Genomic DNA, 50,861 nt, shown 5'->3' on the forward strand with positions numbered 1-50,861 from the left:
TTCAATCCTCGACCGGCCAACTCTTCAACGCGTTCGACCTGACCGTCCCCTTCGCCCCGACCGATTGCCTCGGCGAGCGGGTGCGTCGACTGACGTTCGGCCATGACGGCTTGTTTCAAGAACGACGTCTCTCCGAACGTCGCCACGACTTCCGGCGTACCTTTCGTGAGCGTCCCCGTCTTATCGAAGACGACGATATCGACACCATTCAACGATTCGAGCTGACCGCCACCTTTGAACAAGACACCACGTTCGGCGGCACGGCCCGTCCCGACCATGATCGATGTCGGTGTCGCGAGACCGAGCGCACACGGACAAGCGATAACAAGAACGGCGATCGAGGCCCGGATCGCCATGTCCAAATCATTGAAGCCAAGCGTCCAGACGGCGAACGTCAAGGCGCTGATGGCGACGACGATTGGAACGAACACACCGGAAATCCGGTCCGCTTGCCGTTGAATCGGGGCTTTGTCCGTCTGCGCCTGTTCAACAACACGAACAATTTGAGCGAGCATCGTCTCGCTGCCAACACGTTCGGCGACCATCAAGACCCGGTGCGAGCGGTTAATCGTTCCGCCGACAACATCGGCGCCGACACTTTTCTCAGATGGGATTGACTCCCCGGTCAACATCGACTCATCGATGACCGTCTCACCTTCGACGATTTTTCCATCGACCGGCACTTTTTCGCCAGGGCGGACGACGATGACGTCACCGGCTTTGACCAAGTCGATCGCGACTGGCCGTTCCACACCGTCAACAAGTAAAATCGCTTCTTTCGCCTGTAACGATAAAAGTGACTTGAGCGCGTCCGTCGTTTTTTCTTTCGCTCGGGCCTCTAACCATTTCCCGAGCAATACGAGCGTAATCAAAACGGCACTCGTCTCAAAATAGAGCGACGGATGCATCGGATGCACGAGCATCTCGAAGACGGAATAAAAGTAAGCCGCTGATGTCCCTGTCGCCACGAGCACATCCATGTTGGCCGCGCCGCTCTTCAGGCTCTTATACGCCCCTTTATAAAACTGGGCCCCGATCCAGAACTGGACCGGTGTGGCGAGCGCGAATTGCCACCACGGATTCATGAGCCAATCGGCATGGAACGTCACACCCGGGATGTGCGTAATCATGACGAGCAGAAGCGGTGCTGACAATAGCGCCGAGATGAGCACTTTTCGTTCGAGCGGGCGGAGGTCGTGTTTCGGGGTCAATTCCGCTTTCCGTTCTGCGCCGTAGCCAATCTTCTCGATTCGGGCGATCAACTCTTCTTCAGTGATACCTTCCTCGACGCGAATCGTCGCCGTTTCAAGCGGCAAGTTAACGGTCGCTTCGACGCCGTCCATTTTATTCAACACTTTTTCGATTCGGGCCGAACATGCGGCGCATGTCATCCCTTGAATCGACAGTTCGACGGTTTTCATCGGTCCACCTCCTTACTTTTTGATGCGGCTGACGATTGTCATCAATTCGTCAATGTATGGGTCCATGTCTTCCGTTTCGCTTGCATGGACTAGACATTTGCGCATGTGACGTTCGAGCAGTTGCATCTCAACTTGTTTGAGCGCAGCTTGAATGGCTGACGTCTGAGTCAAAATATCGACACAATAACGGTCGCTCTCGACCATCTTTTGAATCCCTCGTACTTGTCCTTCAATCCGGCGCAGCCGTTTGCTGAGCGCTTCACGCTCCGCGTCTTCGCGCGGAACGATCGGTTCGTCATGCATGAATTCTTCCATGGTTATCACCTCACCTTCAATATACCCCTACCCCGTAATGGTGTCAAATCATTTAATCAAAAAAAGAGCGACTGATTTGTCGCTCTTCCCCCTAATCAATTGCGTTGGAACGCCTCGCTCTTCAAGACGGTCCGTAAAATTTTTCCGGTCGTGTTCCGAGGCAGTTCATCAATGATTTCAATCTGTGTCGGCTGTTTATACTTCGCCAGTTTCGTCGCCGCGAACGACCGAATCTCGTCGAGCGTCACATGCTCGTCACGAGTGACGATGAACGCTTTGACCGCTTCCCCTTGTTCTGCGTCTGGCACCCCGATGACGGCCGCCTCGACAATCCCCGGATGCTGATACAACACTTCTTCGACTTCGCGCGGATAGACGTTATAGCCACCGACGATGACCATATCCTTCTTCCGATCGACGATATAAAAGTAACCGTCCTTGTCACGTTTCGCCAAGTCGCCTGTATAGAGCCACCCGTCGCGAAGTGTCATCGATGTCTCTTCTGGGAGTTTGTAATACCCTTTCATCACGTTCGGCCCACGGACGATCAGTTCACCGACCTCGTCGATCCCGACCTCTTCCCCGAGCTCGTCGACGACTTTGTTCTCGACGTGGACGATCGACGGACCAATCGAACCTGCCTTCCGCTCCCCATGGAGCGGGTTGAAACAGGTGACCGGTGACGCTTCCGAGAGGCCATACCCTTCAAGGATCTTACACTCGAACTTTTGCTCGAACGATTCGAGCAACTGTACCGGCAGACTCGCTCCACCGGATACGAAGACGCGGACATGCTTGAGTGCCGAGGCGTAGGCCGGGACTTTCATCGCCGTCTGTAACAAGAAGTTGTACATCGTCGGCACCCCGGCGAAAATGCTGACGCGGTGTCTCGGGATGAGGTCGAACACGTCTTGCGGCGAGAATTTCGGCAAGATGACAATCGTCGCCCCGCGAAGGAGTGGGGCATTGACGATGACGGTCAGACAGAAGACGTGGAACATCGGCAGCGCCGCGAGCGCTTTATCTTCCGGCGTGATCTCCAAATATTCGCCGATCGAATGGGCGTTCGAGAACAAGTTGAGATGCGTCAACAACGCTCCCTTCGGTTTCCCGGTCGTCCCGCTCGTATAGAGGATGACGGCGACGTCTTCCTCATCGACCGTGACGAGTTCCCCTTTCGTCGTCGCGAACGCCTCCTCGAACGGCAAGAACTCGATGTCGCCGTCCCGTTTCAACGCCGGTACGTCCGCGTACGGGACCGAGATGACGAGGCGGAGTTGCGGTAACTTCGTGAGCGCGGCTTCTGCTTGCGCGACGAGCGGTGACAAGGCGACGATTGCCTTCACATCCCCATCGACTAAAATATAGGCCATCTCATCTGGCGTGTATGTAGGGTTGATCGGAATGACGACCCCACCTCGTGCGAGCACCGCAAAATAGGAAATCAAGAATGCCGGGCTATTGCCGAGGACGAGTGCGACGTGGTCGCCTTGTCCGATCCCTTTTTGCTCAAGTGTCGCCGCCATCGCCTCGACCTGGCCGAAAAACTGTCCGTAGCTGACCGTGTCTTCCCCAAACACGTAGGCCGCCTTATTCGGATGCGCGGCCACAACGCCCTGTAGTGCCGTGACTAAGTTTGCCATGGTAATCCCCTTTTGAAAATGAATGACTATTCACTTTTGAGCCGTAAAAAAGAGCACGGCATCCGCGCTCTTTTTCAGTTATCTTCATTGTACATGAAACGGCTCAATAAGAAAACGCTTTCAAGTCCATCGTCTTCAAATGATACAAACCGGTCCGGCTCTGTACGTGGACGAGCGCCTGCAATGTCTCGTCATCCATGAGCAAATCGTCCATCAATTTGTGGAGCGCCGACTTCTTCGCTTCGGTCGTTGCCGTGATGAAGAAAATCGCCTCGGCCCGAATGGTTTCAGCAGCAATCGTCTGCATCGCAAACGGGTGATTAAGATGTAACAACGTGATTCCATCTTGTTTCGAAACGTGGAGCGGTACATCGACGACAGCGACCGGTACGGCGACATCTGTCACGCCAGACGGGATCGTCCGCTCTTGTTCGATGACGACGCGCGCGAATGACTCATCGACAATCCCTCTTCCTTCTAACTCAAGACCGATCGCGCGGACAGCGAGGTCAAACGTCGATTGCTCCGTCACCCACATCCAATTCGCGTCCATCCACTCTGTGATAAATCGGTACATATTGTTTCCTCCTATTGGTTGAACCCAATTTACGAAAGCGCTTGCATTGATTATGATACGCCTCGTCGAAACGACGCGCAACGGTCCACACAAGATGTCACGAAAACGCCAAAAAGAAGGGACCCTGTTCAGAGCCCCTTCTTCCCTCAAACCCGCTTCAGCTAATGAGATCGACGAGTTCTTCGAGCTCGACGTTGCCAAAGTAATGTTTGACGTCAAGCTGTGACAATTGTTCCCGAATCGCGCCGCGTTCGAATCGCGTCCCGACGAGTACTTGTTCGACATCATGGATATCACCGACGCCGAAGAAGTCGCCGTAGATTTTTGCTTCCGTGATCGTCCCTTTGTTGACGTTCAAGCGGACATCAATCGTGCCGATCGGGAAACGACGTTTCGACTCGACATCAAACTTCGGCGATTTCCCAAAGTTCCAATCCCAGTTCGCGTAGCGTTCTTTCGAGATGTCCTGAACGATCTCCCAGTCCTCATCGCGAAGCACGTAACGCTCGGGTTCTTGTCCGTCATAGATTGAGTGAAGGAGTGCCTCGACGAAGTGCTCCATCGCCATCTCTTCTTCTAAAAACTCGGTGATGTTGGCGACACGGCTCCGGACCGACTTGATTCCTTTCGAGCGCATCTTCTCTTCTGAGACGTTGAGCGAGTTGACGACTTCCTCGATGTTCGAGTTGAACATGAGCGTCCCGTGGCTGAACATGCGGCCGCGCGTCGTGAACTGGGCGTTACCGCTGATTTTGCGTTCGCCGACTTGGATATCGTTACGTCCCGTCAACTCCGCCTCGACGCCGAGCTGTTTCAAGGCATCCACGATCGGTTGCGTGAACTTCTTATAGTTATTGAACGAGTTGCCGTCATCTTTTGTGATGAAGCTGAAGTTCAAGTTCCCTTCGTCGTGATAGACGGCCCCGCCGCCCGAGAGGCGACGGACGACGTCGATTCCGTTCTCTTCGATATACTTCAAGTTGACTTCTTCTGACGTGTTTTGGTTCTTACCGATGATGATCGACGGGCCGTTAATATAGAACAAGAAATAGTCCTCATGCTCGACGTTCAAATGTTTGAGGATGTACTCCTCGACCGCCAAGTTGAGTTTTGGGTCCCGGATGTCCGGGTTGAAAATAAATTTCACAGTAAGTTCCTCCTAAGGATGTTCGTTAGTTGTATTATACGAGACGTCGGCCCGGCGCTACAACTCGTTTACTTCCATTCCCCTGTCATGACGCGTTTCAATGCGTTCGCGACACCATATTCGTCGTGACGCTCGGTGACGTGATGGCTGATGGCGATCAAGTCTTCATGACTATTGCCCATCGCGATTGCTTTGCCGGCGACCTCAAACATCGGAATGTCGTTCAAGTTGTCGCCGATGACGACGACTTCTGACAAATCGACACCGAAATGCTCGGCCAGTTTTTTGATGCCGTGCCCTTTGTCGGCCCCGTTCGCCATGACCTCGATGTTATCGTTGCCTGAAGACGTAACGTAAACGCCTTCGACGCGCTCATCGATTTCCGTCCACAGCGATGACATTTTCTCAAAGTGGCTCGAGAAAGCGATGAATTTATAGACGCGTCCGGCCTCGTTCTTAATGAAGTCTTCGATATCCTCGACGAGACGGACATCTTCGTTGACATAATAACGTTTGCGGAAGAACTCATACATCTCGAGCGACCGCTCGTCCCCGTTCTGTTTCAAGTTTTCCATCGTCGCATCGATCAAGTCGAGTCGGCTCGCGACGAGTCCCGCCTCCGAATACATTTCATAGAAGACGTCCGAATATTTATGGTCTTGATGCAACACCGATACGACCTCGAGCGCTTCTTCCGTCGTCAAATCGATTTCATGTAGCACGTCGCCGGTTTCTGTCAACACTCGTCCGCCGTTTGATGAGACGATCGGGCACGTGAGGCCGACCTCATCGAGGATTTCTTTCGCGTTGAAGTAATTGCGTCCCGTCGCAATCGCAAAGCGAATCCCTTGTTCTTCTGCCGCGCGAACGATTTCTGCCGTCTCGGGCGCGATTTTCGTGTGGTTGTGCAGGATCGTGCCATCCATATCGGATACGAACAATTTGTACGTTGTCATCAACATCCACTCCTCTTTTTCTGTTTCGCTTATAACTATAACAAAAAGAGAGGCCATCGGAATAATCCGACACCTCCCTTCATAAATCTTTAACGTTCTTCCGCGAGCGCTTTGATCTGTTCATGGACGCTCTTGATGCAGTCCGGCATGCCGATCCCGTCGTAGGCGATGCCCGCGAGCAGGATGCCCGGATAGACGCGGCCCATCTCGGCGCGTAGCGCGCGGACCCGGTCGGAATGGAAGACGGCGTATGGCGGCAGCCCGTCCCGGAGCCGGCTGACGACCGTCTCGAGCGGGGCTGCTTTAATCGTCATCAAGCCGCCAAGGTCCCGAAGTGCGGTCGTCACAATCTCGTCATCAGACGCATCGACGATGTCATCGGCGCCCGGTCGTCCGAGAAAGACTCGTAGCACGTGATACCCTTCCGGCACGGCGTGCGGCCATTTTTGGTCGATGAACGTGCACGCGGTGATCGTCACGTCCGCCTCCTGGCTCGTGACGAAACCTGTCCCGACGAACGGCAGCTCGATATCGTCTTGTTTAAACACGAGCGAGCACGTCGCCGTCGCGTGCGGCTTCATGTCCGCGAGGAAATCGCTGTCGACTTTCGGCAAGAACTGACGGATGAGCCGGGGCGGGACCGTCAAGATGAGATGATCGGACTCGATATCGCCACGGTTCGTCAATAGTCGATAGCCGCCCTCAATCTCCTCAACTTGTTCGACCGAACAGTTCAACACGACCTCGGTCCGCTCTAGCCGTTCGGCTAGACGGTCGGTAAGCGACTTCAACCCTCGTTTGAGTGAAGCGAACTGTCCGACTTTCTTCGCCCCGACTTCAGCGACCCGCTGCTCGGGACGAAGGTGACGCATTCCCTCATACAAGTTGCCGTATTTCTTCTCGCCTTCGATAAATTGCGGGAACGTCGACAACGCACTCATCTGATCGATATCTCCCGCATAAATCCCGGAAAGAAGCGGCTCGATCAACCGGTCGACGATCGGGTCCCCGACGCGCTCGCGTAAATAAAGCCCGAGCGAGACGTCCGTCTTCGGCGCTTCGACGTCCGGGGGCGACAACAGCATCTTCCGAAGCGTGGCGTGTTCTTCCTCGGACAAGAGTGTCGTATCCTTGAACGCATCGACGTCGAGCGGAATGCCCATGACCGTCTGCTTCGGAATCGGATGTAATCCGTCATGATGGAGCACGTACGCTTGGCCGACGCCGTTCCGGACGATCTCATCGCCGAGCCCGACCTCATGAATCAAGTCGGTCATCGCCGTTTTCCGGAACACATACGAATCCGGCCCTCGTTCGACCGCAAATTCCCCGGTCTCGAACGTATCGATTTTTCCACCTAAACGGCCGCTCGCTTCGACGAGCTTGATGGTGACGTCTTCCGGCAAATAACGCTCGGCATAAAAAGCGGCGGTGAGACCTGTGATCCCACCACCGACAATCGTTACATTACGCATGATGTACAATCACGCTTTCCATTCGATCGGCGATGGCTTCAATGAAGCTACGCTCCGCGTTTGGCATGTTTGGACGTGCATAGTGGACGCCTAGGCGGTCACAAACGACTTTACATTCCACGTCGTTATCGAAGAGCACCTCGAGATGATCCGCGACGAATCCGACCGGCGTATAGACGAACGCCTCATAACCATGCTTTTCATAAAGTTCAGCCGTCAAATCTTGGACGTCCGGTCCGATCCACGGGTCAGGCGTGTTGCCCTCTGACTGCCAACCGACCTCATAGTTCGGTACGCCCGCCGCTTGGGCGATTTTATCCGCCGTCTCTTTCAATTGATCCGGATACGGGTCGCCGCCTGCCAAAATCTTCTCTGGGAGACTGTGTGCCGAGACGATCAAGCATGCCTTCTCGGCCGGCACCGGCAAGTTCGCAAACGTCGCCTTGATTGCTTCCGACCACCAGTTGATGAATTTCGGCTCATCGTACCACGATTCGACCGAACGAATCTCGATGCCGTATTTCGCGGCTTCTTCATGCGCCCGCCCGTTGTACGACTTGACGCTGTATGACGAGTAGTGCGGAGCCAATACGACCGACACCGCTTCTTTGATACCGTCGTTCGCCATTTGCGCGACCGCATCTTCTACGAACGGTTCGATGTGCTTGAGCCCGATGTAGAGCTTGAAGTCGATCTCACCGGCGTGGCGCTCGTTCAAGATGTCACGGAGCGTCTCCGCTTGGTCGATGGTAATCTTCGCGAGCGGTGACACGCCTCCGATGGCCTCATAGCGCTCCGTCAAGTCTTGGAGTGCTTCCGGTGATGGTTTACGGCCATAGCGGATGTGTGTGTAGTAACGCTCGATATCTTCAGGTTTGTATGGTGTCCCATAAGCCATTACGAGTAATCCGACGGTTTTCATAATGATTTGCCTCCCATTTTTTCACGTGAGTAGTCATGGATAAATGCTGTCAATTTGACGAGAACGGACGGATCGACTTCCGGGAACACCCCATGTCCCAAGTTGAAGACGTATCCAGGTTGTTTCATCCCCTCGTCGAGGATTTCTTTCACTTTCGCTTCGATGACCGGCCACGGGGCCAGCAAGAATGACGGGTCAAGGTTACCTTGGACCGCTTTCGTGATGCCTCGGTCGCGCGCTTCTTGAATCGATAGGCGCCAGTCGAGTCCGACGACGTCGAGCGGCTGGTCTTGCCACTCTTCGACGAGATGGCTCGCTCCGACACCGTGCATGATGAGCGGGATGTCGAGCTTGCGCAACTCGGTGAAGATTCGTTCTGTCGTCGGTTTGATATAACGGACATAATCCTTACGGCTGAGCGTCCCGACCCATGAGTCGAACAATTGGAACGCCTGGATCCCGGCTTCTGCTTGTGCCGTCGCATATGTGATGACCATGTCGCCCAGTTTCTCCATGAGCGCGTTCCACACGTCCGGCTCGGCGTACATGAGTGCTTTCGTTCGGTGGTAGCTCTTCGAAGGACCACCTTCAATCATGTAGCTCGCGAGCGTGAACGGTGCGCCCGAGAATCCGATGAGCGGGACTTCCAAACGTTCCCGAAGCAAACGGATCGTCTCGAACACGTACGAGATGTCTTCCGGATTGAGCGGTTTCAAACGCTCCACATCTTCCATCGTCCGGTATGGGTTATCAATGACCGGACCGATGCCGCTCTTGATTTCCACATCGACGCCCATCGACGGGAGTGGCGTCATGATGTCTTTATACAGAATGGCCGCGTCGACTCCAAGTTGTTTCACCGGGAGCTCTGTCACGTAGGCACACAGCTCGGCATCATGCGTGATCTCGAATAGTGTCCTCGTTTTTTTGATCTCACGATATTCTGGTTGGTAGCGTCCGGCTTGGCGCATGTACCAGACGGGCACATAGTCTGTCGCCTCTCCTCGAAACGCCTTCAAAATAGTATCGTTCATACGTCGCGTCATTCCCCTCTATAATTCTCCTACACTCTTCTTCTATAGGTATGTGAACTCAAAAACATTATACAGAAATTAATTAGAATAATGCTAATGTGAAGCATTTTCATTGTGTTTTCTTTGTGTCATTTCTTTGTCGGATACGTGCGGAAGGCTGAATTGAGCTGACCTCGAATCAAATCGTCACGCTGTTTCGACGACAGACGCTTCTCACGCTCTTTGATGTCTTGAATTCGCCAGCCATCCTCAAGTTTCGACGCTACATCGACCAATCGCTCGACGTCATGGAAGGAATATTTACGTGACCCACCTTTTGTCCGATCCGGAAAGACGAGCCCTTTCGCTTCATAATAACGGACTTGTCGCTCCGAAAGTCCTGTCAGCTCAGTGATGACGCCCATCCCGATTACTTTCTTCGACTTATAGTCCATCGCTCGTCCTCCTCCTTCATAAAAAAACTATGTCAGATAATCTGACAAATTGCAATCCAAGTCGAATTTTTCGTCTTACACTGAAAACAACTTTTGAATCATCAATCGCAAAAAGGAGGAATCGCAACATGGAAGACATCTTATATTATATGGACACGCTGTTCGTACTCATCGCTGCACTGCTCGTCTTAACGATGCAACTTGGTTTTGGCTTGCTCGAGACGGGGACGCTCCGGGCTAAAAACGCCGGGCACGTCGCAGTCAAACAAATCATCAGCCTCTCTGTGGCGGCACTCGCCTTTTGGGCTGTCGGCTTCGGCCTCTCCTTCGGGGATGGGACCCGCTGGTTCGGGACGGAAGGATTCTTCATGAACGGATCGTTCACGAGCCTTGATTGGGCCAACGTCTCGATCGACATCAAATTCTTGTTCCAGTTGTCGTTCGTCGCTGTCGCACTCGCCATCGCTTGGGGCGGTTTCGCGGAGCGGGCCAAACTTTCCGCGTACGTCTTGTTCGGTATCTTCTTCGTCGCCATCCTCTATCCGATCGTCGCCCGCTCCGTATGGGCCGGTGGACTCCTCGGCTCGATGGGGATGCAAGACTTCGCCGGTTCGGCCGTCGTCCACCTTCAAGGCGGAATGGCCGCCCTCATGGCCACCATCATCTTGAAACCACGTCGTAAAACCGAATCACTCGCCGGTCACAACCACGTCTTGACGGTCGTCGGTGGACTCGTGCTCTGGCTCTGCTGGTTCGGATTCAATGCCGGGTCGACGATGTCGGTCGCAGATGGATTCTTCGGTTACGTCGCTCTTACGACGATGCTCGCCACGGCTGCCGGTGCCCTCGGCGCCCTCGCCATCGTCATGATGCATAAGAAGACAGCGGACATCCCGACGATCGTCAACGGTGTGCTCGGGGCGCTCGTCGCGATCACTGCTGCCTGTGCCTTCGTCGAACCATGGGCCGCCGTCGTCATCGGTGCCGTCGCTTCGATCGCCACATACGGCACGAGCATCCTCATGGCAAAATATGTCGATGACCCGCTCTGTGCTTTCTCGGTACACGGGGTCGCCGGAATCATCGGGACGCTCGCACTCGGATTCTTCGCATCGCCTCGTTTGGTCGAGATCACGGGCATCGGTTCGGCCGGCCTCTTCTACGGCGGCGGCTTGGGTCAACTCGGTGTTCAAGCACTCGGCGTCTTGATTGCAATGGTCATCGCTGGTGGCGGTAGCTACGCCTTCTTGAAATTGCTCGACGTCACAATCGGTCTTCGCGTCACGGAAGAACAAGAAGATATCGGCCTCGATATCGCTGAACACGGTGTATCGGCATATGGCGAAGTCGAGCCAGAAGCAGAGACACCAGCACGCCTCCCGAAAATTCTCGGGTCAAGTGTATCGGTCATGTCACCGAAGAAATAACGACAACAGTCAGGGACACCCAAAGCGGGTGTCCCTGTTTCATGTCAGTCGGCTCAAATAGTACCGGACGACCATATATGCGAGCACGAGACCGACGAGTGTATCCCACGTCGCCCCGAACATGAGCGAAGCCGCGCCAAGGGCGAGCATTTGCGCGAACAACAGCCGTGTCGCCCACCATTTATAGGCGACGAGCCGCTCGGCACGTGTGATCGGCAACCACGACGCCATCGACACCGTGTCGAGTCGTTTAAACAACGGGACGAGTTGCAAGGCAGTCAACCCGACGAAAAGCGGGACGACCAACCCAACGTACCACCCGCCCGAGAGCCACATGACGACGAGCGCGACGGCGGAAAGACGCAACACGAGATCGAGCGAATCGTTCGAGCGCATGACCCGGAGGCCATAGACGTACCGTGCCGCATCGGCCCGTTTCAAGACCGAGTGCTCGAGCAGGTTCACGATGAGCGGTCGTTCCCGCACATCTTCCCGCATCGCCGGGACATCGACGAACCAACTGACGACCCGGTTGAACTGGGCTTTGCTCTTCTCTTCAAGCAAGAGCCAATCGAACAGCGGGATGCGTCGATTTCGTCGCACGTGGAGCAAGATGAATGGGATGAGCGCCGGCACCGGTGTCAACATCGGCACACCAAACAGGATGAGAAAGCCGCTCGCGAGCGCGCTCGGCAAGACGACATATTTGACCCCCTCCAACTTGGCGAGCCGCCCCGCCACCGAGATCAGGACACTCGTCGCGATGATGGCCCCGACTTCGACCGAGGTGAGCGCTTGCGTCCGGACGAGCAACGGCAACACGACGAGCATGATGAGGACGGCACGGACGGCAGCGAAGACGACGTTGAATAGTCGAACGCCGTTCATGAACGTTTGCATCTCACCGAGTCGCGGCAATAAGAAGACTTGGTCCGCTTCTTGAATCAATGTGCGGGGGCGATGCCCGAGCGGCAGAAGCAACCAGAGGAGCGCCACAATCCATTCACTCGGGAATGCCGGGTCCAAGTCCGTCAAGAACTGGTTGTAAACGAACGCTCCGTAAATGAGCGTGAAATAAAGTGTGAACAACAAACCGCCGTTCGCCACGTACCGGCTGTATTTCACGACGTCCTCCACCCAGACGCCAAATCGTTGTTTGAACACGTTCATTGCTTCCGCTCCTCGGCATCAATCGCCTCGACATAAATGTCATCGAGCGTGGCGTCCGGACGAAGACCATATGTCTCGCGCAACTGCGCCGCCGTACCGGTCGCGATGACCGACCCCTGGTGCAAGAAAACGAAGCGGTCGCAGTGACGTTCCGCCGTCTCCAAGATGTGGGTCGACATCAAGATGGCGCAATCTTCCTTATACTCATCAAACAATCGCAGCAGTTGGCGGATCGCGAGCGGGTCGAGCCCGACGAACGGTTCATCGACGATGAGGAGCGGCGTCTTTGTCACGAGTGCACAGAGGATCATCGCTTTTTGCCGCATCCCTTTTGAAAAAACGGACGGAAACCAGTCCAATTGCTTCTCCATCCGCATATCTCGGGCCAATCTTTCGGTCCGGATTTTCAGGTCGGCCGCATCGATGTCATACGCTTTCCCGATTAACGTCAAATGTTCACGCAACGTCAACGTGTCGTATAAAATAGGGGTCTCGGGTATATAACTTATTTTCTTACGATAGTTATTTTCCGAAGAAGCGAGTGTCTCACTATCGACTTCGACCGATCCCGAAATCGGATCAAGCAATCCTAAAATATGTTTGATCGTCGTCGATTTCCCGGCGCCGTTTAGCCCTATGAGCCCGACGAGCTCACCTTTTTTCACTTCAAACGAAACATCGTGTAACACTTGTTTACCTATATAACCGCCGTTCAACTGGTCGACGTGCAACATGAAAACTCCACCCCTCATTTTCAACTTTTTTTTGTGATATATGTTTTAAAAGCTGTCACATGGGAATAATCTGAACTGTAAGGCATTTTAAAACTTATTCATTACTTCCATTGTTCCATAAAATTGTTAGGAAGAACAATGGACAAAACAGAAAGGAGAATGTTTTTATGGGTTGGATTATCACTTTAATCGTCGGGGGTATTATCGGTTGGTTAGCAGGTCTTATTTTAGGTAAGGATGTACCAGGTGGCGTCATCGGGAACATCATTGCCGGTATCATCGGTGCTTGGCTCGGTGGCCTCATCTTCGGAGACTTCGGTCCTGCAGTTGGCGGCATCGCGATTATCCCAGCACTTCTCGGTGCGATTATCTTGATCTTGATCGTATCGTTCGTTATGAAGTCAATGAACAAAAAGCGCTAATCCAGTGCTAGAAAAACGGGACCCTCGCCGAGGGTCCCGTTTTTTGTCATGTGAGGATGAGATAGAGGGCCTCATCCCGCTCGATGAATCGTTTCTCGCTCTCCAAACGCAAAAACGTGAAAATCGACTCGAGCAGCGTCCGGTCGTAGCGCCATTCGACACCGAGGTCCGTTTCGACTCGCTCGTTCGGTTCACCTAAAAGCGCAATGAGGTCATCCGGCCGCTTCTGTAAATCGATGTCGATGCGTCCGACGCGCCCGTCAACAAACCGCAGCTCCATCCCCTCATAGCGCCAGGCGTCCCCTCGCTCCATCGGTTCACCAATCTCGTCGAGGACGGTTTGTTCACGTTTGTTCATCAGCCCTTCGATCGTCTCAATCGAGTGACCTGTCTGAGCTTCGACTTCGATTTCAATCAACTCGGCCCGATCAAGATCGAACTGCCCGGCGACGGTCTCAGCTTGTTCCGGCAACAAGGCAAACGCCAAGTCATCGTCTCCTGTCAGCGTCACGACCTCAGTCTCGGTCACCGTCGACCCATCGATGACAGCGACGGCTTTCACGTCATAACGACCCGGCATACGCTCGAGTGCCACCTCACCGCCCCCCTCATCAATTCGACCGACTTGTGCACCGTCCACCCACACGTTCGTCAACGGTACGTCCGATGTCACAACGAGCGTCTTCGGCAACAATTCAATCCGATAGTCCGAGAAACCAAACCGTCCTGCCCCCGTATCGACGAGCCGGAACAACCCATCCGTCTCCATACCTTGCTCCCGGTCGGCGCGGTCCTGCGCTACTTCCGAGATGGCCTCGCCCCGAATCGTCTTCTCTTCATTCAACCAGCCCATGAAGCGGAGCGCCTCGGCTCGTGTCAGCGGTTCTGATTCATACTCGACGTTCTCCTGGAAGAAGCTGACGTCCTCGTTCAACAGCGCCTCTTTGAACCGGACATGAATCTTGTCATTGGCTGCCGCCGGTTGATATCCCCAGCGATAGACGGCCCCGGCAATCAGCCCGAGCACGATTGTCGCAAGGAGGACATAATAGATTCGCCTCCGCCGTACCGTTTTTTTCGATCGTACATACGCCATCCGTTTACTTCCTCTCTTGATTGCTGTTGTTTCTAGTCTAAGACGATTCATCCTCCCGGACAATCATTCTTCCGCCTGAATTTCCATGTTATGATGAAGTGGAATAGTCATTTACGAATGGAGGAACCCACATGCACACTGAAGCCAACTGTATTTTTTGTAAAATCGTCCAGAACGAGATTCCTTCTTATAAGGTATACGAGGACGACGCCGTCGTCGCGTTCCTCGATATCTCGCAGGTCACGAAAGGCCATACGCTCGTCATCCCAAAACATCACGCCCGAAACATTTATGAACTGCCAGCCGATGTCGCCCGGGACGTCTTCCAAGCCGTGCCTTCTATCGCAAACGCCATCCAGCGCGAGACGGGCGCGATCGGCATGAACATCCTATCGAACGCCGAAGCAATCGCCGGACAAACGGTTTACCATTTCCATATGCATCTGTTGCCACGCTATGGCGAGACAGATGGATTTGACGCAAAATGGGAGACGCACCAAGACGATTACTCCACTGAAGACATGCAAGCCATCGCTGCCGGCATCAAAGCGAAGCTATGAAAAAATGGACCGCCGCTCCTGGAGCGACCGGTCCATTGTCTTATGTGCCCTTATGACGAATTGATCGAATCGAGATGACGTTTCCGCTCTTCCTCGATTTGGGCCCGTTCGACTTGTAATTTAATCGCTTGCTCGTACAACTGTTGCCGCGATTTGACAGATTCCGCTTGTTCGAATTCTTTTCTTAACAAATTTAGACGGGCGTCTATTTCAACGAGTCGCTTTTCAAGCAAAGTTTGTTTACGCGTCTGTTCATTCTGTTCCGACGCTTCATATCCCGCCTCGAGTGCTTCCATTATTGTCTGTGCCCAAGGGTCATCTCCCAGTCGCTTGGCCGCGTTATACAGGTCTAGCATGTCATCAACCCAACGCTTTTGCATGTTCACTGGAGGTCACCTTCCTTTACCCATAGTTTAAAATAAAATGATTTTTCGGTCAAAATTGAATGTTCTGAAAAATTTTATTTAAGATATAGGTTTTTAATCACTCTTTTTTGGTAAAATAATATGAAAAGAATGTATTGTAGCATCAGTGTGCTTGAGGAGGGGAATGTATTGTCGAGTCACAATCGTCGAGAGTGGGTTGCATTTGGCTTCGTCGTAGCGTTTTTAGGGGTTGCGACCGTGAAGAAAATCGCCCGTGGAACGGCAAATGACGCCGCGGCCAATCAACACCGGGCGTCCACAATCACTACGTTGAAAGAACAATTCCAAAAAGTTGCCAAGGACGCGTCGCAAGTGGCCGCGGCCGGTAAATTGCAAGGGAAAGAATTGACGGATCAAGTGAAAGCCGAAGTCGAACGTTATCAACAAGACATTCAGCCTTCAATCGAGCGGATCCAAGGAAACCTAGACGAGCTTTCGAACGTACAGTCAGACATGACCGAAGCGAAAGCGGAAAAGACCAACTGACCGGTCTGTTGTCATCGCCCGTCGTTTTAGTCACATTGTATCCGGAAAGGATGGATCGACATGGAACATGAAAAAGAATTCACTGGCCCTGAGGCCATGCTCTATAGTCATAAAATCATTCAACTTAGTAAGGCATTGTGGAAGACGGTCGAGAAAGACTGGCAGAATTGGATCAAGCCGTTCGATTTGAACATTAACGAACACCATATTTTATGGATCGCTCACGCCCTCGGCGGCGCCTCGATCTCAGAGATCGCCAAATATGGGGTCATGCACGTATCGACGGCGTTCAACTTCTCGAAGAAACTCGAAGACCGCGGTTTGCTCACGTTCTCGAAAAAGGAGACGGACAAACGAAATACGTACGTCCAATTGACGCCTGAAGGTGAAGCGCTCTTGCTCGAGACGATTCATGCGTTCGATCCGGAAGAGAACGGCGTCTTCCGCGCCTCCCTCCCGCTCCAAGAATTGTACGGGAAATTCCCGGACTTGACGGACATCACAGCGATCGTTCGCCGCTTGTATGGCGACAACTTCATGGACATCTTCGCTGAAACATCGAAGATGATCACAGAAGAAGCCGGACGTCGCCCTGAGGACGACGAGATCAGTAAAGAAGCTTGACCTGCCGATACAGCGGTTCCGTGACGTCTAGCGCCATTCCTTGGCGCACGCACGCCTCGAGAATCGTCTCGGCCTCTAAATGAGGATGAAGCATGCCGACGAAATGAACGAGCAAAGGCTCTACGGACGACAGACCGTAGCGCGCTTGCTCGTTTTGTCGTTCTCGGATATCATCAAGCAGCGCGAAAAACGCGACGACTTCTTGCCGTGTCAGATTCGCCTTGAGCACCTCATGTTCAAAGGGCCGCTCCGACCAATCGACCGCCCCGAGCAACAGTTCCATTTGAAACGATAATTGATTGATTTTCTCTTCTAACGACACGTTCTCCACCCCATCATTTCACATTCTATTTCATCATTATACGACACGTTTCTGTGCTATGATACTACACAGGCAAGAGAACAGCTGTTATCATTAACAAAATGTGGTATAGTCGGATTTAGAAACTTATAGATTTTTAGGGGTGGAATATATGTCAAACGGAATGACGAACGAACCGAACAAACAAAACAAGAAGTTTTCAACAGGCGCCCTCGTCGGCGCATCAGCGATTGCACTTCTCATCGGTGTCGGCGGCACATATGCGGCGACAAACGGCGGATCTTCGGACAACTCAGCAGTTGTTTCCTTTGAAGGCGGCGAAGTGACACGCGGCGAGATCGCGGACATGAGCTACGACCGTATGGTCCCACAACTAGCTTTCCAAGAAACGATGAACGAGTTGCTTGAAAAAGAATACGGCGACAAAGTCGAACAAGACAAAGTTGACGAAGAGTTCAGCAAGACTGAAGAGCAGTTCAACTCGAAAGAAGAGTTCGAGCAAGCGATTCAACAAGCTGGCATGACTGACACGGACGAGTTCAAAGAAGCGCTCCGCGGACAAATGCTCGTCGATGCAGCGAAGTCAGAACTCGTCGAAGTGACGGACGAAGACATCGAGGCACAATTCGCGAAAGAGAACGTCGAAGTCAAAGCGAGCCACATCCTCGTTGAGACAGAAGAAGAAGCCCAAGCGATCATCAAAGAATTGAACGATGGCGCTGACTTCGCAGACGTCGCGAAAGAGAAATCGACAGACACAGGTTCTGGTGAAAAAGGTGGCGACCTCGGTTACTTCTCAGCCGGCGCCATGGTCCCAGAGTTTGAAGAATACGCGTTCCAAGAAGACGTGGTCGGCAAAGTATCTGAGCCGGTCCAATCACAATTCGGTTTCCACGTCATCAAAGTCATGGATCGTAAAGAAAAAGATCTTAAACTCGAAGACGAGAAAGATCGCATCCGTGAAGAATTGGCAACTGAAAAAGCAGCCTCTGTCGACGCGAACAAGATCTACGCCGAGTTGATCGAGAAATATAACGTCGACGTGAAAGATGCGAAAGCTTCAACACAGTTCGACGCTGTGAAAGACGCCATCAAAGCGTCAGAAGAAGGTACAGAAGAAGCACCGGCCGAAGAATCGACCGAGCAATAAGCAAAAGACGTCCCGCGGGACGTCTTTTTTGTATGCCTTCATAGCTTCGGTTTATAAAACGCACGGTTATCGAGTGCCATGACCCGCTCAGTGAACGCTCCGGGTTCGATCCCCTCGAACGCCTTCTCGAACATGTTCATCCGGGCATCGATGTTGTCGATGAAGAACAACATCTCAGCTTCCGGGAGCTGTGGCGCGTTCGCCGATCCCCACTCCGGTTTCCCGTGATGACTGAGGACGAGATGTTGGAGCAACGTCACGACTTCGCGTTCGGTCCCGAGTTCTCGGGCCACGACCTCGATTTCAGACGCCATGAGCGACAAGTGGCCGAGCAGTTTGCCTTCAAGCGTATACTCCGGCGTGATCGCATCCGACAACTCGATTACTTTCGCCAAGTCGTGGAGCACGACACCTGAGACGAGCAAATCACGATTCAATTGCGGGTACAGGTCACACATCGTTTCAGCGAGTTTCAGCATCGACAAGACATGGAACGCAAGGCCCGAATAGACCGCATGGTGGTGTCGCACCGCAGCCGGATACGTGAAGTAAGCCTCTTCGTTCCGGTCGACGAGCGCAGTCACGAGCTCACGCATGCCCGCGTGTCCGATCGCATCGATATAGCCGCGGATCCCCGTCTCGAGTTCCGACTTCGGTACAGGTGCCGAACGGACGTATGGCGCGATGTCCGTCTCCCCTTCGATGATGGAGATTTGTTTGAGCTTCAGTTGGGTCCGCCCGCGGTAATCCATCACTTCTCCGGAAGCGTGGACGATTTTCTTCGTCGCATATTTATCCGTGTCGGCGCTATCCCATACTTTCGTCTCAATCTCTCCGCTCTCATCGCAAAGAATGAGCGTCAAATATGGTTTGCCATTTCCGGCGAGTCCTCGATAGGATTGTTTGATCATGACATATTGGTTTAACGTGTCGCCCACTTTGAGCTGACCGATTTTAGTAGTCGTCAAAAAAAGCACCTCTCTTCTTGTCAGTACCTTCATCTTAACGAAAGTTCACGTGAGATGCCAACTTTCTTAGGAAAGCGGGAATACTTGAGGGAGAAGGAAATTGGGGGAATGGAAGATGAGTTGGAAATGGTATACACGACCCGAAGAAATCGTACAGGTCGACAATCATTATGAAGAAGCGTACACGTATTGGCTCGAGCAGTTGACGACGGCGAAAGTCACAAAAATCATTGTCGAGCAAGACTATATGTATGGCTCGCTCACGCTCGACTATGAACAGCTCGAGCGTGAACCGCAAAAGATCGGGCACTACTTCGTGACCCGGGATTTCTTATGGACGATCGGGTTTGATGACGTCTATTGCCAGTCAGTGGCGGCCAAGCAATACGATACCCCGATCGAGGCGTTCTATGATTTGCTCGCTGAAAAGATGGACTATTACTTTCATGGCATCGATGAATATGAAGAACGGTTGATGGTCGCCCAGCGCGAGATGAGCGGGCAAGTGCCGCCCCAGTTCATGAATGAGATTTTCGGGCTCCGTAGCGAAATCGAACGATGGTCCGATACCGTCGTCCCGTACCGCGAACTGCTCATGGCCGGGCGCGAGGCGTTTCTCGACATGGACTTAAACGAATTGAAAGCGTATCGTCTCGCCAAATATCGCGTCAATCGGCTCCTGACGTTGATCGAACATTACCAAGAAGACGTCATCGCGATGACCGATTTGGCCGCGACGTTGTCAAACTTCCGTGGCAACGAGATCATGAAGGCGCTCACCGTTTTCACGGCCTTGACGACGCCCGTCGTCGCGTTCGGTGCGGTCTGGGGCATGAACTTCAAACAAATGCCCGAGCTCGAGTGGCCGCTCGGCTATTTGTTCGCCTGGCTTATGATCATCGGCTTCACGGTTTTGATTTATTTCTGGTTGAAGCAAAAAAATTGGATTGGGTCGCTCCTGCAATTCCCGAATCAAATCCGTAGCCAAGAGAAGTTAGATAAACAGCGCAGCAAACGAAATAAGCAAAACTAGCAAAAAACGAACAAAAGTTCGGTATACTGAAAGGAGCAGATGATACAGAAAGGTGATGTTCATGGAACGATTGATCATCCATGTCGATATGGACGCGTTTTACGCCTCGGTCGAACAACGCGACCGCCCTGACTTACGCGATAAACCGGTCATCGTCGGTGGCGCCCCTCACAGCCGTGGGGTGGTCGCCACTTGTTCGTATGAGGCGCGAAAATACGGCGTGCACAGCGCCATGTCGTCACGGCGGGCGTTCGCGCTCTGTCCTCAGGCGACGTTTGTCAAACCGCGCTTTCACGTCTATCGGCACGTCAGCCAACAGGTGATGGCCATTTTCAAATCGATTACGCCGCTCGTCGAACCGCTCTCGCTCGACGAGGCGTACTTGGACGTGACAGAAAACACGCTCATGAGCACGTCGGGCCCTTATATCGCGCGCTACATCCTCGGGGAAATCAAACGGCGGACCGGACTGACCGCTTCGGCCGGGGTCGCCCCGTCGAAGTTCGTCGCCAAGATCGCCTCAGGATTCAACAAACCGAACGGACTGACGGTCGTCGAGGCGGCTGACGTCGAGACGTTCCTCGCCCCGCTCCCGATCACGACGATGCACGGGGTCGGCAAAGTGACCGCCCAGACGTTGTTCAAGCACGACTACCATACGATCGCCGATTTGCAGGGCACCCGCCCCGAGCAGTTGAAGGCCATCTTCGGCCACGACCGGGGAAATCAGTTATATGAGCTTGCCCACGGCCGGGACAGCCGCCCCGTCGTGCCGACGCGGGAACGAAAATCGATCGGCTCCGAGACGACGTTCGCGTTTGACCTCGATGACCCGGAAGAAGTGTATGAACGTGTCGTCCCGGAAATCGAAGACGTACTCCATCAGCTCGACCGCCGCGAGCTCAGCTGTCAGACGGTGACGATCAAAATTAAGACGAGCGAGTTCCAAGCCCGGAGCCATCAAATCAAACTGAACCACCCGACGCACGACCATGATGAGATTAAACGGCTCGCCCGCCGTCTGTTTGACGAGATGGCGATCACCGAACCGGTCCGCTTGATCGGGATGACGGTCTCAGAGTTGATTCCGCGTACCGAAACGGCCCGTCAGCTCACGTTCGAGGAGCTGACGAAACCTTCGCTTGAAGAATGAATGACCATTCAGTACAATGGAAGCAAAGGGGGCGAACGGATGGAACAGTATACGATCACAGCGTTCGAGAACGACGGCACGGTCGTCTTGAACGATTCATTTACCGCGGCAAGCGATGACGAGGCGAAAACGAAAGGCCTCGCGATGCTCGAGGAAGCCGGGCATCTCCATAAAGGGGCCCGCATCGCACGTCGCGGCCAACTCATCTACTTCGAGCGCTGTAAACTGCCAGGAAAACTGAAAGGCACGGCCTCATAACAGAAGCGCCTCGGGAATCCCGAGGCGCTTGTTCATTCGCTATATTTGGCTTCCCACTCGCTGCGCCACTCCATGTAATCGGGATGCAGCTCTTCCGCCGTCTTCCCATCGAGTGAATAGCTCGCTCCGGTAAGCGGCTCGGCCGAATCCGGATACGACGTCCCGCCGATGACCTCGCCGTCCACCATCATGACCGAGACGTTCGTCTGGCCGAGTTCTGCGACTTCATCGAGCGGATGGTTGCGGACGATGAAGTTCTCATGTCGAATGTCACGTCCAATATAGTCATCCGGCGGCGTCATCTGGACTTGCCACGTACTTTGCGTTGGCAACTCAAGCAGATCTGCCTTTTCAAAGCTCGACATTCTATTCCCTTTATAAGAGACGACGTCATAGCCTTGCTCCTCTAAGTACGCCTTGGCCACTTTGGCGTCCGCCCCGAGCGTCGGTGCCGGCTGTTCGCTCTCATTCGAGCAGGCCGCAAGCAAGAACACAGCCAAAATCATCCCAACTCGTTTCCACATCATCTCTCACCTCACCGTTTAGCATTTTTTTACACATTCGGCAGAGCAAACAACATTTCCTTCAAAACGGGAAGATGAACAAAATCGTGAAGATGGCGATGACCGCCGTCACGACCTGAAGCGGCAAGCCGACTTTGACAAAATCGAAGAAGCGATAGCCGCCGATGCCGAACACCATCGCGTTCGTCGGTGACCCGAATGGTGTCATGAACGCGAGCGAGGCCGCGATGGCGACGGCGACGACGAGCGGGACGGGACTGACTTGGAGTGCCGAGGCGAGCGACAGTGCGAGCGGAGCGAATAAGACGGCCGTCGCCGTGTTCGAGATGATTTGACTCAGCACCATCGTCGCGACGAAGAGCGCAACGAGCACCCAGACCGGACCAGCCTGCCCGAACGACTCACTGATCCATGTGACGAGCCACGCCATGATCCCAGCATTGTCGAGCGCTTGGCCGACCGGGATCATCGCTGCGATCAAAAGAAGCGAGGACCATTGAATCGATTGATACGCGACGTCCATTTGGCGGACGGCTCCGGTGAGCACCATGGCAAGCGCCGCGAGCCATACCGCTACCGTCGGGTCGACCCACTCGAACACGAGGAGCGTGACCATTCCGAGCATGATCAATCCCGCTGCTAGTTGATGACGTTCGGATACGGCCCGATTAGCCACGTCGGTCACGTGCTCATTGGCAAGCAAGAGGTGCGTCTCGTTTCCGACCCGCTCTAAGTCGGCCCACTCCCCTTGGGCGACAAGCATGTCGCCTCGTTCGAGCGGCACATCTTTCAATCGGGTGATGGCGATTTCCTCGTTCGGGCGTACGACTTGAAGCACGTTCAATCGATACTCATTGCGCAACCGGCTTTCGGACAAACAGCGGCCGACGAGCGGGCTGTCGGTCGGAATCGTGAAAACGGCGACGCCCGACTCTTTGCCGTACACATCTTTGACGTTAACCGGCTCGACGACCAATCCTTCTTGTCGGGCGATGCGGTGGACATCCGTCTCATCGCCACTGACGAGGACACGCCCTTCCGTAAGCACTGTGTCGGCTCGGGCCGTGATAAACCGATGGACCACTCCTTTTCGGTGTTCGCCGACGACGACCAGGCCGTCTCGTGACCACTTGACGTCACTAAGCGTCTGACCGACGAGGCGGTGTCCTTTCGTGATGGACAGCGCGTAGACGGCTACTTGCGGTATCATCAACGGATGGGCCGCCGACGAACGAACATCCCCCGCCCCGAGCAGACGGTTCCCAATGACATAGAAATATAACAGTCCGACCACAGCCACGACGAGACCAATCGGCAAGAGCGCAAAAAATCCAAGCGCTCCCCCCGCGCCTCGGAGCGTCTCCGCGGCGACTAGGTTCGGTGGCGTTCCGATAAGTGTCATCGTCCCACCGATGCTTGAGAAAAAGGCGAGCGGCATGAGCAATTTCGCCGGGCTCGTCCCCATCTGCCTTGACATGGCGAGCACGACCGGAATCAACAAAGCGACCGTTCCCGTGTTCGACATTAGGCTCGACAAAAACGTCACGGTGACCATGAGGACGAGAAAGAGACGTACTTCACTCCCTTTCGCGTACGGGATGAGAGCGGCCCCTAACCGTTCGGCGAGGCCGGTGTGAAACAACCCGGCACCGACAATGAACAGTCCGGCGATCATGAGCACGACCGAATTCGAAAAACCGGCCATCGCTTCGACCGGTGTCAGTTGATTTGTCAAAACGAGCAAGAGGAGACCAATCAGCGCGACCAAGTCGGCCCGGAGCCAACCTCCGATAAAACCGATGATCATGACGGCTAAAATCACCAAGGTGACCATGACGTCCACCCTTTCTTGTGAAATGACCTACAAATAGAGTATACCACGCTTCATGTAAGCGCTATCATGAATTGGGTGACAATCTAGGCAACAAAAAAGCGGATGGCTCGATTGCCATCCGCTTCACTGTTATTGAACTTCGTTATCATTCACCATCGGAGCGTAGAGCTCTTCAAGTGGCTTCATGATAATTTTCGTCACTTCTGTGACCAGTTGATGCATGCGTTGCTCTTCTTGCATGAGCTCCATGATCAATTCGTTTTGTTGAACGCCCATCATTTTTGTCTGCGCATCCATCATCTCTTGTTCAGAGATTTCTTCGCCTTGCATTTGCTTCTGTTGAAGCGTCATTTGGATATCACGGAAGTCAGCGAATAACTGGTTCGCTTCTGCATCCGCATTGACACGGTCGTATAGTGAAGAGAGATTTGTGAACTCCTCAGAATCGCGAAGTGCTTTTTCCAATTGGTAAGCATGATCGTACAAGTTTGATTGTGACATGTGACGTCCTCCTAAAAACTATTAGGGCGTGCCGATCAAACGATGGCAATCAACCCTTGAATCAATCCAATCATACCACCTAATAAGGCGCCAAGCCATGTTATTGCCCGGAACTCTCGTTTTGAGATCGAAAGGACGATCTCTTCGAGGTACGAGGTATCGAGCGAGCTCACTTGCTCTTGAACGATTTGATCGATTTTCAGGCGATCCATGACCGTCTCCATTTGATCCGTGAAGCGCGTGATGACGAGCCTCACGCCGTTCGGCACGAGTTCTTCGACGACACGGTCTTCGACGTCCCGCGTATAGGAGTGGACGGTCCGATCGAGCAGTTCCCCAACCGGGAGACGCGAGACGACTTCCGTCGTCACACCGTCAATCAACCGTTCCTCTAATCGGTCGTCGAGCAGTGTATCGACCGAGCGTTCACTGAACCGCTCGAATTCGCGCGTGATCATCGTCGCCATGCCAGACCGAGTCGAGCCACCTCGCAAGATATTGATAATCTCCGGACGAATCATTTCGACGAAATTCAAGTTTTGAACGAACCCGGCGATGAAACCGAGCCGACGTTGGACGAACGAGTCGACCATGTGCCGAAGTTGCGCCTCGCCTTCAGCCGAATAAAAGTATTCTTCTGACTTGACGAGCAGGGCGTCCACGATTTCGGGGATGATGCCGCGGACACGGTCCATCCCGTCTTCACCGAGAAGCTCATATAGTTGACGCGACTTCACATCCGCAAGGACGAGTCGGAGCTCTTGCCGGAGCTTCGTATCCGCTTCTCCCAACACACGTGTCTCCGCATCGGGATAGAGCGGTTCGATGAGCGAACGAATCGTCTTGTCTGAACGAAGCATCGTCCGAACCTCACCTTGCACGAAGTGGGTAATATGACTACCGACTTGTTCATCGAGCAGGCGCTTACGCATCCCTTCAGGCGTCAACAAGTGCTTGACGACCGTCTTCCCGAGGCTCGTTGCCAATTCGTCGCGACGTTTCGGGATCAACCCCGGGGTGAACGGAACTCTCATCTTCCCGATGTATTTAGGATGATGGGGCCGAAACAACATTTTGATAGCGAGAAAGTTCGTGACTCCCCCGATTGTCGCCCCGATGGCGATCATGATGAATATTTTTAGTAGACTGTCCAAACTGCCTGCCTCCGTTCTGAAATATGATACATTGTTTGAAGAGGTGATTGTATTGACTACGTATGATCGTATTAAATCGATTTTCCCGACCGTTGTCCATCGGTCGGAAGATGCATCCGGAGACTACATCTGGTACCAAGCACACGATGGGACCGTGTTTGGACTACCCAAAATGGAATTGAGCGAGCGTGAACGACAGCTGCTTGAATGGTCGGCGACACCGTTTGTAACGACGCGTGATCCGCGTCAAGAGAAATGGCAAGACCGCTTGCTCACAGATTCGTATCGAATCGCCCAACCATTTCGGTTGTTGTCGCTGTCGCTCCATTATCAAGAGCCGGAATCGCTCGAGCAATTTTTAGAGATATTGCACGATTTCATGCCTGAAGCGGAAATCGTCGTCATGACGCGACATCACGTGGAAATCATCGAGATGAATCAACTCGTCGATTTGTCCGAGTTCGAGGACGTGTTACGAGCCGTGGCGAGCGATTGCTACGTTGAGGCCCATGTCATCTATAGCGAGCGACCGCTCGGTGTGTTAGGGACACTGTATCAACAACATCAAACGCTGCGCCCGTTCGCGAGACTCTCTACTAAAGCTTACCCTGCTAGTCAACTATTATACCATTACTTGCTAGAAGACCATGAGACTTTTGCCGAACGTCTCCAATTGATCGAGGCCGTATATACGACGCTCGACAAGACGAACATCGAGCTGTTAGAGGCATTATTCGCCCACTCTTTAAACGTATCCCATACGGCTAAAGCACTGTTCATGCATCGAAATACGCTCAATTATCGGCTCGATCGGCTGTACGAACTGACGGGATACGATGCCCGCCAATTCTATGATGCGAGTTTGCTTCAACTCATTGTCACGTTGCACAAATCTGAGTAATCGTTTTTGTGCAACGTGTACATATCCAATGCAAGCGGTTTCACCGTATAATCAATCTTGTAAGCGCTATTATACAAGAACAGATTCCCAGGAGGCTAACGACATGGCAGAAATTCAATTGAACCACATTGATAAAATATACGAAGGTGGCGACTCAAAGGCAGTCAGCGATTTTAACTTGCACATCAAGGACCGCGAGTTCATCGTCTTCGTCGGACCTTCAGGTTGCGGTAAATCGACGACACTCCGTATGATCGCCGGACTCGAAGAAATCTCGAGCGGGGACTTCATCATCGATGGCAAGCGCATGAACGACGTCGCACCGAAAGACCGCGACATCGCGATGGTCTTCCAAAACTATGCCCTTTACCCGCACATGAGTGTGTATGACAACATGGCGTTCGGTTTGAAACTTCGCAAGTTCCCGAAAGATGAAATCGATCGTCGCGTCCAAGATGCGGCCCGTATCCTCGGACTTGAAGAATACCTTCAACGTAAGCCGAAAGCACTCTCTGGTGGTCAGCGTCAACGTGTCGCCATCGGCCGTGCCATCGTCCGTGATGCCAAAGTGTTCTTGATGGATGAGCCGCTCTCAAACTTGGATGCCAAGCTTCGCGTTCAGATGCGTAAAGAAATCATCCAATTGCACAACCGTCTCGACACGACGACGATTTACGTTACCCATGACCAAACGGAAGCGATGACACTCGCGACTCGCATCGTTATCATGAAAGACGGAATCATCCAACAAGTCGGTTCGCCGAAAGAAGTATATGAAAACCCGGACAACATCTTCGTAGCCGGCTTCATCGGATCACCTTCAATGAACTTCTTCCGCGGTAAATTGGCTGATGGGAAGTTCCTCGTCGGTGGTGAAGAAATCAACGTCCCTGAAGGCAAAATGAAAGGTCTTCGTGACCGCGGTTACGTCGGTAAAGAGCTCGTCCTCGGAATCCGTCCAGAATCGATTCACGATGAGCCGATCTACATCGACTCACCAACGACGCACACGTTCCGCACACATATCGACGTCGCCGAGCTCATGGGCGCTGAGTCATACTTGTACGCCGAACTTGGTGGCCACCAGTTCACGGCTCGCATCGATGGACGTTCGAACATCCACATGGGTGATGACGTCACACTCGCACTCGATATGACGAAAGCTCACTTCTTCGACACGGAAACAGAACAAGTCATCCGTTAATACAAAAATCCCTTCGATTGGTTGCAATCGAAGGGATTTTTCAGGCTATTGACGAATCAAATCGTATATTGCGATTTGATTCGTCTTTTTTTTGTGCGCGAAGAGCTCAAAGACTCGAAAAAACACAAACGGCAACCAGATGGTGACCGTTTGTGTTGCTCGTCCGATGGCGCCCCGACTCCTGCAGGAAAGCAATCCAACGGAGACCCAGCAGCGACGCGCGTCGCGATGCGGCTCCGGGATTGCCTGCGGAAAGCGTGGGCGCCGGAAGGACGAGCGATTTAATTAATGCTGGTTAGGAAGCTGAAATCCCTTCGATTTTAGAATCAAAGGGATTTCTTTGTGTCAACGAATCGCATATCGACGTTCGAGACGATGCTGCCCTGCCTGGATGAGCGTCGACAAGATCCAATAGATCGATGCCGAGAACAAGAGGAGCGGCATGACGAGATACGTCGTCGCGGCAATTTGGTCCGACACGTACGTCAACTCTTGGACGGCGATGACCGAACCGAGCGACGTCGATTTGATAATATCGATGACCGAGTTGGACACCGGTGGGATCGCACGCGATAGCGCCTGGGGGAAGATGATATCCTTGAAGCGCTTCGCACGCGGGATGCCGAGGGCGACACTCGCCTCGACTTGTCCTTGGTCGACCGAATTGATCGCCGCCCGGAACGCTTCCGAGATATAGGCCGCGAAGTGAAGGCCTAGACCAAAGATGAGCGCCTGCATCCCGCTCAACTGCACGAATCCGGTCAAACCGACGTACAAGATGAGAAGTTGCAACAAGAGCGGTGTCCCGCGGAAGAACGAGATATACGTGCGCGTGAACAAACGGACGATTTTGATTGGACTGCTATGAAGTAATGCGATGATCAGACCGAGCACCAAGGCGAGGAGAATCGACAGGATACTGGCGATCAACGTCAATTGTACGGCTTCTACATAGGCCGAACGGTTCTCGATGACGGTCGTGATCAGTTCATTCATTGACTGATATCCTCACCGAAGTACTGCTCACCGATTTCAGCCATCGTACCGTCTTCTTGCATCTCAGCGAGCGCGTCGTTCAACTTATCGAGCACGTCCGAGTCTTGGCGTGTCATGTAGCCCGCTTCGCTCTTGTTGAAGACGTCACCGACCGCTTTCACGTCGTAACCCGTCTTCTCAAGCTCCGTCAAGATGAAGAGACGGTCGTTGAGCGCTGCGTCAAGACGTCCGACTTGAAGATCTTGTAACACTTGGTTCGCGCCTTTGTAGAACTTGACTTCAGCTCCAGCTTCTTCAGCGAGCTTGGCGTAGACCGATCCTTGTGTCGAGCCGACGACTTTGCCGTCGAGGTCGTCGATGCCTTGGATGTCCTCATTGTCTGATGCGACGATGACTTGTGCGCCTGAGACGGCGTATGGGTCTGAGAACGCGTATTTCTCTTCACGTTCTGGCGTGATGCTCATCTGGTTGGCGATCATGTCGATGCGTTCCGCGTCGAGTGCTGGAACGAGTCCTTTGAAGTCCATCGGCTCGTATTCGACCGTGTAACCGGCACGCTCGGCCGCTTCATTCAACACATCGATGTCATACCCTGTGATTTCACCTTTATCTTTATACGTGAATGGCGGGTATGTCGCTTCTGTTCCGACTGTGATGACGGCTTCTTCTGAACCGCTGTCTGTCTCTGTGCCGCATGCTGCGAGCACCCCGAACGATGCGCCGATAGCGAGTACTGCTGTTAACGATTTTTTCATATGAATTCCGCCTTCCTGATAATCCTTATATGATTACATGGTTTTGAACAATAACCTCATCATACTGACGGGGGCATTCAATGTCAAACAAAAACCACTGCCCTCGTCAGGGCAGTGGTCCTCGCTTAATCGATTGCTTTCGCTTGTTTCATAACATCTCGTTCAATCGCCTCTCGTTTGACCGTCGTCTTCTCAGCGCTATCGGCGTGGACGCTGAAGTAGAACTTGATTTTTGGCTCCGTTCCAGACGGACGCAGGCAGAACCATGAGCCATCCTCGAAGATGAACTTGAGTACGTTCGACGACGGCAACTCGATTGCTTCCGTCTCTCCTTGACGCAAGTTCGTCGCGACTTGTTGCTTATAGTCTTCAAAGCGGACGACTTCGTACCCTCCGACTTCCTGCGGCGGATTGGCGCGGAACGCCTCCATCATCCGGCCGATCTGTTCGAGACCGGCTTTCCCTTTCAATGTCATCGATTGGAGCGACTCTTCATAGAAGCCATACTTCTCATACACAGCTTGGAGCGCATCGTATAACGTGCGTCCTTGTTGTTTATGGAAGGCTGCCATCTCAGCGCCGAGCAAGCACGCCTGGACGGCATCCTTGTCACGGCAGAAGTCGCCAATCAAATACCCGTAGCTCTCTTCGTAGCCGAACAAGAACGTATATTCACCAGATTCTTCATATTGTTTGATCTTCTCACCGATGAACTTGAAGCCGGTGAGCGTATTCTCGAGGTGAACCCCATACGCCTTAGCGATGGCCGCCCCAAGTTCAGACGTGACAATCGTCTTCGCGACGAAACCGTTCGTCGGAAGCGTCCCCGTCTCGACTTTTTGAGACAGAATGTAATCCATGAGGAGCGCCCCGGTCTGGTTCCCCGTCAAGACGAACCATTCGCCGTTGCGGTCACGGACCGTGAAACCGACACGGTCGGCGTCCGGATCCGTCGCCATGAGCAAGTCGGCCCCGACACGATCGCCGTATTGCATCGCGAGCTCAAAGGCGGCCCGTTCTTCCGGGTTCGGATAACTGACCGTCGGGAACGCCCCGTCTGGCTCGGCCTGCTCCTCGACGATGGTGACATGTTCAAATCCATACGCCTTCAACCCTTCCATGACCGGGCGACGTCCCGTCCCGTGGAGTGGCGAGTAGACGATTTTAAGCGGGTCTCCTTGCACATCCGTATGAATGCGAATCGATTGAAGGGCCTCCATATAAGCCGCATCGACCGACGCATCGACGGTGACGAGCGTGCCGTCGGCGCGGAGTGGGGCTTCATCTTGGACTTCGATCTTTAATTCGTCTTCGATTGCGTTGACGTACGAGACGAGCTCATCGGCCTCAGCCGGTGGCAACTGTCCGCCATCGGCACCGTATACTTTAAAACCGTTATATTCTGGCGGGTTGTGGCTCGCCGTGATGACGATGCCTCCAAATGCGTTTAAATGTCTGACGGCGAACGACAACTCTGGTGTGGCCCGCAGGCTTGGGAACAAGTATGTCTTAATCCCGTTCGAGGCGAGCGTACGCGCCGCTTCGAGCGCGAACTCCGGCGAGAAGTGACGTGAGTCGTGGGCGATGACAACGCCGTGACGTTTCGCTTCTTCGCCCGAGGCAGCGATAAAGTCCGCGAATCCTTGCGATGCCTTACGAATCGTATACATGTTCATCCGGTTCGCACCTGGTCCGATTTCCCCGCGCATACCGCCCGTCCCGAATTCGAGCGTCTTATAAAAGGCGTCCTCGAGCGACGTCTCGTCTTGCTCCATTTCCTCAAGCTCGGCGCGCAAGTGCGGTTCGAGCGCCTCGTGTTGTTTCCATCGGTCATATGTCTGTTGCCATGTCATGGTCAGTTCCCCTTTCGACATTCAAAAATTCAATCGAAGTACTCGCCAATTTGTTCCATCTTGTATACGATGGGAGTAACGAAACTTCGAGGTGATACTATGTTTCCAACTATGCGTGCCCAAGAATTGAAACACATCGTCCATACGGACTCGATTCGCTTTATTGATTGTCGTTATTCATTAAACGACGCCTCATACGGAAAGTATGTGTATCGACAGGGGCATCTCCCGAACGCCGTCTTCCTCGATTTGATGGAAGATTTATCCGGTCCCGTGTCCATTCACGGCGGACGCCATCCACTGCCGTCAAAAGAAGCATGGACCGAGACGCTTCGCCGGATCGGGATTCAAAAAGATGACTTGATCATCATTTACGATGACGGATTCCCTTATGCCGCCCGTGCTTGGTGGTTATTCAAATGGGCCGGCCATGAGCGTGTCATCGTGCTCGAGGGCGGGATTCAGTCCGGAATCACTTACTGCGGCGAGACGACGACGGACGTTCCGTCCTACCCCGCCTCAGATTACGTCCCAGCGTTCCAAGACGAGATGATTGCGACGATTGAAGACGTCCGTGCCGCCACGGTCACGGGCGGGCTCTATGATTCACGGACGGCCGACCGGTACGACGGCAGTCATGAACCGATTGATCGCAAACCGGGCCATATCCCGAACGCCGTCCTTTGTCCGTATACCGAAGCCGTCACCGACCTCGGCACGCTTCAAGATTTTCATGATTTGAGAGAGCTGTACGCCAACGTCCTCGACGTCCCCAACCCCATCTTCTATTGCGGGAGCGGAGTCACCGCCTGCGTGAACATTTTGGCGTTACACGCCCTCGGTAAAGATGACGTCCGGCTGTACCCAGGGTCTTACTCTGATTGGATCAGTTATCCAGAAAACACGGTCCACCCGTAACGGGTGGATCGCTTTTTTTATTTCACGCTCGTCGGTTTGATGTTCCAGACGGCGTTCGCGTATTCCGTGATCGTCCGGTCACTCGAGAAGATTCCCGATTTGGCCGTGTTGACGATTGAACTCTCGGCCCAGCGTGCCTTGTCCGAGAACACCTCGTCGACGCGTCGTTGCGCCTGCATGTAAGACGCGAAATCTTTCAACACGAGGAAATCGTCATTATAGACGAGAAGCGAGTCGAAAATGGCTTGGAATTGGTATTCTCCGACTTTGTCGAACGTTCCGTTGACGAGGGCATCGACGACGTTACGCACTTCCGTGTTCGCATGATAGATGTCGGCCGCGTGATAGCCACCGAACTTCTTGTAGTTCATGACTTCTTGTGGTGTCAATCCGAAGATGAAGATATGATCGTCCCCGACCGCATCGCGAATCTCGATATTGGCCCCGTCGAGCGTCCCGATTGTGAGCGCACCGTTCATCATGAACTTCATGTTGCCGGTACCTGACGCCTCGTAGCTCGCCGTCGAAATCTGTTCACTCAAATCCGAACCTGGGAAGATTCGCTCCGCCATCGAGACGCGGTAGTTCTCGAGGAAGACGATCTTGATGAAGCGGCTCGCCCGCTTATCGTTGTTGATCATGGCCGCGAGCGCGTTGATATAGCGAATGACTTCTTTCGCGTAATAGTAGCCCGGCGCCGCCTTCGCACCGAAGATGAACGTCCGTGGCACCATCGTGAACGTCGGGTCCGCTTGAATCTTCTGATAGAGCGCGTGGATATGCATCGCGTCCATCAATTGACGTTTATAAGCGTGGAGCCGCTTGACTTGAACGTCAAAAATCGACTCCGGGTCGACGGCGATGCCCGTCTCTGCTTGAATGTAGCCGGCGAGGTCAAGTTTGTTCTGTTGCTTCACGTTCATGACCTGTTCTTGGAAGCTCGCATCTTTTGACACGCCCATCAACTTCTCAAGATCGTTCGGGTGTTCGATCCATGACGAACCGATCGCATCGGTGATCAAGTTCGAGAGTCGCGGATTTGACTTGAGGAGCCAGCGGCGATGCGTAATCCCGTTCGTCTTGTTGTTGAAGCGCAACGGGAACATCTCATACAAATGACGCATCTCACGTTGTTTCAAGATATCGGTATGGATGCGGGCGACTCCGTTCGTCGAGTGCGAGCCGACGACGGCAAGGTTCGCCATGTTGATGTGTTGGTTCGACACGATCGCGATCTCGCCCATGTGCGGCTCGAGATGTGGATAGTTGACGAGCACATCTTTACAGAAGCGGCGATTGATTTCGGTGATGATTTGATAAATGCGCGGCAATAACCGTTCATACATCTCGACCGGCCACTTTTCGAGCGCCTCGGCGAGAAGCGTATGGTTCGTGAACGACATGACGCTCTTCGTCACACGCCACGCCTCATCCCACCCGTAACCGTGGTCGTCCATTAAAATCCGCATGAGTTCGGGAATGGCCACGACCGGATGCGTGTCATTGATGTGGACGGCGTAATGGTCGCCCAAGTGCTTCAACGATTTATTATGACGTAAGTAAGACGCGATCATTGACTGAACGCCCGCCGAAACGAAGAAGTACTGTTGCTTCAAGCGCAACACTTTTCCTTCATATGTCGTGTCGTCCGGGTAGAGGAACTCAGAGATGGTCGCAATCGACTGCTTGTATTTGAGCAAGTCTTTGTACGAACCTTTCGTCCGTTCCATGTACTCCTCGTCATCAAACGGTGACTCGGCGTTCCAAAGACGGAGCGTGTTGACGACATCGTTTTTGTAGCCGATGATCGGCATGTCGTAAGGCACGGCTCGGACGACTTCATCCGGATGGTGGACGACGCGAAGCCGGTCCCCAATTTGTCGCATCTCGATCCAACCGCCGAAATTGACGTCGACAGCCCGGTCAGCCCGGCGTGTCTCCCACATGTTGCCATCACGGAGCCAGTTGTCCGGCAACTCGACTTGATAGCCGTCGACGATCTTTTGTTTGAACAAGCCGTAACGGTAACGAATCCCGTTCCCGTGCCCAGGCAGGCTGAGCGCGGCGAGGGAATCGAGGAAACATGCCGCCAAACGACCGAGTCCGCCATTCCCAAGCCCCGGTTCCGGTTCATATTCCGTGATGTCGGTGAAGTTGAAACCAAGTTCGTCTAACCCCTCTTGCACGACTTCTAAGACGTCCATGCTGAGCAGGTTGTTATACAGAAAACGGCCGAGTAAAAATTCAAGTGAGAAATAAATGACTTGTTTACTCTGTTTTTCTTCGTGCTTGTCGCGGGTGTTGATCCATTTCGGGATCGCCTGTTCGCGCACCATCGTTGCCAACGTTTGATACACTTCCTGCTCGGTCCCTTCATCAAACGACTTTCCGTTTAATGCGACGAATCTCTCTTGAAATGAAGTGACGAAGCTCTGTTTATCTGTAAACATATGTGTGTAAAACTCCTTCCGGTCATGCGAATAGGTGATACAACTCACGGTATTGCTTCGCGGATTGTTTCCAGCTGAAGTCCGCAGTCATCGCTTGATGGACGAGGGCGTTCCAATTGTTGTCGTCGTAGAAGACACGAATCGATTTCTCAATCGTCGCGAGCATCTCGTGGGCGTTGTAATTCAAGAAACCAAATCCCGTACCCTCTTGTGTGTACTCATTATACGGCTTGACCGTGTCGCGTAACCCACCCGTCTCGCGGACGATCGGGAGCGTCCCATAGCGCATCGAGATAAGTTGGCTCAGACCGCACGGCTCAAAGCGCGACGGCATGAGGAATGCATCCGATCCCGCGTAAATCAAGTGTGCGAGTTCAATGTCGAAGCCGATATACGACCCGACCTTGCCTGGATGCGTCGCCGTCATCTCGTGAACGATGCCCTCGTATTCGGGTTGACCCGATCCGAGGAAGACGAACTGACAGTCCAAGTTTCCGAGCTCTTCACTCACGGCTTCGATCAAATCGAGCCCTTTTTGCTCGACGAGTCGACTGACAAAGCCAATCAACATGATGTCGTCACGTACTTCGAGACCAAACCGCTCTTGCAGGACGCGCTTGTTGACGAGCTTCCCTTCCTTCACCGTATCGAGGTCATACGTTTGCGCGATGCGCTTGTCCGTGCTCGGGTCGTTCGTCGCCAAATCAAGGCCGTTCAAGATGCCCCGGACGTCAACTGACCGGTACCGAAGCGCCGCGTCGAGTCCTTCCCCGTAGTACGGTTCCATAATCTCGTCGCGATACGACGGACTGACCGTCGTGATTTGATCGGAATGAACGATTCCGGCCTTCATGTAGTTGACGAGACCGTTATGTTGAATCCCTTCTGCTGTGAAGTGTTCCGGACCGAACTGTAACAGCTCGCCGAGGACCGCTTCCGGGAAGATGCCTTGATATTGCAGGTTATGGATGGTGAACACCGTACGGATGCGTTGATACGCCTCGAGGTGTTGATAATGAATCCGTAAAAAGGCCGGGACGACGCCCGTTTGCCAGTCGTGACAATGGAGCACGTCCGGGATCTCCTCTGCTTCGAGTTTCCCGATCATCTCAAGGACGGCCCGAGAGAAGAATGCGAACCGCTCGGCATCATCGTAATGGCCGTAGAGCACGCCTTCCCGTTTGAAATAGTACTCGTTATCGATAAAGTAGAACGTGACCCCATCGCGCACAAGTTTCAGGACGGCACCAAACTGCTTGCGCCATCCGACCGGTACGATCAAGTCGAATAGATACTCCATCTCGTCCACATATTCCTGAGCAATCGAGCCATACTTCGGCATAACGACACTCACATCTTCACCGAGGCCAGACACCGCTTGAGGGAGCGAGCCGATGACATCGGCAAGCCCCCCCGTTTTCATGAACGGTGCCGCTTCTGAAGCGACATACCATATTTTCATAATATCCCCCTTTAAACCGTTGTCCGTTTTCCGATGACGATCGGTTCGTCGACCGTACCTCGAATGACTTGTCCTCGTTTGACGACCACTTCTTTATCTAAAATGGCGTTCTCGACGACAGCGCCTTCTTCGATGATCGACTTGGATAAAATGATTGAGTTTTTGACACGGGCGTGCTCACTGACGACGACACCGCGGAAGAGAATACTGTTTTGAACTTCTCCGCTGATTTTACAGCCGTTTGCAACGAGCGCTTCATTCACTTTCGACCCTTTCAAATAACGGGTCGGCGGCTCATGTTTAATCTTCGTATAGATATGCGGGAAGTCATAGATAATCCCTTCCTGACGAAGTAAGCGCATACTTTCATTATAGTATGAAAGGACAGAATGAATCACCTGCATTTTTCCAGTATAGTGATAGCCGTGTACGTGCAGACGATGAAGCTGCGGACGGATGACACCGTCGAGCAAATCGTACTCGCCTCTTGACGTCGCTTCGTCGACGAGACGAAGGAACAAGTTTTTCGACATGATGATCGTCTCGGTATACGTATACTCATCGTCCGGGGTGTATCCGCGCTCACCGATGCCGACGACACGGTCGTTTTCGCCGAGACGAATCGGGCGGCAATAGCCGCATTTTTGTTCGTGTCCGGTATAAGCGAGTGTAATGTCCGCGCCCATTGATTTATGATGCTCGAGCATGTCTTGGAAGTCGATCGTCGTCAACACGTTCGATCCGGTGATCACGACGTACGGCTGTTTGCTGCGTACGAAGTGTTCGCGGTGCATCGAGAAGTTGGCCAAGTCGCCGAGGTACGCTTCCCCGTCAGGCTTGAGCGCCGGCGGGAAAATGTGTAGCCCGCCTTGCGAACGGTCCAAATCCCATTCTTTCCCTGAACCCAAGTGGTCCATGAGCGAGCGATATTTATCGAGCGTGAAAATACCCACTTGGTTGATGCCTTGGGTAATCATATTCGTCAATGTAAAATCAATCAGGCGATAACGCCCAGAGAACGGGACAGCCGCTAAATTGCGATGCCCCGTAAATTCTGGAAACAAGCCCTCTTCGGTCCCTAGGTTGATGACCCCTAACAAATCATTCGTCAACAGTAACGCCTCCTTGCGTCGGTCTTTTTTTAAATTAAGCACGTTGTTTGAAGACTGTGCCGCTCTCGATATTTTCATGTGGTTCAATGACAACGATCTCACCACCCGGCTCACCGACCGTCGCACCGTCCTCAATGACGGCACAGCTCGCGACGATGGCTCTATGAATCGTTACATCTTTTCCGATTCGTGCTCCAGGCATGATAACCGAGTCTTTGACGAGCGAGCCTTCACCGACGCGCACATCATAGAACAAAACTGAATGTTGGACTTCGCCCTCAATCCGGCAACCTTCATTGATGACCGACTGTTCGACACAGGCATCTTTGCCGATGAACTGTGGCGTCTGGTTCGGGTTGACCGAGTAGATTTTAAAGTCCGGATCATATAGATCAAACGGTGGATCTTCTTCGAGTAAGTCCATGTTGGCTTCCCAAAGCGATTGAATCGTCCCGACGTCTTTCCAGTAACCTTTGAATTTATACGCGAACACGTCTAAACCGTCGAGGAGCGTGTTCGGAATGATGTTTTTACCGAAGTCGAAGCTTGATGTCTCGTCTTCTGCATCTTGAATCAAGTGCTCCCGTAGCACTTTCCAGTTGAAGATATAAATCCCCATCGAAGCCAAGTTGCTCTTCGGTTTCTCCGGCTTCTCATCGAACTCATTGATGCGAAGATCATCGCTCGTGTTCAAGATCCCGAAACGCGGTGCTTCGTCCCAAGGGACTTCCATAACTGAAATCGTGACGTCTGCTTGCTTCTCTTTATGGAAATCGAGCATCTTCTCATAATCCATCTTGTAAATGTGGTCCCCCGATAGGATCAACACGTACTCCGGATCGTAATCGTCGATATAGCTCAAGTTCCGATAAATCGCATTGGCCGTACCTTCGTACCAGTTTTTTCCCGACTGCGCTTGGTATGGCGGTAAGATGGCCAAGCCTCCATTGCGGCGGTCCAAGTCCCAGGCCGACCCGATGCCTAGGTAACGGTTCAACTCAAGCGGTTCATATTGTGTTAACACGCCCACCGTCGTGATTCCCGAATTGGTACAGTTCGATAATGGAAAATCGATGATCCGGTACTTCCCTCCAAAGTTGACAGCAGGCTTCGCTGTCTTCCGTGTGAGAGGCCCGAGTCGTTTCCCTTCTCCTCCTGCGAGGAGCATCGCAACCATTTCTTGCTTCATAGTACAGCCTCCTAAATTCATAATATAAACATCTATTACCCTCTTTCTCTATTTCCTAATGTATTCCTGCTCAAATTATTATATGATAACGTTTACATTTTGAATTTTATCTAAAGATTGACGATATAATGAATAAAGAGAGAGGTGAGACGATGCGAGCGTGGATTGGGACACTATTTTTTGCCGGTTTGCTAGCCACCGGTCTGACAATCAGCGGGGCGTTGAAAGAGGAGATTGAACAGACGAAGCAGATTTTGACGTGGGGCGAAAAGACAGTCGATGCGGCCCCGCTCGCTTCGAAGCATGCCGTCACATTGACGTATAAAGGCGGGACAGAACAGCTCTATTTGAGCGGCCGACGTGATGACGTCTCCGTCGCCCGCTTGCCGGCCCATATCCGTGAGGCGATCATGGTCATTGAAGATCGTAAGTTCAACGCCCACCCCGGGTACGACCTCGGCGGGATTGCCCGGGCGTTCATTCACAACGCCAATGAATCGTCGTTACAGGGCGGAAGTACGATTACGCAGCAGTTGGCTCGTAACGTGTATTTGACGCACGAGCGGACATATGAACGTAAAGTGAAAGAACTTTTACTCGCTCGAGCCTTGGAAAAACAATATAGTAAGAAAGAAATTATGACCGCCTACAGTAACGTCATCTTCTTTGGATATAACGTTTATGGCATCCAAGCAGCTGCCGATACGTACTTTGCTCGTCCGCTCGAAGATTTAAATTGGAATCAAATCGCTTTCCTGTTGACCGTACCAAACAATCCTTCCCTCTATGATCCGCTCCAACCTTCATCCGGATTTTATGAGCGTAAGGACCGCATCCTCACTCAACTGCGGGATGCCGGCGTGCTATCGAAGCAAGCTTACGAGACGCACCACGGTGTGAAGCTGAAGGCGACCTATCGCCAGCACGTCGTCCGCTATCCCGATTATATGGATACGGTCATGAAAGAAGCGATCCGACTCGTCCGCTCACGTTACGATCTCGATGAAGACGCGGCCAGAGACTACTTGGCGACGAATCAAGCGACGATTGACACGTATCTGTCTGTCGCCCGACAGCAACAAGCAAAACAAGTGATGACGAAACTGCCGAACGGTTTAAACGGTGGCTATGCTGAATTGACGCCGAAAGGCCGGATCGTCGCCCTCGTTGATTCAGAAATGACTCAGAGCGGTGAATTCAACCGGGCCACGCAAGCGTTCCGTCAACCCGGGTCGGCCATCAAGCCGGTCCTCGTCTTCGCGCCTTTCATCGAAGAGACCGGTGCGAAACTCGATACGATCCTTGATGGCCGGCCGGTCTGTTACGGAACATATTGTCCGACAAACAGCGGCAATCGCGTCCTCGGGGATGTATCGTTCCGCGATATGGTCGCATACTCTTACAACACGCCGGCGCTCGCTGCCTTCACCGCGATTGACCAGGAAACGGCGTTCGTCACGGCCGACCTAATGTTCAGCCAATGGGACGCTAAAACGGATAACAGCCTGGCCAGTGCGCTCGGCGGATTGACTCAGGGCGTGTCACCGAAAGAACTCGCCGCCGCCTATACCCCTTTCTTAAATCAAGGGGTGTACGTGTCAGGTCAAACCATCAAACAGATTCGTTTCGAGTCGGGAGCCCCAACGCTCACGCCAAGCGTGACGCAACAAGCCGTCTGGTCGAAATCGACCGTCGCGACGATGCGCGAGGCGTTGTCTTCCGTCACGACGTACGGGACCGGACGGTATGCCGGTCAAATCAAACGCCCTTATGTCGGCGGCAAGACCGGTACGACGAACTCGCATAAGGACATGTGGTACGTCGGCTTGACCGATGAGACAATCACGGCTATCTGGCTCGGTGCCGATACCCCTCGGCCGTTCCCGGAACTCGCCAATCGGGCCTATCCTGCCATCATTTGGACAGAAGCCCATCGCTAAAATAAGGTCAGGGACAGTTGTCCCTGACCTTATTGCTGTTTTCGATAAGTATGGTATCCGTAACTTCCCCATGACTCAAACAGTTCATCCTCATGAATCAGCTTCCACGGATTGAACAACGTCTGCCCGTTCTTGTTGAAGAAGAGTCCGTTGCCGAGCGAATATGTCGCGTGTTGAATTCGAACGGCATCATCAACGAACGTGAGCACGTCCCCTCGTTCGGTCAGTTCCGACTCGATTCTCATTTGACACTCCCACGGCTAAAGCCGCAAGCCCATCTCTTCAGGATGGGTGGGATTCTGAAGTGCCCGTGCGGACGCAGGCCATTTCTGTTTTGTCCGAGCCTTCAGATAAGGGTGTGCCATCACCCCTCCTGAGACAGACCCTATAGGTTCTCAGGCTGGTTGACTGTCACCATCAACCACAGGTGCGTATCGGATGTTCATCGCACCGACTAAATCTCTATGCTTGTTGAATCCGCATGAACACGAATAGGTTCGATCTTTCGCTTTATTTCGGCTTCCGCAAGAAGGACATGTCTGAGATGTGTATGCAGGGTTGACATATTCGACCTTGATTCCTTCTAACTTCGCCTTGTATTCGATGAATGTGGCTAAGCGATAGAACGACCAGGTGTGCAGGTTCTTGGCGTTTTTACGGCTTGTTCTTGCCGTCTGTCGGATGTTCGCCAGTCTTTCGAGGCGGATGACAGAGATGTGGTTCTCTTTCGCGAAGTCGACGATCCCACGGCTCACCTTGTGGTCCTTGTCTCGCATCCAACGCTGTTCTTTGTTGTCCAGTTTCTTGATCGCATTCAGTTTCTTCTTTTGACCGAGCTCTTTCCGCTTCGTCCGGAACTTGCGTTTCATGTACTTGTTCTCGCGCCCGTTCCCGAAGAACCGCGCCTTTTCGCAATCGGTCGATGCGACGGCAGGGACTTTCAGACCGAGGTCCACCCCGAGCACCTTCGTTTCTGTTTTTTCTGTCGTGCGAATCGTGACGGCGATCTGGGCGATCCACTTGGTCGACTTCTTCGTGATGCGGAGCGTCCCGAGCTTGTTGGCGAGGAGGGTCGCGTTCCGGTTGTCCGGGTCGACCATGTCGGCGCGGATGGCCGTCTTCTTCACCTTCCCGTCGATGATGATCGGGAGGGAGACCGACTCGAAGTCGAACGAGTAGTTCTGGTTGTTCCAGGTGCAGTATGGCTTCTTGAGGACCGGGACGACCTGGAAGTCCTTCTTCTTCGCCCTCTTGAACATGCTCTTCGCGTCCTGGATGGCCTGGTTCTTGACGGCGCTCGGCAGGTCCGCCGTGACATGTTTGCTCGTCAGATTCAAGCTCTCCCGGGCCTGCACCATGGCCGCGACGAGCTGGTTCGCCGTGCGGATGTAGGTATCCATCATCCGCTCCAAGATGGCCTGTTGCGCTTTCGTCGGATGGAGTTTGATGTTCACGGTCAATGTCTGCGACACGGTCTCATCCCCTTGTCTTTTGTTCCTCGACATAACGTTTGATGGTCTCGCTGGAGACGTTTCCCGCCGTCGACACGAAGAAGGATCTCGTCCAGAGGCTCGTGAGATGTGTGAGGTGCGGGAACTCCTCCCTGAGCCGCTTCGACGAGACGCCTTTGATGCGCGCCATGATGTCGGACGGGCTAATGGATGGCAATGCGGATAAGAATAGATGCGTGTGGTCCCGGTCGCACTCGATGGCGAGGAGGTGGATGTCGAGCCCTTCACAGACATCGTGGACGATCTCTTTGAACCGTCGCTCGAACAGGTCGTCATCGAACAGTTTTCGGCGATACCTCGGGCAGAACACGAAATGATAATGGAGCATCGACACGGTGGTGTTGGTTCTTCGATAGTTGTTCATACGTTTATCGTATCACTTTGTTTATTTAAGCGATACATTTTCTCGGGATAAGATCATACTTGTTGATTTCTGAAATTCCGACTAGCGGAACTCCGAAATCAAGCTCACGTTCATCCCATCACTGAAGCAGTGGGCTTTCTCGTTCGCAAATTCTGTAAGATGAGATACGGCACATCATCTACCGTGACCCTCGAAGTCGCCAACGAATCGATTTCCATGTCAGTCGCCGGGAAAACGAGCCCTCGTCCGACCGTGACTTGATAGGCAAGCAACTCGCGCCTCACTTCTGGCGGCAATGTCTCGATCCAACTAGGCGGCGCATGCAGGACGTACGGCACTTCCCAATCAATCGTCCAATACGTATAGGCGTTGGCAACTCGGACGTCCCGGTAAGACGGGTGTGTGTCAAATTCTGCTTTCGGGATGATCAACACTGACACCTGTGCGCCTAATTGCGTAACGAGATGCTCGTCCGCCATAAACAAGTCCATCGGTGGCACCATCGACGACATCCACTCCTGGACGACTTCTTCGGCCGGGATGAGGGAAATCGTCGTGTTCACCGTCATAGGATGATATCCCCGACCGAGTTAAACAAGCGGAGCATGGCCCAAGCGAGGCCGCTCAACAGGATGGCCCACATCATCGCTTGAATCAAGAGCAGACCGATTGCCCGAAACGTCGACATCAACTGACTGACTTGCCATATGTAATAGAACAAATAGAGGACGAATGTGCCGAGCAATACCGCGATGACGGCAAGGAGCGAGTTCAGGAACAAGAAGCTGATTCCCGACCCGACCAGAAAAATCGTCGCCCCTGGCTTGAGACGATGGAGCGAGCTGCCGTTCGTCTCACGCGCAAAGAATGCGAATCCGAGTTGATTGAACGTGTCGGCCACGAGCTTGAAGGCGCTGAACAGCATGAAGTAAATGGTAAAGAACACGACGAGCACGAGCACTTTTGACTCCTGTACGGACAACAGGGCGATAATCTCGCTGTAGACACCGACACGGGTCAGCCATTGAATCACATACTCGCTCGTGGCGATCGCAAGCGACATCGAGAACAGAATAATCCCAATCAACGGGGCATAGCTTAACAAGTACACGTTTGTTTTCATATCGGCTCCAATTTCACAAGAATTTCTCATATTCAGTGCAAATCTATTATCAAGTATATTATAATATTCGTAGTCACGGAGAACAAAAGGGGGATTTTCAGATGGGTTTGTTACTAATGGTCGGAATCAGCGTCGTCTTCCTCGCAGCTATCTTCACAGCTGGATACAACAGAAAACCTGAAGGTAATCAATAAGAGCCGAGATTCTCACGAATCCGGCTCTTTTTTTATTTCAATCCAGCATATCCTTGTTGACGGAGCGCCTCATAAACGATGATGGCCGCCGTGTTTGAGACGTTGAGCGACCGAACGAGGTTCGATTGGGGTAAACGGATGCAGCGATCGAGGTTGTCCTCGATCACTTCCATCGGCAACCCTTTCGTCTCGCGTCCGAAGACAAAGAAATAATCTTTATCAACCGCAGACACATCGAGGTCACTTGGGTACTGTTCCCCATACTTGGTAATGTAGAAGAACTCTCCGTCCGGGTGTTTGGCCCACAGTTCATCGAGCGAGTCGTGATAACGAACGTCGACGAATTGCCAATAGTCGAGCCCGGCCCGTTTGAGCATTTTGTCGTCCGTCGAGAAACCTAACGGACGAATCAAATGGAGCACGGAATTCGTCGCCGCACATGTGCGCGAGACGTTACCCGTATTTGCCGGGATTTCTGGTTGGAACATTACTACATGGATTGCCATAATCTACTCCTCACTTCACTTGTTCGAGATCAAGTAATCGTTGTTTTTGATGAAGGCCGCCTCCGAACCCGGTCAGTTGCCCTCCGCTGCCGACGACGCGATGGCATGGGAAAATGACGGGCAACGGATTGCGGTTCAACGCCTGGCCGACCGCCCGAACCGCTTTCGGGCGGCCGATCTGTTCAGCGATTTGTTTATACGAACGCGTTTCCCCGAATGGGATCGTCAATAACGCATCCCATACTTCTTGTTGGAAGACGGTCCCCTTCATCTCGATCCACTCGCAGTCAGACGGTTGAAGCCCATTTTGCTCCACGCGTTCAATCAGGTCGGTCAGCCAACTCGGCGCCGATCCGTCATCTGCTTCCGTCTCCGCAAAGTCTAACGCGCATAGCTTCCCTTGCGCGTTCAATTCATACGCCAATGTACCCCATTTAGATGACACGGTCTTCACGGTCCCACTCCTCTCGGAACAATCGAATCTCTTCATGTACGAGCTCCGACGTCTCCGTCGACTCGATTTGTCGATAAATCGTCTCGGCTTCGGCTCCGAGAATCGCCCCGATTGCCCAGACGGCCGTCGCCCGCATGTCTTCGCGCTCATCTTGTCGAATAAAGTCTTCGAGCACCGGCACGGCCGATGGTTCCCGATAATGGGCCAACGCTAAAATCGCATTTCGCTGAATCGGCTTTTTGCCGCGCCATGCGCCAGACAGATGGCCAAACTTCGCTTTGAACTCCCGATTGCTCAAGTTCAGTAACGGGACGAGCAACGGTTTGACGATTTCAGCTTCCGGAAGCAGTTCCTCATGATGGCGCCAATCTTTTTTCCGATTATACGGACAGACTTGTTGGCACGTGTCGCAACCGTAAAGCCGCCCACCGAGCTTCGAACGAAACTCGCGTGGCATAAGTGTCTTCATTTGCGTCAAATAGGCGATGCAACGTTTGGCATCGAGAACACCTGGTTCGATGAGTGCCGTCGTCGGACAAGCCGTCATACATTTCGTACACTCGCCACAGCCGTCCTCAATCATCTCGTCCGGTGGTAAGTATGTGTCCAGGATCATCTCCCCTAAATAAAGGTACGACCCCTTCTCGGGCGAAATGATGGAACAGTTCTTGCCGCTGAAGCCGATTCCGGCCCGTTCGGCCACCGCCCGATCGACAAGCTCTCCCGTATCGACCATCGAGCGTGTCCGGACGCCCGGAACGAGCTGTTCAATATACGCCTGCAATTGTTCGAGTCTCGAGCCAACAGCGCGATGGTAGTCGAGCCCCCACGATGCCCGGGCGAACAAACCGCGGCGCTCATCGGCCACACTACGCGGCGCATCCTTCAATTTGCTCGGATACAAGATGGCGATTGCAATAATCGACTGCGCTTCTTCAAGTAACAGCGTCGGTGTCGTCCGTTTGTCCAAGTCAGGCTCCTCGAACCCCGAAGCGAATCCCTTTTCTTGTTGCTTCACGAGACGTTGCTTCATGACGATGAACGGGTCGGCCGTCGTCACTTTCAACTCGTCAATCCCAATCGTCGTCGCGTACGCCACAATCTTCTGTTTAAGTGTTTCCGGGCTCATCCCGTTCATCGAATCACCTCTTTCATGCCTATTTTCGCATACAAAAAATCTCCCCGCCAGTCGGCAGAGAGATGATGAAGCGGGTGAAGAGAATCGAACTCTCGTCATCAGCTTGGAAGGCTGAGGTTTTACCATTAAACTACACCCGCACGGTTCATATGAGTCGACTGTAAAAGCGACTACAATCAATATACATCTATACCTTTCGGAAGTCAACACTTTTAAAGAAATTTCTTTGATGGCTTATCAAGTCAATATGTTTATTGTCTGAGTACATCTAATTCCCTTATTTATCTTCTTTAAATCATATCTCAATATAAGATAGCTGTAGCGATATAAAAATATCCTGCCGACAAAGTCGGCAGGAATGTGCGTCACAACGATGACGTTTTCGGTTCCCGAAGCAAGTGCTTAATATCGCGGAACGTGACGAACGTCTTGTTCTGAGCATCGTACAGTTTGTAGCGTAGCGACTTCAAACTCGACCATAGACCAATCGTCGTCGCTTTTTGGAGCGGCGGCGTCGACGAATGGGCTTGTTCAAGGTTGTAGTTCGGTACACGCGGGCTCAAGTGATGAACATGGTGGAAACCAATATTCCCGGTTACCCACTGCAACACTTTCGGCAACTCGTAATACGAGCTTCCCTCGATCGCAGCCTTCACGTAGTCCCACTCGCTCTCGTCCTCGAAATACGAGTCTTCAAATGTATGCTGTACGTAGAATAACCAGATTCCAAGGACACCGGCTGTGAACATCGTCGTGCCTTGAACAATCAAGAACGCTTTCCAACCGACGAGCGCGATGACGAGCGCATAGAGAACGACGAGCGACAAGTTAATGAGGTATGTGTTATTCCGTTCTTTTTTACGCGCATCTTTCCGATTGAAACGGCTCGTGACAAGAATCAAGAACAACGGCCCGAGACCGAACATGACGAGCGGGTTACGGTATAGACGATATTGCAATCGAGTCCATCTCGATGCCTCGACGTATTCTTCAATCGTCATGACCCAAATATCACCGACGCCACGTTTGTCCAAGTTCCCACTCGAAGCATGGTGAATCGAATGCTCTCGTTTCCATTTCTCATATGGGAACAACGTTAGAATCCCCATAATCGTCCCGACGATGGCGTTCGCTTTCTTATTTTTGAAAAACGAACCGTGCGTACAGTCGTGGAAAATGATGAACATTCGGACGACGAAACCAGCTGCGACGATGGCGAGTGGAATGGTCAAGAAGACCGAGATTTGGAGCGCCTGATAGGCAAGAATCCAGGCGGCAAGAAACGGCAAGATTGTGTTGATCATCTGCCGGACACTCTTCTTCACATCGGCCTTTTCAAACGGCGAGACATGCTTTCGGAGCTGGGCGATTTTTTCTTTACTCATGTACAACTTCCTCCTCAATTGCAAATAGCGATGACGACAACAAAAATGAAATATGAAACCAAATACACTATGAGATTGACGAGCAACGTGACCGTCATTAGAATTTATTCATCATAAAATATTATTACCAGGTAATTATATCACATCACAGATGGAAAAACGTTCATTCAAAATGAGTTATCAAATCATTTTTTTGTTTCTTTTATCTATTTTTCCATATAAATTCCTTATATGGGATTAATGGTATTTGAAGTATGTTAAAATCCAACTATGTACAGATAGGAGGCAATGATATTGTTCAAAAAACTGAAACAGGTATTTACCCCGAAGCGACTCATCATCACGACGAGCGTCCTCATCTTGCTCATTCCAGTCTTTTGGATCAGCTACACGTTTTATAAAAACTTAAGTCAAGGTGTCGAGAATGAGAATCTTGATGACAAATACGCAAAGCGCGTCAAAGAACTACAAATCGAAGTATCCAAGGAAGACCCATTAGACCGGAGAGGCAACTCCACCGCAAAGACTCGTGTTGAATTAGAGGTCTCTTTCAATGAAGAGAAACCAAGTCGAACTGAATTGATCAAAAGCATGCACTTGATGACACACCAAAAAATATCAGCTCGTTCTAAATGGGGAGCGATTCCAATGACACCACAGAATATTCAACAATCGGCTGAATACTTGAATCTTCTAAAATCAAAATTTAAGATCGAAGATGACATATACGCCGAATTGAACATCATGCTCGAAAATTGGTCACAAGGCGACTTCTCTAAAGCCGACACGGAGCAAGATCGTTTGTTGCATTTCCTCCAAGCGAATAGAGGATTCTCAAACGGATTGGCGACTGAGAACGAAGAGGAACTCTTTATCCTGAACAATTTTGGACCCGGTTACTTACATACTTTGGACGAAGCGACGTACACGTCATATGAAGAATCATCTCCGTGATGGTTCTTTTTTTCATGAATCCTAAAAAGCTCTAACCGAGGTTAGAGCTTACCAAATCTTTGCTTAAGTTTTTCTTCCACTTCTAGTGATAGCAACCAGTTGAACCAACGTCCATGCCCATCCGTTTCAGCGAGCACGTACTCACTCTTCCTGCCGTCGATAATAAGATCGAGGTGGAGCAACTTGTCTTGGACATTATTATAGATGTGACAGACGTCCCGGTACTCCCCGATACAGTCGACTTGACGCAAAAGCTCATACTTGGTTTCAAGTGGCATTTGATTCGCCACGTGTGTATGGAAGATACAGACGATGCTGTCCGTTTCAATCGAATCGACTCGTGTTTTTAATAATTGAACTCCATCCCCTTGAATCAACTCCAATGGTTGTGACCCGATCAACGCACTCGCCTGTTCAAATAGCTCGAGACGAGTTGTATGTTCCGGCCATATAAGCGACTTCAACCATAATTTTTCATCGCCATCGGTCAAATCGACGATATTCGAATCAAACCCGATTCGTTCCCGGACTGGAGGAAGCGGTAGATTCAGTCGAGGTCTTCCTTCGCCAATCACCTCCGCTGAAATCTCGAGGGATGACGTGACGTTCCCGACCAGTTCGCTGTCGTCATATCGATAGCTGTACTGGTCCCATAAGAGCTGTAGACCGGCGCTCGTGCCAATCTCCACTAAAGCTAATGACTGTTTGGAGTGTTCATGAATCATACCGAACACCGGATATAAATATGCACACCGCCTCACTTCGTTTGTTTGAACGAGTCTCGTCTGTAAGAGAGCAGCCAACTCTGTTTCATAAGTCGAACAGAATTGCTGAAAACTTGGAAACAGTTCTTCATCTATCTCTTTCGCTTCAATGGAAACGCTTGGATAATAGTCCCCTAATGGATGTTGGTGCCCACTCAAGAGCAGATAATGGACTGCCCCAAATAACAGGTTCGGAATAGGCTGTCCCGAATTGGCGTGCTCACATAACGTGAGCATCGATGCGTCTGTTGCTACCTCGTTCGACAATGATTCATAAAGAACACTCGAACCTTTACACTCGTTTGCAGCAAACCTCATAAAAGCTTGAGCGATTTGATCTGTCGGCAATGTACTTCCCCCTTCTTCCCCCTTGCACAATCGTACACTCCTTGCTTATTCCTTACGCATCGCTCACTTCCTTTTATTTTTAAACTTTTACATACAAAAAAAAGACCCTAGCCTCAGCTAGGATCTACGGATACCGGTGGTCGGAGTCGAACCGACACTCCAGAGGAACACGATTTTGAGTCGTGCGCGTCTACCAATTCCGCCACACCGGCATATTATGTTGGAGGCGCCAGTCGGAATCGAACCGACGATAGAGGAGTTGCAGTCCTCTGCCTTACCACTTGGCTATGGCGCCAAATTAAATGGAGCGGAAGACGGGATTCGAACCCGCGACCCCGACCTTGGCAAGGTCGTATTCTACCACTGAACTACTTCCGCATAATGGCTGGGCTGGAAGGGATCGAACCTACGCATGTCGGAATCAAAATCCGATGCCTTACCACTTGGCTACAGCCCAATAAAATGGGGCGACTGAAGGGAATTGAACCCTCGAATGCCGGAATCACAATCCGGTGCGTTAACCACTTCGCCACAATCGCCATAATGATATTAAGAAGCAGGGGCAGCAGGAATCGAACCCGCGCTGACGGTTTTGGAGACCGTAGTTCTACCGCTAAACTATGCCCCTAAGTGGTGGGGGGGGGCGGATTCGAACCGCCGAACCCGAGGGAGCGGATTTACAGTCCGCCGCGTTTAGCCACTTCGCTACCCCCCCACATGGTGGCTTTGGACGGAATCGAACCGCCGACACAAGGATTTTCAGTCCTTTGCTCTACCAACTGAGCTACAAAGCCATGTATGTAGTAATTTAATTAAAAAAATGGCGGTCCTGACGGGATTCGAACCCGCGATCTCCTGCGTGACAGGCAGGCATGTTAACCACTACACCACAGGACCACTGATAATTGCGGGGGCTGGATTTGAACCAACGACCTTCGGGTTATGAGCCCGACGAGCTACCAGACTGCTCCACCCCGCGACGATATAAAACTTTAAATGGTGACCCGTACGGGATTCGAACCCGTGTTACCGCCGTGAAAGGGCGGTGTCTTAACCGCTTGACCAACGGGCCATATCTTGGATTGAAAAACTGGCGGAGAGCAAGGGATTCGAACCCTTGAGACGGTTTTGCCGCCTACACGAATTCCAATCGTGCTCCTTCGGCCACTCGGACAGCTCTCCAAAAAGAGAAAAGTGGCTCCGCAAGTAGGATTTGAACCTACGACCTACCGGTTAACAGCCGGTTGCTCTACCACTGAGCTATTGCGGAACGATCTTGCCTGGCAGCGTCCTATCCTCACAGGGGGAGACCCCCAACTACTTTCGGCGCTGAAGCGCTTAACTTCCGTGTTCGGCATGGGAACGGGTGTGGCCGCTTCGCTATCGCCACCAGACAAGTATTATATTAACATTATTTAGTCATAACGTCAATATTTTTTAAGAGATTGTTCTCTCAAAACTGAAGACTCATCAATTCATACAAACCTTAGACTAGATCAAAGCCTCGACCGATTAGTATCATTCAGCTCCACACGTCGCCGTGCTTCCACCCATGACCTATCTACCTCATCGTCT

At 52.4% G+C, this 50,861-nt stretch carries 51 protein-coding genes, 14 tRNA genes and 2 rRNA genes (1 of these 67 only partly in view); 14 read left to right on the top strand and 53 right to left on the bottom strand.

Annotation, left to right across the window (positions count from 1 at the left end; genetic code table 11):
• The 10 genes from KNP60_RS06975 to KNP60_RS07020 form a co-directional block, all read right to left on the bottom strand.
• Positions 1-1,421, bottom strand: the 5' portion of a protein-coding gene (locus tag KNP60_RS06975; RefSeq protein WP_034776553.1) for a heavy metal translocating P-type ATPase. Its footprint begins 691 nt before the window's first position; the window shows 1,421 of its 2,112 coding nt (coding positions 1-1,421); its start codon is at positions 1,419-1,421; its stop codon lies beyond the left edge, outside the window.
• 12 nt (positions 1,422-1,433) lie between these two features.
• A complete protein-coding gene (locus KNP60_RS06980; RefSeq protein WP_034776552.1) occupies positions 1,434-1,736 on the bottom strand; it encodes a metal-sensitive transcriptional regulator in 303 nt (100 codons plus the stop codon).
• A 95-nt stretch (positions 1,737-1,831) separates the two neighbouring features.
• Positions 1,832-3,379, bottom strand: coding sequence for a fatty acid--CoA ligase family protein (locus KNP60_RS06985; protein WP_214797184.1), 1,548 nt, complete (start codon positions 3,377-3,379; stop codon positions 1,832-1,834).
• A gap of 103 nt (positions 3,380-3,482) precedes the next feature.
• The gene (locus KNP60_RS06990; RefSeq protein WP_214797185.1) at positions 3,483-3,956 is read right to left on the bottom strand and encodes a PTS sugar transporter subunit IIA; all 474 of its coding nucleotides are present in this window, start codon (positions 3,954-3,956) and stop codon (positions 3,483-3,485) included.
• Positions 3,957-4,113: 157 nt separating this feature from the next.
• Positions 4,114-5,103, bottom strand: coding sequence for a lipoate--protein ligase (gene lplA, locus KNP60_RS06995; protein ID WP_034776545.1), 990 nt, complete (start codon positions 5,101-5,103; stop codon positions 4,114-4,116).
• A 68-nt stretch (positions 5,104-5,171) separates the two neighbouring features.
• On the bottom strand, positions 5,172-6,059 hold the full coding sequence (locus tag KNP60_RS07000; protein ID WP_232939005.1) for a Cof-type HAD-IIB family hydrolase: 888 nt from the start codon (positions 6,057-6,059) through the stop codon (positions 5,172-5,174).
• Between the two features lie 89 nt (positions 6,060-6,148).
• On the bottom strand, positions 6,149-7,534 hold the full coding sequence (hemG, locus tag KNP60_RS07005; RefSeq protein ID WP_214797186.1) for a protoporphyrinogen oxidase: 1,386 nt from the start codon (positions 7,532-7,534) through the stop codon (positions 6,149-6,151).
• A complete protein-coding gene (gene hemH, locus KNP60_RS07010; RefSeq protein ID WP_214797187.1) occupies positions 7,527-8,456 on the bottom strand; it encodes a ferrochelatase in 930 nt (309 codons plus the stop codon). Before hemH ends, hemG begins: the two co-directional genes overlap by 8 nt.
• Positions 8,453-9,502: a uroporphyrinogen decarboxylase gene (gene hemE / locus KNP60_RS07015; protein WP_034776536.1), complete on the bottom strand. Its 1,050-nt coding sequence runs from the start codon at positions 9,500-9,502 to the stop codon at positions 8,453-8,455. The genes hemH and hemE overlap by 4 nt, the downstream gene beginning before the upstream one ends.
• A 116-nt stretch (positions 9,503-9,618) precedes the next feature.
• Complete coding sequence (locus KNP60_RS07020) at positions 9,619-9,924, bottom strand: MerR family transcriptional regulator (protein ID WP_034776533.1); 306 nt, start codon at positions 9,922-9,924, stop codon at positions 9,619-9,621.
• 128 nt (positions 9,925-10,052) lie between these two features.
• Here KNP60_RS07020 and KNP60_RS07025 point away from each other — a divergent pair, with 128 nt between their 5' ends.
• Positions 10,053-11,351 carry an ammonium transporter gene (locus KNP60_RS07025; RefSeq protein ID WP_214797188.1) on the top strand — a complete coding sequence of 433 codons (1,299 nt, stop codon included), beginning with the start codon at positions 10,053-10,055 and terminating at the stop codon, positions 11,349-11,351.
• 39 nt (positions 11,352-11,390) lie between these two features.
• Here KNP60_RS07025 and KNP60_RS07030 read toward each other — a convergent pair whose 3' ends face one another.
• Both KNP60_RS07030 and KNP60_RS07035 read right to left on the bottom strand, forming a co-directional pair.
• The gene (locus KNP60_RS07030) at positions 11,391-12,521 is read right to left on the bottom strand and encodes an ABC transporter permease (RefSeq protein ID WP_214797189.1); all 1,131 of its coding nucleotides are present in this window, start codon (positions 12,519-12,521) and stop codon (positions 11,391-11,393) included.
• On the bottom strand, positions 12,518-13,255 hold the full coding sequence (locus KNP60_RS07035) for an ABC transporter ATP-binding protein (RefSeq protein ID WP_214712558.1): 738 nt from the start codon (positions 13,253-13,255) through the stop codon (positions 12,518-12,520). Before KNP60_RS07035 ends, KNP60_RS07030 begins: the two co-directional genes overlap by 4 nt.
• 167 nt (positions 13,256-13,422) lie before the next feature.
• Here KNP60_RS07035 and KNP60_RS07040 point away from each other — a divergent pair, with 167 nt between their 5' ends.
• Positions 13,423-13,677 carry a GlsB/YeaQ/YmgE family stress response membrane protein gene (locus KNP60_RS07040; RefSeq protein WP_034776523.1) on the top strand — a complete coding sequence of 85 codons (255 nt, stop codon included), beginning with the start codon at positions 13,423-13,425 and terminating at the stop codon, positions 13,675-13,677.
• 46 nt (positions 13,678-13,723) lie between these two features.
• Here KNP60_RS07040 and KNP60_RS07045 read toward each other — a convergent pair whose 3' ends face one another.
• A complete protein-coding gene (locus KNP60_RS07045) occupies positions 13,724-14,773 on the bottom strand; it encodes a hypothetical protein (RefSeq protein WP_214797190.1) in 1,050 nt (349 codons plus the stop codon).
• Between the two features lie 131 nt (positions 14,774-14,904).
• Between KNP60_RS07045 and KNP60_RS07050 the strand changes: the two genes are divergently transcribed.
• A complete protein-coding gene (locus KNP60_RS07050; protein WP_034776521.1) occupies positions 14,905-15,333 on the top strand; it encodes an HIT family protein in 429 nt (142 codons plus the stop codon).
• A gap of 50 nt (positions 15,334-15,383) precedes the next feature.
• Here KNP60_RS07050 and KNP60_RS07055 read toward each other — a convergent pair whose 3' ends face one another.
• Complete coding sequence (locus KNP60_RS07055; protein ID WP_232938993.1) at positions 15,384-15,713, bottom strand: hypothetical protein; 330 nt, start codon at positions 15,711-15,713, stop codon at positions 15,384-15,386.
• Between the two features lie 174 nt (positions 15,714-15,887).
• Here KNP60_RS07055 and KNP60_RS07060 point away from each other — a divergent pair, with 174 nt between their 5' ends.
• Both KNP60_RS07060 and KNP60_RS07065 read left to right on the top strand, forming a co-directional pair.
• Complete coding sequence (locus tag KNP60_RS07060) at positions 15,888-16,244, top strand: hypothetical protein (protein ID WP_235420126.1); 357 nt, start codon at positions 15,888-15,890, stop codon at positions 16,242-16,244.
• Positions 16,245-16,304: 60 nt separating this feature from the next.
• Positions 16,305-16,868, top strand: a complete 564-nt coding sequence (locus tag KNP60_RS07065; RefSeq protein WP_021066715.1) for an HTH-type transcriptional regulator Hpr — start codon at positions 16,305-16,307, stop codon at positions 16,866-16,868.
• On the opposite strand, the gene KNP60_RS07070 is transcribed toward KNP60_RS07065, so the two are convergent.
• Positions 16,852-17,190, bottom strand: a complete 339-nt coding sequence (locus tag KNP60_RS07070) for a DUF1878 family protein (protein WP_235420124.1) — start codon at positions 17,188-17,190, stop codon at positions 16,852-16,854. The two genes, KNP60_RS07065 and KNP60_RS07070, sit on opposite strands and share 17 nt — an antisense overlap.
• Before the next feature lie 151 nt (positions 17,191-17,341).
• On the opposite strand from KNP60_RS07070, the gene KNP60_RS07075 reads away from it, so the two are divergent.
• A complete protein-coding gene (locus KNP60_RS07075; RefSeq protein WP_034776518.1) occupies positions 17,342-18,340 on the top strand; it encodes a peptidylprolyl isomerase in 999 nt (332 codons plus the stop codon).
• Positions 18,341-18,378: 38 nt separating this feature from the next.
• On the opposite strand, the gene KNP60_RS07080 is transcribed toward KNP60_RS07075, so the two are convergent.
• A complete protein-coding gene (locus KNP60_RS07080; RefSeq protein WP_233004917.1) occupies positions 18,379-19,251 on the bottom strand; it encodes an HD domain-containing protein in 873 nt (290 codons plus the stop codon).
• Between the two features lie 172 nt (positions 19,252-19,423).
• On the opposite strand from KNP60_RS07080, the gene KNP60_RS07085 reads away from it, so the two are divergent.
• The 3 genes from KNP60_RS07085 to KNP60_RS07095 all read left to right on the top strand — a co-directional run bounded on the left by KNP60_RS07085 (position 19,424) and on the right by KNP60_RS07095 (position 21,752).
• On the top strand, positions 19,424-20,341 hold the full coding sequence (locus tag KNP60_RS07085) for a magnesium transporter CorA family protein (RefSeq protein WP_052090080.1): 918 nt from the start codon (positions 19,424-19,426) through the stop codon (positions 20,339-20,341).
• A 61-nt stretch (positions 20,342-20,402) separates the two neighbouring features.
• Positions 20,403-21,494: a DNA polymerase IV gene (gene dinB, locus KNP60_RS07090; RefSeq protein WP_235420122.1), complete on the top strand. Its 1,092-nt coding sequence runs from the start codon at positions 20,403-20,405 to the stop codon at positions 21,492-21,494.
• 39 nt (positions 21,495-21,533) lie between these two features.
• Entirely contained in the window at positions 21,534-21,752 is a 219-nt protein-coding gene (locus tag KNP60_RS07095; RefSeq protein ID WP_034776515.1) for a YhzD family protein, read from the top strand.
• Between the two features lie 32 nt (positions 21,753-21,784).
• Here the strand turns inward: KNP60_RS07095 and KNP60_RS07100 are convergent, their stop codons facing one another.
• From KNP60_RS07100 to KNP60_RS07115, 4 genes are all read right to left on the bottom strand, one after another.
• Positions 21,785-22,276 (bottom strand): hypothetical protein, encoded by a 492-nt coding sequence (locus KNP60_RS07100; protein WP_052090078.1) that lies wholly within the window; start codon positions 22,274-22,276, stop codon positions 21,785-21,787.
• A gap of 61 nt (positions 22,277-22,337) precedes the next feature.
• Complete coding sequence (locus KNP60_RS07105) at positions 22,338-24,110, bottom strand: SLC13 family permease (RefSeq protein WP_034776514.1); 1,773 nt, start codon at positions 24,108-24,110, stop codon at positions 22,338-22,340.
• 129 nt (positions 24,111-24,239) lie between these two features.
• The gene (locus tag KNP60_RS07110) at positions 24,240-24,611 is read right to left on the bottom strand and encodes a YlbF/YmcA family competence regulator (protein WP_034776512.1); all 372 of its coding nucleotides are present in this window, start codon (positions 24,609-24,611) and stop codon (positions 24,240-24,242) included.
• Between the two features lie 35 nt (positions 24,612-24,646).
• Positions 24,647-25,738, bottom strand: coding sequence for a DUF445 domain-containing protein (locus KNP60_RS07115; RefSeq protein ID WP_214797209.1), 1,092 nt, complete (start codon positions 25,736-25,738; stop codon positions 24,647-24,649).
• A 70-nt stretch (positions 25,739-25,808) separates the two neighbouring features.
• On the opposite strand from KNP60_RS07115, the gene KNP60_RS07120 reads away from it, so the two are divergent.
• Both KNP60_RS07120 and KNP60_RS07125 read left to right on the top strand, forming a co-directional pair.
• Positions 25,809-26,666, top strand: coding sequence for a PucR family transcriptional regulator (locus KNP60_RS07120; protein ID WP_353048135.1), 858 nt, complete (start codon positions 25,809-25,811; stop codon positions 26,664-26,666).
• 103 nt (positions 26,667-26,769) lie between these two features.
• Positions 26,770-27,870 carry an ABC transporter ATP-binding protein gene (locus KNP60_RS07125; RefSeq protein ID WP_034776508.1) on the top strand — a complete coding sequence of 367 codons (1,101 nt, stop codon included), beginning with the start codon at positions 26,770-26,772 and terminating at the stop codon, positions 27,868-27,870.
• A 345-nt stretch (positions 27,871-28,215) separates the two neighbouring features.
• Here the strand turns inward: KNP60_RS07125 and KNP60_RS07130 are convergent, their stop codons facing one another.
• From KNP60_RS07130 to KNP60_RS07140, 3 genes are all read right to left on the bottom strand, one after another.
• Positions 28,216-28,866, bottom strand: coding sequence for an amino acid ABC transporter permease (locus KNP60_RS07130; protein ID WP_214797191.1), 651 nt, complete (start codon positions 28,864-28,866; stop codon positions 28,216-28,218).
• The gene (locus tag KNP60_RS07135) at positions 28,863-29,621 is read right to left on the bottom strand and encodes a transporter substrate-binding domain-containing protein (RefSeq protein WP_034776504.1); all 759 of its coding nucleotides are present in this window, start codon (positions 29,619-29,621) and stop codon (positions 28,863-28,865) included. Before KNP60_RS07135 ends, KNP60_RS07130 begins: the two co-directional genes overlap by 4 nt.
• 125 nt (positions 29,622-29,746) lie before the next feature.
• On the bottom strand, positions 29,747-31,474 hold the full coding sequence (locus KNP60_RS07140; RefSeq protein WP_214797192.1) for a phospho-sugar mutase: 1,728 nt from the start codon (positions 31,472-31,474) through the stop codon (positions 29,747-29,749).
• 99 nt (positions 31,475-31,573) lie between these two features.
• Here KNP60_RS07140 and KNP60_RS07145 point away from each other — a divergent pair, with 99 nt between their 5' ends.
• Complete coding sequence (locus KNP60_RS07145; protein WP_251128239.1) at positions 31,574-32,392, top strand: sulfurtransferase; 819 nt, start codon at positions 31,574-31,576, stop codon at positions 32,390-32,392.
• Positions 32,393-32,409: 17 nt separating this feature from the next.
• Here the strand turns inward: KNP60_RS07145 and KNP60_RS07150 are convergent, their stop codons facing one another.
• The 4 genes from KNP60_RS07150 to KNP60_RS07165 are packed head-to-tail and all read right to left on the bottom strand — an operon-like array spanning position 32,410 to position 38,605.
• Positions 32,410-34,842, bottom strand: coding sequence for a glycogen/starch/alpha-glucan phosphorylase (locus tag KNP60_RS07150; RefSeq protein WP_034776498.1), 2,433 nt, complete (start codon positions 34,840-34,842; stop codon positions 32,410-32,412).
• Between the two features lie 22 nt (positions 34,843-34,864).
• Entirely contained in the window at positions 34,865-36,304 is a 1,440-nt protein-coding gene (gene glgA, locus KNP60_RS07155; protein ID WP_214752365.1) for a glycogen synthase GlgA, read from the bottom strand.
• Positions 36,305-36,315: 11 nt separating this feature from the next.
• Positions 36,316-37,416: a glucose-1-phosphate adenylyltransferase subunit GlgD gene (gene glgD, locus KNP60_RS07160; RefSeq protein WP_214752363.1), complete on the bottom strand. Its 1,101-nt coding sequence runs from the start codon at positions 37,414-37,416 to the stop codon at positions 36,316-36,318.
• A gap of 34 nt (positions 37,417-37,450) precedes the next feature.
• A complete protein-coding gene (locus tag KNP60_RS07165) occupies positions 37,451-38,605 on the bottom strand; it encodes a glucose-1-phosphate adenylyltransferase (protein WP_131438225.1) in 1,155 nt (384 codons plus the stop codon).
• Positions 38,606-38,757: 152 nt separating this feature from the next.
• On the opposite strand from KNP60_RS07165, the gene KNP60_RS07170 reads away from it, so the two are divergent.
• Positions 38,758-40,545 (top strand): transglycosylase domain-containing protein, encoded by a 1,788-nt coding sequence (locus KNP60_RS07170; RefSeq protein ID WP_251128534.1) that lies wholly within the window; start codon positions 38,758-38,760, stop codon positions 40,543-40,545.
• 29 nt (positions 40,546-40,574) lie between these two features.
• Here the strand turns inward: KNP60_RS07170 and KNP60_RS07175 are convergent, their stop codons facing one another.
• The 10 genes from KNP60_RS07175 to desA all read right to left on the bottom strand — a co-directional run bounded on the left by KNP60_RS07175 (position 40,575) and on the right by desA (position 47,220).
• Positions 40,575-40,790, bottom strand: a complete 216-nt coding sequence (locus tag KNP60_RS07175) for a hypothetical protein (protein WP_214797194.1) — start codon at positions 40,788-40,790, stop codon at positions 40,575-40,577.
• Positions 40,791-40,940: 150 nt separating this feature from the next.
• Entirely contained in the window at positions 40,941-42,017 is a 1,077-nt protein-coding gene (locus tag KNP60_RS07180) for an RNA-guided endonuclease InsQ/TnpB family protein (RefSeq protein WP_214797195.1), read from the bottom strand.
• Positions 42,018-42,021: 4 nt separating this feature from the next.
• Entirely contained in the window at positions 42,022-42,420 is a 399-nt protein-coding gene (gene tnpA, locus KNP60_RS07185; RefSeq protein WP_138858715.1) for an IS200/IS605 family transposase, read from the bottom strand.
• A gap of 110 nt (positions 42,421-42,530) precedes the next feature.
• Positions 42,531-42,989, bottom strand: a complete 459-nt coding sequence (locus tag KNP60_RS07190; RefSeq protein ID WP_214797196.1) for a hypothetical protein — start codon at positions 42,987-42,989, stop codon at positions 42,531-42,533.
• On the bottom strand, positions 42,986-43,543 hold the full coding sequence (locus tag KNP60_RS07195; RefSeq protein WP_021066738.1) for a DUF5366 family protein: 558 nt from the start codon (positions 43,541-43,543) through the stop codon (positions 42,986-42,988). Before KNP60_RS07195 ends, KNP60_RS07190 begins: the two co-directional genes overlap by 4 nt.
• A gap of 226 nt (positions 43,544-43,769) precedes the next feature.
• On the bottom strand, positions 43,770-44,243 hold the full coding sequence (gene trmL, locus KNP60_RS07200; protein WP_034776487.1) for a tRNA (uridine(34)/cytosine(34)/5-carboxymethylaminomethyluridine(34)-2'-O)-methyltransferase TrmL: 474 nt from the start codon (positions 44,241-44,243) through the stop codon (positions 43,770-43,772).
• Positions 44,244-44,253: 10 nt separating this feature from the next.
• Positions 44,254-44,688, bottom strand: a complete 435-nt coding sequence (locus tag KNP60_RS07205; RefSeq protein ID WP_214797212.1) for a methylated-DNA--[protein]-cysteine S-methyltransferase — start codon at positions 44,686-44,688, stop codon at positions 44,254-44,256.
• Positions 44,678-45,826: a tRNA epoxyqueuosine(34) reductase QueG gene (gene queG, locus KNP60_RS07210; RefSeq protein ID WP_214797211.1), complete on the bottom strand. Its 1,149-nt coding sequence runs from the start codon at positions 45,824-45,826 to the stop codon at positions 44,678-44,680. The genes KNP60_RS07205 and queG overlap by 11 nt, the downstream gene beginning before the upstream one ends.
• Before the next feature lie 78 nt (positions 45,827-45,904).
• Positions 45,905-45,975 (bottom strand) — tRNA-Gly (locus tag KNP60_RS07215).
• 225 nt (positions 45,976-46,200) lie between these two features.
• Positions 46,201-47,220, bottom strand: a complete 1,020-nt coding sequence (gene desA / locus KNP60_RS07220) for a Delta(5) desaturase DesA (RefSeq protein ID WP_214797197.1) — start codon at positions 47,218-47,220, stop codon at positions 46,201-46,203.
• Positions 47,221-47,514: 294 nt separating this feature from the next.
• On the opposite strand from desA, the gene KNP60_RS07225 reads away from it, so the two are divergent.
• Positions 47,515-48,174 (top strand): DUF6241 domain-containing protein, encoded by a 660-nt coding sequence (locus KNP60_RS07225; protein WP_214797198.1) that lies wholly within the window; start codon positions 47,515-47,517, stop codon positions 48,172-48,174.
• A gap of 41 nt (positions 48,175-48,215) precedes the next feature.
• On the opposite strand, the gene KNP60_RS07230 is transcribed toward KNP60_RS07225, so the two are convergent.
• From KNP60_RS07230 to KNP60_RS07305, 16 genes are all read right to left on the bottom strand, one after another.
• Positions 48,216-49,256 carry a DUF2332 domain-containing protein gene (locus tag KNP60_RS07230; protein ID WP_214797213.1) on the bottom strand — a complete coding sequence of 347 codons (1,041 nt, stop codon included), beginning with the start codon at positions 49,254-49,256 and terminating at the stop codon, positions 48,216-48,218.
• A 161-nt stretch (positions 49,257-49,417) separates the two neighbouring features.
• A tRNA-Leu gene (locus tag KNP60_RS07235) sits at positions 49,418-49,498 on the bottom strand.
• A gap of 9 nt (positions 49,499-49,507) precedes the next feature.
• Positions 49,508-49,581, bottom strand: a tRNA-Cys gene (locus tag KNP60_RS07240).
• A gap of 8 nt (positions 49,582-49,589) precedes the next feature.
• A tRNA-Gly gene (locus KNP60_RS07245) sits at positions 49,590-49,664 on the bottom strand.
• A 4-nt stretch (positions 49,665-49,668) separates the two neighbouring features.
• Positions 49,669-49,743, bottom strand: a tRNA-Gln gene (locus tag KNP60_RS07250).
• Positions 49,744-49,749: 6 nt separating this feature from the next.
• Positions 49,750-49,825, bottom strand: a tRNA-His gene (locus KNP60_RS07255).
• 18 nt (positions 49,826-49,843) lie between these two features.
• A tRNA-Trp gene (locus KNP60_RS07260) sits at positions 49,844-49,914 on the bottom strand.
• A 3-nt stretch (positions 49,915-49,917) separates the two neighbouring features.
• Positions 49,918-50,001: transfer RNA gene (locus KNP60_RS07265), tRNA-Tyr, on the bottom strand.
• A 3-nt stretch (positions 50,002-50,004) separates the two neighbouring features.
• Positions 50,005-50,080, bottom strand: a tRNA-Phe gene (locus KNP60_RS07270).
• 27 nt (positions 50,081-50,107) lie between these two features.
• Positions 50,108-50,183, bottom strand: a tRNA-Asp gene (locus KNP60_RS07275).
• 8 nt (positions 50,184-50,191) lie between these two features.
• Positions 50,192-50,265 (bottom strand) — tRNA-Met (locus tag KNP60_RS07280).
• Positions 50,266-50,283: 18 nt separating this feature from the next.
• A tRNA-Glu gene (locus tag KNP60_RS07285) sits at positions 50,284-50,358 on the bottom strand.
• Positions 50,359-50,377: 19 nt separating this feature from the next.
• A tRNA-Ser gene (locus tag KNP60_RS07290) sits at positions 50,378-50,468 on the bottom strand.
• A gap of 13 nt (positions 50,469-50,481) precedes the next feature.
• Positions 50,482-50,556 (bottom strand) — tRNA-Asn (locus tag KNP60_RS07295).
• A gap of 8 nt (positions 50,557-50,564) precedes the next feature.
• A 5S ribosomal RNA gene (gene rrf / locus KNP60_RS07300) occupies positions 50,565-50,680 on the bottom strand.
• Positions 50,681-50,778: 98 nt separating this feature from the next.
• Positions 50,779-50,861: ribosomal RNA gene (locus KNP60_RS07305) — 23S ribosomal RNA — on the bottom strand; the annotation flags it as partial.

Origin of the sequence: Exiguobacterium sp. s5 (assembly GCF_018618075.1) — a bacterium.
Taxonomy (GTDB): Bacteria; Bacillota; Bacilli; order Exiguobacteriales; family Exiguobacteriaceae; genus Exiguobacterium; species Exiguobacterium mexicanum_A.

Bases quoted from the DNA above. Each gene is read 5' to 3' on its own strand.
- hemG (WP_214797186.1), bottom strand. From the start codon at position 7,534: ATGCGTAATGTAACGATTGTCGGTGGTGGGATCACAGGTCTCACCGCC.
- KNP60_RS07050 (WP_034776521.1), top strand. From the start codon at position 14,905: ATGCACACTGAAGCCAACTGTATTTTTTGTAAAATCGTCCAGAACGAG.
- KNP60_RS07020 (WP_034776533.1), bottom strand. From the start codon at position 9,924: ATGGACTATAAGTCGAAGAAAGTAATCGGGATGGGCGTCATCACTGAG.
- KNP60_RS07230 (WP_214797213.1), bottom strand. From the start codon at position 49,256: ATGAGGTTTGCTGCAAACGAGTGTAAAGGTTCGAGTGTTCTTTATGAA.
- KNP60_RS07075 (WP_034776518.1), top strand. From the start codon at position 17,342: ATGTCAAACGGAATGACGAACGAACCGAACAAACAAAACAAGAAGTTT.
- dinB (WP_235420122.1), top strand. From the start codon at position 20,403: ATGGAACGATTGATCATCCATGTCGATATGGACGCGTTTTACGCCTCG.
- KNP60_RS07100 (WP_052090078.1), bottom strand. From the start codon at position 22,276: ATGTGGAAACGAGTTGGGATGATTTTGGCTGTGTTCTTGCTTGCGGCC.
- KNP60_RS07110 (WP_034776512.1), bottom strand. From the start codon at position 24,611: ATGTCACAATCAAACTTGTACGATCATGCTTACCAATTGGAAAAAGCA.
- KNP60_RS07025 (WP_214797188.1), top strand. From the start codon at position 10,053: ATGGAAGACATCTTATATTATATGGACACGCTGTTCGTACTCATCGCT.
- KNP60_RS07045 (WP_214797190.1), bottom strand. From the start codon at position 14,773: ATGGCGTATGTACGATCGAAAAAAACGGTACGGCGGAGGCGAATCTAT.
- KNP60_RS07135 (WP_034776504.1), bottom strand. From the start codon at position 29,621: ATGAAAAAATCGTTAACAGCAGTACTCGCTATCGGCGCATCGTTCGGG.
- tnpA (WP_138858715.1), bottom strand. From the start codon at position 42,420: ATGAACAACTATCGAAGAACCAACACCACCGTGTCGATGCTCCATTAT.
- KNP60_RS07080 (WP_233004917.1), bottom strand. From the start codon at position 19,251: ATGATCAAACAATCCTATCGAGGACTCGCCGGAAATGGCAAACCATAT.
- KNP60_RS07140 (WP_214797192.1), bottom strand. From the start codon at position 31,474: ATGACATGGCAACAGACATATGACCGATGGAAACAACACGAGGCGCTC.
- KNP60_RS06990 (WP_214797185.1), bottom strand. From the start codon at position 3,956: ATGTACCGATTTATCACAGAGTGGATGGACGCGAATTGGATGTGGGTG.
- KNP60_RS07035 (WP_214712558.1), bottom strand. From the start codon at position 13,255: ATGTTGCACGTCGACCAGTTGAACGGCGGTTATATAGGTAAACAAGTG.
- KNP60_RS07055 (WP_232938993.1), bottom strand. From the start codon at position 15,713: ATGCAAAAGCGTTGGGTTGATGACATGCTAGACCTGTATAACGCGGCC.
- KNP60_RS07170 (WP_251128534.1), top strand. From the start codon at position 38,758: ATGCGAGCGTGGATTGGGACACTATTTTTTGCCGGTTTGCTAGCCACC.
- KNP60_RS07030 (WP_214797189.1), bottom strand. From the start codon at position 12,521: ATGAACGTGTTCAAACAACGATTTGGCGTCTGGGTGGAGGACGTCGTG.
- KNP60_RS07105 (WP_034776514.1), bottom strand. From the start codon at position 24,110: ATGGTCACCTTGGTGATTTTAGCCGTCATGATCATCGGTTTTATCGGA.
- KNP60_RS07130 (WP_214797191.1), bottom strand. From the start codon at position 28,866: ATGAATGAACTGATCACGACCGTCATCGAGAACCGTTCGGCCTATGTA.
- KNP60_RS07165 (WP_131438225.1), bottom strand. From the start codon at position 38,605: ATGAAGCAAGAAATGGTTGCGATGCTCCTCGCAGGAGGAGAAGGGAAA.
- KNP60_RS07115 (WP_214797209.1), bottom strand. From the start codon at position 25,738: ATGATCGCCATCGGGGCGACAATCGGGGGAGTCACGAACTTTCTCGCT.
- KNP60_RS07125 (WP_034776508.1), top strand. From the start codon at position 26,770: ATGGCAGAAATTCAATTGAACCACATTGATAAAATATACGAAGGTGGC.
- KNP60_RS07065 (WP_021066715.1), top strand. From the start codon at position 16,305: ATGGAACATGAAAAAGAATTCACTGGCCCTGAGGCCATGCTCTATAGT.
- KNP60_RS07040 (WP_034776523.1), top strand. From the start codon at position 13,423: ATGGGTTGGATTATCACTTTAATCGTCGGGGGTATTATCGGTTGGTTA.
- desA (WP_214797197.1), bottom strand. From the start codon at position 47,220: ATGAGTAAAGAAAAAATCGCCCAGCTCCGAAAGCATGTCTCGCCGTTT.
- trmL (WP_034776487.1), bottom strand. From the start codon at position 44,243: ATGGCAATCCATGTAGTAATGTTCCAACCAGAAATCCCGGCAAATACG.
- KNP60_RS07175 (WP_214797194.1), bottom strand. From the start codon at position 40,790: ATGAGAATCGAGTCGGAACTGACCGAACGAGGGGACGTGCTCACGTTC.
- KNP60_RS07195 (WP_021066738.1), bottom strand. From the start codon at position 43,543: ATGAAAACAAACGTGTACTTGTTAAGCTATGCCCCGTTGATTGGGATT.
- glgA (WP_214752365.1), bottom strand. From the start codon at position 36,304: ATGAAAATATGGTATGTCGCTTCAGAAGCGGCACCGTTCATGAAAACG.
- KNP60_RS07085 (WP_052090080.1), top strand. From the start codon at position 19,424: ATGAGTTGGAAATGGTATACACGACCCGAAGAAATCGTACAGGTCGAC.
- KNP60_RS07000 (WP_232939005.1), bottom strand. From the start codon at position 6,059: ATGACAACGTACAAATTGTTCGTATCCGATATGGATGGCACGATCCTG.
- queG (WP_214797211.1), bottom strand. From the start codon at position 45,826: ATGAGCCCGGAAACACTTAAACAGAAGATTGTGGCGTACGCGACGACG.
- KNP60_RS07150 (WP_034776498.1), bottom strand. From the start codon at position 34,842: ATGTTTACAGATAAACAGAGCTTCGTCACTTCATTTCAAGAGAGATTC.
- hemE (WP_034776536.1), bottom strand. From the start codon at position 9,502: ATGACGCGACGTATGAACGATACTATTTTGAAGGCGTTTCGAGGAGAG.
- KNP60_RS06980 (WP_034776552.1), bottom strand. From the start codon at position 1,736: ATGGAAGAATTCATGCATGACGAACCGATCGTTCCGCGCGAAGACGCG.
- KNP60_RS07145 (WP_251128239.1), top strand. From the start codon at position 31,574: ATGTTTCCAACTATGCGTGCCCAAGAATTGAAACACATCGTCCATACG.
- hemH (WP_214797187.1), bottom strand. From the start codon at position 8,456: ATGAAAACCGTCGGATTACTCGTAATGGCTTATGGGACACCATACAAA.
- KNP60_RS07190 (WP_214797196.1), bottom strand. From the start codon at position 42,989: ATGACGGTGAACACGACGATTTCCCTCATCCCGGCCGAAGAAGTCGTC.
- KNP60_RS07095 (WP_034776515.1), top strand. From the start codon at position 21,534: ATGGAACAGTATACGATCACAGCGTTCGAGAACGACGGCACGGTCGTC.
- KNP60_RS06985 (WP_214797184.1), bottom strand. From the start codon at position 3,379: ATGGCAAACTTAGTCACGGCACTACAGGGCGTTGTGGCCGCGCATCCG.